At 70.3% G+C, this 57,671-nt stretch carries 12 protein-coding genes (2 of these 12 only partly in view); 11 read left to right on the plus strand and 1 reads right to left on the minus strand.

The window, feature by feature from the left end; translation table 11 throughout:
• Window positions 1-371 carry the 5' portion of a Rieske (2Fe-2S) protein gene (locus M2157_RS46745; protein ID WP_280868513.1) on the minus strand. 121 nt of this gene lie to the left of the window's left edge, so only the first 371 of its 492 coding nucleotides appear in the window; its start codon is at window positions 369-371; its stop codon lies beyond the left edge, outside the window.
• A gap of 506 nt (window positions 372-877) precedes the next feature.
• Between M2157_RS46745 and M2157_RS46750 the strand changes: the two genes are divergently transcribed.
• From M2157_RS46750 to M2157_RS46800, 11 genes are all read left to right on the plus strand, one after another.
• The gene (locus tag M2157_RS46750) at window positions 878-1,885 is read left to right on the plus strand and encodes an ornithine cyclodeaminase (RefSeq protein ID WP_280868514.1); all 1,008 of its coding nucleotides are present in this window, start codon (window positions 878-880) and stop codon (window positions 1,883-1,885) included.
• A gap of 255 nt (window positions 1,886-2,140) precedes the next feature.
• Window positions 2,141-3,142, plus strand: coding sequence for a guanitoxin biosynthesis L-enduracididine beta-hydroxylase GntD (gntD, locus tag M2157_RS46755; protein WP_280868515.1), 1,002 nt, complete (start codon window positions 2,141-2,143; stop codon window positions 3,140-3,142).
• 27 nt (window positions 3,143-3,169) lie between these two features.
• Window positions 3,170-4,285 (plus strand): capreomycidine synthase, encoded by a 1,116-nt coding sequence (vioD, locus tag M2157_RS46760; protein ID WP_280859410.1) that lies wholly within the window; start codon window positions 3,170-3,172, stop codon window positions 4,283-4,285.
• Between the two features lie 121 nt (window positions 4,286-4,406).
• Window positions 4,407-5,711, plus strand: coding sequence for a sensor histidine kinase (locus tag M2157_RS46765; RefSeq protein WP_280868516.1), 1,305 nt, complete (start codon window positions 4,407-4,409; stop codon window positions 5,709-5,711).
• Window positions 5,708-6,409 carry a response regulator transcription factor gene (locus M2157_RS46770; protein ID WP_280859408.1) on the plus strand — a complete coding sequence of 234 codons (702 nt, stop codon included), beginning with the start codon at window positions 5,708-5,710 and terminating at the stop codon, window positions 6,407-6,409. The genes M2157_RS46765 and M2157_RS46770 overlap by 4 nt, the downstream gene beginning before the upstream one ends.
• A gap of 375 nt (window positions 6,410-6,784) precedes the next feature.
• Complete coding sequence (locus M2157_RS46775) at window positions 6,785-8,584, plus strand: ABC transporter ATP-binding protein (protein ID WP_280868517.1); 1,800 nt, start codon at window positions 6,785-6,787, stop codon at window positions 8,582-8,584.
• 129 nt (window positions 8,585-8,713) lie between these two features.
• The gene (locus M2157_RS46780) at window positions 8,714-8,938 is read left to right on the plus strand and encodes an MbtH family NRPS accessory protein (RefSeq protein WP_276207582.1); all 225 of its coding nucleotides are present in this window, start codon (window positions 8,714-8,716) and stop codon (window positions 8,936-8,938) included.
• Between the two features lie 8 nt (window positions 8,939-8,946).
• A complete protein-coding gene (locus M2157_RS46785) occupies window positions 8,947-9,744 on the plus strand; it encodes an alpha/beta fold hydrolase (RefSeq protein WP_280868518.1) in 798 nt (265 codons plus the stop codon).
• 37 nt (window positions 9,745-9,781) lie between these two features.
• Window positions 9,782-29,392, plus strand: coding sequence for a non-ribosomal peptide synthase/polyketide synthase (locus tag M2157_RS46790; RefSeq protein WP_280868562.1), 19,611 nt, complete (start codon window positions 9,782-9,784; stop codon window positions 29,390-29,392).
• A complete protein-coding gene (locus M2157_RS46795; RefSeq protein ID WP_280868519.1) occupies window positions 29,389-35,784 on the plus strand; it encodes a non-ribosomal peptide synthetase in 6,396 nt (2,131 codons plus the stop codon). The genes M2157_RS46790 and M2157_RS46795 overlap by 4 nt, the downstream gene beginning before the upstream one ends.
• Window positions 35,781-57,671, plus strand: partial view of a non-ribosomal peptide synthase/polyketide synthase gene (locus M2157_RS46800; RefSeq protein WP_280868520.1) — the 5' portion only. It continues 2,514 nt past the right edge of the window; only the first 21,891 of its 24,405 coding nucleotides appear in the window; its start codon is at window positions 35,781-35,783; its stop codon lies beyond the right edge, outside the window. The genes M2157_RS46795 and M2157_RS46800 overlap by 4 nt, the downstream gene beginning before the upstream one ends.

The following is a 57,671-nucleotide window of genomic DNA, read 5'->3' on the forward strand; positions in this document are numbered from 1 at the left end:
ACGATCGCGCCGTTCTCCACCGAGGTGACGGTGCAGCCCTGATGCGTGCAGACCGCCGAAAACGCCTTGAAGTCGCCCTCGGTCGGCTGGGTGACGACCACTTTCGCGTCCCGGTCGACAAGGCCGCCTCCCACGGGGACGTCGGACGCCTTGCCCAGCGCCGCGCCGCCACCGGAGGTACCGGAAGGGGCGGCGGACGGTTCACCGCTCTGGGACGGGGGCGATCCGTCCTGCCCGGGGCTCAGGTCCGGTCCCCTTTCCTTCTCCTTGGTGCCGCACGCGGACAGTGCGGCCGCGAGGCCGGCGGCTCCCGCCCCCGCCATGACGTTGCGGCGGGTGCGAGGTCCGGCGATGCCGGAGGGCTCGGCCATGAGTCACTTCCTGTCACTCGGATCGAATCGGGCGGGCGAGGCGGCGCCGCCCGGTATCGGGAGGTGAACGCTCAGTCCACCGTAGCGATCGACGGCAGCCCTGATCGCGGGATTCCGGTGGACGTCGCGTCGCACTTCGGCCATTTCCGGAACGGTCACGGAACTGCGGGCAGTCCACCTCCCGCGGCATGCTCACAATGCTGCGCAGGAGGTGTCAAGGGTGTCCCGCCCGGTCGCTCCGACGGGGTTTGGGGACCGTATGTTCAACTGGCACGAGGCCGCAGTTGAACGTACGCATGGGCGGTACCGAATATTGATCGCCTGCCTGACGTCGGGTCATAGTGCTGTGCGGTGAGGACGAGCCGTGGGCCCGGGGAGCCGAATTCCACCCGGCGCGCCGGTCTTTGAGGACTTCCGTTCTCCCGCCGTTCTGCTTTTCTGCCCGCGCTCCGGCAGGGGGTTTTCATGACCGTGCGAGAGACGACGTACGTCGAATGGTCCGCGCCATGCTGCAACTGACCGACGTGGACGTGGCGGCACTCCTGGAGAAGACCGATGTCGTCGGCACCGTGCGTGAGGTGTTCCTGGCGCACGCGGCGGGCCGCACCGTGCTTCCCGAGGAGAGCTGCCTGCGGTGGACCAACGACGAGGGCGAGTCCTGCCGCAGCCTCAACATGCCTGGTCTGGTGGAGATCGACGGCCGACGGTTCGCCGGCACGAAAATCATCAACGCGAGCCTGGGCAATCCCGCTCGGGGGCTGGCCCGTGCCGGTGGCCTGATCCTCCTCTTCGACCTCACCACCGCCCGGCCGGTGTGCGCCCTGGACGCGGCCCACATCTCCGCCGGGCGCACCGCGGCGGTCAGCGTGCTCGCCACCGAACTGCTGTGGGCGGCACCCGCGCGGGCCGTCGCCGTCGTCGGAGCCGGAGCACTGGCCGAAGCCCACCTGGACCTGGCGTTGCGCCGATGGCCCTCGGTCCGGCGGGTGCGGATCCACGACCGGGTCCGGGAACGCGCGGCGGCCCTCGCCGAACGCCTCGGGGACACGCACCGCACGGTCGCCTTCCACGTCACAGCCACCGCGGAGCAGGCGGTGCGCGAGGCGGATCTCGTCATCCCCGTGACCACCACGACCAGCGGCTACATTCCCGCCGACTGGATCGCCGAGGGGGCCGTCGTCGTCAACGTGTCGCTCGACGACCTCACCCCCGAGGCGCTGAGCGCAGCCGACCAGGTTGTCGTGGACGACTGGAGCCTGGTGGCGGCCGACACCACCCGGATCCTCGGCAGGATGCACCGTGCCGGGGACGTCCTGCCGCCACCGCGTCACCGCGACCCGCAGGGTGCCCGGCCCCGGCCCGCTGTCGAGGTCACCGCCGAACTGTGCGACCTCGTCGGCGGATCCGCGGCCGGCCGCACCTCCGCCACGGACCGCGTCATCGTCAACCCCTTCGGCATGTCCCTGCACGACGTGGCGGTGGCGGGAAGGATCTATCAGGAATTCTTGACATAGCCAGCTCCTGCTCTGACCGGCGACGTCACGGAACGAACCGTCATCGCCCGGTGGGGAGTGCGAAGCAGCGTTCGCTACGGCAGCGCAGAGCACACAGCAATCGGATTTTGTGCGGATGTCGATGTCGAAGGATCGCGACCGATGGTGCCCGGAAACGGGCCGACTCGTCGGCAGCACCTTCTCAACGGGCCGAAGAGAACTTCTCGACGGCGTATCCGGAAATTCGCCGCATCATGGCATGAGAGGAACACCAGAATGGACAGGCTGGAACTCGACCCGGCGGAGATCAGCGCGGTCGACGAACTCCTCGACGAGTGCGCGGACGCTTTCGCCACCCTCGACACCGAGGACGCCCTGCACCGGGCCACCGTGCTCGCCCACGAACTCCCCAACAGGATCCGCCTCCACCTCAACGCCTTCCGCCTGGAACAGCTCTCGGGCGTCCTGTGCGTCTCCGGCTACCGCGTCGACCAGACACGGCTGGGACCCACCCCGTCCCACTGGCGCAACCGGACCGGGCCGTCCCCCGCCCACCGGGAAGAACTGCTCCTCATGCTGTACAGCTCCCTGCTCGGCGACCCGTTCTGCTGGGCCACCCAGCAGGACGGCCGGATGATCCACGACATCGTGCCCATCCAGGGCCACGAACACGAACAACTCGGCTCCAGTAGCGAGGCGTTGCTCACCTGGCACACCGAGGACGCCTTCCATCCGCTCCGCGGGGACTTCCTCTCCTTCGCCTGCCTGCGGAACCCCTACCGCGCCGCGACGACCGTCGGATACGCCGACGCGCTTCGGCTGCCGGACGACCTGCGGGAGGTCCTCCTCCAGGAGCGGTTCGTCATCTGCCCGGACGAGTCCCACCTCGGCAAGAACAACTCGCGCCCCACCGCGGGGGCGTTCGACACCATCGAGCGGATGCAGAAGGACCCCGACCGGGTGGCGGTCCTCTTCGGCGACCCGGAACAGCCCTATCTGAGGGCCGACCCCTACTTCATGCGCGTCGACGACGAGGACGACGAGGCACGCCTCGCACTGGACGCCCTGGTGAAGGCGATGGACGAGGTGATGTTCGACGTCGTCCTCGAGAGCGGCGACTTCTGCTTCCTCGACAACTTCCGTGTCGTCCACGGCCGCAAGCCGTTCAAGGCCCGCCACGACGGGACCGACCGCTGGCTGAAGCGCATCAACGTCACCGGCGACCTCCGCAAGTCCCGGGCCGCCCGGGAGGCCAGGGCAGTCCGGGCCAGCCGCTGAATCCGACCCCGACATCGAGGCGACACCATGAGACTGCGATCAGCGCCCCTCGAAGACTGGCTGCGCGACTACTACTTCACCGCCGAGATCGACATCAGCTCCAGCGGTGTCCACTCCTACTCCATGGCGGAACTGCGGGCGCTCACCGGACTGCGCCACGCCGACGTCGACCGGCTCGTCTTCGACGACGGCTACTCCCTGGGCGCGCCCGAGGTGCGGGCCGCGGTGGCACGCCATGTCGGAGGCGTCGAGCCCGACCACGTCATGACGACGAGCGGCTCCGGGGAGGCCATCTCCCTCGTGCTGAGCGCGCTGCTCCAGGCCGGCGACGAGGTCGTCGTCGTGGAGCCCGGCTACCACCTGCTCAGCGAGTACGCGACCGCGCTCGGCTGCCGGATCAGTACCTGGTGGCTGGACCCGGAGCGGGACTGGCGGCCGGACCTCGACGAACTGGCCTCCCTGGTCACTCCGCGCACCCGGGCCATCATCGTCAACTTCCCGCAGAACCCGACCGGAGCCACCCTCACCGAGACGGAGCTGCACCGGCTGCTCGCCATCGCCGACCGGGTCGGCGCGTACGTGCTGTGGGACGGGGCCTTCACCGACCTCACCTACGACGCGCCGCCGCTGCCCAGCGCCCCGGCGCTGTACGACCGGGCGGTGGGCTTCGGCACCTTCTCCAAGGCGTTCGGGCTGCCCGGCCTGCGATTCGGCTGGTGCGTCGCGCCGCCTGCCCTGCTCACCGACTGTGTGCGCATCCGGGACTACACCACCCTGCACGTCTCACCGCTCGTCGAACTCCTGGCCCTCGGCGTTCTGGACAACGCGCAGGCGTTCATCCAACCGCGCTGGGAGCAGGCCGCGGCGGGCCGCGCCACCCTGCTGGAGTGGGCGGCGGCCCACTCCGACCTCGTCTCCCTCGCGGCCCCGGCCGGCGGGGTCACGGCCTTCCCGCGGCTGAAGGGGCTCGGCGACACGGACGAGTTCTGCGACGAGCTGTTCCAGAAGCGGGGCGTCCTGGTCATCCCGGGCTCCTGCTTCGGACAACCCCAGCACGTGCGCGTCGGCTTCGGCGGCAGGGCCGAACAGCTCACCGAGGGACTGGACCGGCTGGCGGACGCGCTGAGCGAGGCCCGCCGCTGAGCGTGCTTCGACCCCCGGTGGTCCCCCTGTGGGGGGATGGCGCCGCCCCTCCGGCGAGGGACGGCGCCATCGCTGTCGCAGGGGACGTTCCCGCCCGGCCGCGACTGCCATAATGACCCGCGTGAACCGTGCGACAGCCTGGCATGACGCCTGGACAGGGACGCGAGGCCGGGTCGCGGCAGACCCCCGCGCACGGATGCTCGTCACGGTGTCGCTCGGCCTGCTGGCCGTCGCCGAATCACTCGTGGAGTTCGTCGCCTCGCACGGGTCCATCCCCCGCCTCTTCGCGGACACCGCCTCCACGGCCGCCCGGGACGGCAGTTCCACCGGAGTACAGTTCACGATGATCGTGGGCCTGCTCTGCCTGTCCACCGCCCTGCCGCTCGCCCTCCTGCGGCCCCTGACAGCCGGCCTCACCGTCACCGCCGCGAGCATCGGCTCGCTCACGATCTTCCACACCCTGACCCTGGCGGGCATCGCCGCCCAGCTCGTCGCCCAGTACCGGCTCGCCCGCAGCGGACTGGTCCTCGCGGCGGGGCTGTGCGGGGTGCCCTTCCTCGCGCTGGCGCTGCCCGCCTCCGACGACACTGCCTACCGGGTCCGGATCGTCCTGCTCGCGGCCCTTGTACCCGCGGTCGCTCTCGCGGGACTGGCCCGACGCGCCGGGGCACACCACCGCGAACACACCGCTGTCCGTGAGGTGATGGCCGGCACCCAGTGGGAGAACGCGGCCCGCGGCGAACGCGCCCGTATCGTCCGCGAGCTCCACGACGTGGTCGGCCACCACATCTCCATGATCGCCGTGCAGGCCGAGACGGCCCGGGTCGCCACCGCCGGTATGCCCGCCCAGGGAGCCGAACGGCTGCTCGGTATCGGCGACACCGCCCGGGCCGCCCTCACCGAGATGCGCCGCCTGCTGGGCGTCCTCCGCGAGGACACCGAGTCCGTCACCGGTGGGGAGCGCCGACCGCAGCCGGACCTGCGCCGGCTCAACGAACTCCTCGACGAAGCCCGTACGGCGTCCGGGACGTCCGTCCGGCTGATCCTGAGCGGATCCCCGCGCGAGCTCGACCCCGGCATCGAGCTCGCCGCCTACCGCATCGTCCAGGAGTCCCTGACCAACGCCCGCAAACACGCGACAGGTGCCGCCGTCGACGTCGAACTGCACTACGCCGACGATGCGTTGCACCTGCGGGTCCGCGACAACGGACCCGGCCCGCCCCTCGCGGCCACGGACGGGGGACACGGGCTGCTCGGCATGCGGGAACGCGCCGCAGCCGTCGGCGGAGACGTCCGTACCGGTCCCGCCGCCGGCGGCGGGTTCCGCGTCGAGGCGCGCTTTCCCGCTGCCCCGGACGGCGGGGCCTCCCGGGTGCCGACCCCGGTGGCACCCCGCCCGGAAGCCACAACGGAAGAGAGTTCATGAGCACGCCCTCCGCGCCGATCCGGATCGTGATCGCCGACGACCACCTGGTGGTCCGCACCGGCTTCGCCGCGCTGCTGGACTCCCAGCCCGACTTCACCGTCGTCGAGACCGCGTCCAACGGAACCGAGGCGGTGCGCGTCTGCCGCGAGAAGTCCCCCGACGTCGTGCTGATGGACATCCGGATGCCGGAGATGGACGGCATCGAGGCCACCCGCCAACTCGTCGGCGCCGCGCCTGACGCCGGCGGCGCACCGCGCGTCCTCATTCTCACCACCTTCGACCTCGACGAGTACGTCTACGACGCCCTGCGCGCCGGTGCCAGTGGCTTCCTCCTCAAGGAGGCCACGGCGGAACGCCTCTTCGACGCCGTACGTGTCGTCGCCGCCGGTGACGCGCTCCTCGCACCCGGTATCACCCGTCGGCTCATCAGCGAGTTCGCCCTGATGCCCGCCAAGGCCGAGACCGGGCCTCCGCCCGGTCTGCAGGACCTCACGGCCCGTGAGACCGAGGTCATGCTGCTCATCGCCGAGGGCCTGTCCAACCCGGAGATCGCCGCCCGTCTCGTCGTCGGCGAGGAGACGGTCAAGACCCACGTCAGCCGCATCCTCACCAAGCTGGGGCTGCGCGACCGCACCCAGGCCGTCATCGCGGCGTACGAGTCCGGGCTCGTCGTCCCGCGCGTACGGAAAGCCGAATAGCCGGGCCTTCAGCGGCGTCCCGCACCGGCCCGCGCGCGCGAAGAGGCACCTTTGCGCGGGTGTTCAACTGCGGCACTGCGGCATTTGAATCCGTCTGAATCCGCCGGGAACTGAACGCGTTGCCACCTCCGGTCGCCCTCGGGGATGCTTGCAGCCGAGCGAAGCTGTGCCGTGAGGAAATACGCGAGGAAATCCCGTGAGGAGAGGTTCGCTGTGAAAGTGACGGTGCAGGCGCCGGCGGGAGATAATCCCGACGAACTGCCGGACATGGGCCCGGAATCCGACCGGCCGCAGACATCCCAGGGAATTCGCCCCGGAACAGTGGGAAGAATTGTTCCGTTCGCGAAACCCTATCGGTGGCAGCTGTTGTTCCTGGTGACCGCGTCCGCACTCGGCGCCGTCGTGACCGCGGCCGGCCCGCTGCTTTTCGGGGTCGTCATCGACAAGGGCATCGTCCCCGGCAAGACGGACGTCGTCATCGCGGTGGCCGCCGCCCTCCTCGGCCTCGCCCTCCTCGACGCGCTGACCCAGTACTTCCAGGCCAGACTCTCCGCGCAGATCGGCGAGGGCCTGGTGTACGACCTGCGCACCCTGGTGTTCCGGCATGTGCAGGCACAGCCGCTGGCGTTCTTCACCCGCTCCCAGACCGGCTCCCTGGTCAGCCGGCTCAACACCGACGTCATCGGAGCGCAGCAGGCGATCACCGTGCTGATGGCGGAAACGGTCAACACCGTGCTGACCCTGGTCCTGGTGCTGGCCGCCATGTTCTACCTGTCGTGGCAGCTCAGCCTCGTGGCCCTGCTCATGGTCCCCTTCTTCCTCATCCCCGGAAAGATCATCGGCCGCCGTATGCAGAGCCTCGCCCGCGGGACGATGCAACTCAACGCGGAGATGGGCTCCTTGATGAACGAGCGCTTCAACGTCGCCGGCGCGATGCTCAACAAGCTCTTCGGGCGCCCCGAGCGCGAGGTAGCCCACTTCTCCGAACGGGCCCGAGGCGTCCGCGACATCGGCGTGCAGACCAACGTGACCGCGCAGATGCTCGGCATCGTCATGGGCCTCACCGCCTCAGTGACCCTCGCCCTGCTCTTCGGCGTCGGCGGGCTCCTCGTCATCGACGACGCCTTCGCCCTCGGCACCCTGGTCTCCCTGGTCACGCTCGTCGGCCGCCTCTACACCCCGATCCAGCAGCTGTCGAGCGTGCAGGCCAACGCCATGACCGCCCTCGTCAGCTTCGACCGCGTCTTCGAGATCCTCGACCTCGACGCCCTGGTGAAGGAACGTCCCGGAGCCACCTCGCTGCGCTCCGGCCCCTCGGCACACGACACCACCGCGCCCGAGGTCGAGTTCGACAAGGTCTCCTTTCGCTACCCCAGTGCCGCCGACGTCTCCCTGGCCTCCTTGGAGTCGACCGCCCGGCCCGCCGGCGAACGCGAGGACGACGCGTGGGTCCTCGACGAGGTGAGCTTCCGGGCGCCCGCGGGGAAACTCACCGCCCTCGTCGGCCGCTCGGGAGCCGGCAAGACCACCATCACCCACCTGATGCCCCGCTTCTACGACCCCGTCGCCGGGGCGGTGCGGATCGACGGCCAGGACCTGCGTGACGTCACTCTCGGCTCGCTGCAGGACACCGTCGGAGTCGTCACCCAGGACGCCCACCTCTTCCACGACACCATCCGCCACAACCTGCTGTACGCCCGCCCGGACGCCACCGAACCGGAGCTCGTCGAGGCCTGCGAGGCGGCACAGATCTGGACCCACATCGCCGCCCTCCCCAACGGGCTCGACACTGTCGTAGGGGACCGCGGCTATCGTCTGTCGGGCGGGGAGAAACAGCGCTTGGCGCTGGCCCGGCTGCTGCTGAAGGCACCGCCCGTGGTTGTGCTCGACGAGGCCACCGCCCACCTGGACTCGGAGTCGGAGGCCGCGATCCAACGCGCCCTGAAGACCGCGCTGGCAGGCCGCACCTCGGTGGTCATCGCCCACCGGCTGTCCACCATCCGCGAGGCCGACCAGATCCTCGTCGTCGACGGCGGCAGGATCCGCGAGCGCGGCACCCACGAGTCGCTCCTGTCCGTCGGCGGCCTCTACGCGGATCTGTACCACACGCAGTTCGCCCGGCAGCCGACCGCCGGGGAGGCGGCCGCACCCGACCCCGCGGGCACCGCGAGCTGACCTGGCGCCGACCGCGACCCGCGGACCGGGCCGCACTGTCCCTCGGCCCTTTCCCCGTTTCCCCGTTCCACGTTCTGCACCACCCCTGCACGGAAATGGCCATGTCCTTCGTCGTAAGAGGAGACCGTCGTGCGCACTGTGAGCTTCGACTTCGAAACCCCCGGAAAGCGGTTCAAGGTACTGATCAACCACGAGGAGCAGTACTCGCTGTGGCCGGCCGACCTCGACGTGCCGGGCGGCTGGGAGGAGACCGGCGTGTGCGCCTCCAAGGAGGAGTGCGACCAGTACCTGGAGGAGACCTGGACCGACATGCGGCCCAAGAGCCTGCGCCTCGCGCTCGACGGTGAGCAGTAGGCGACCGGATGCCGCACGTATTCACCAACGGCATACGGCTCTCCTACGAACGGTCGGGCCGCGGTGAACGAGTGCTCATGATCATGGGTTCCTCGGCCGGGGGTCGGGTCTGGACCCTGCACCAGACCCCCGCGCTCACCAAGGCCGGCTACCAGACCATCACCTTCGACAGCCGGGGGATCGCCCCGTCCGACATCCCGCCCGGGAAGTACAGCCTCGCCGACATGGTCGCCGACACCAAGGGCCTCATCGAGGCGCTGGACGCCGGACCCTGTCGAATCGTCGGCACCTCCCTGGGAGCGCTGATCGCGCAGGAACTCGCGATCGGCTGGCCGCACCTCGTCCGGTGCGCGGTCCTGATCGGCACCAAGGCACGCTCGGACGCCGTCCGGGTGGCCCTCGGGCGGGCGGAACGGGCTCTGCTGGACGGCGGGGTGAAGCTGCCCGCCGAGTACGAAGCGGCCATGTCGGTGCTGCAGATGCTCTCGCCGGCCACGATCAACGACGACAAGGCCGTCTCCCTGTGGCTGGAGACGTTCCGGCTCTCCGGCGGCGAGGCGTCCCCGGGCCAGACCTGGATCGACACCGACGAGGACCGCCGCAAGGCACTGCGGGACGTGGCGGCACCCTGCCGCGTCATCGCCTTCGCCGACGACTTCGTGACCCCGCCCCATCTGTCCGCGGAAGTCGCCGACGCCATTCCGGAATGCGACTACGTCGAGATTCCCGAATGCGGCCACTTCGGTTATCTCGAACGCCCGGACGAGGTCAACAAGGCAATCATCGAATTTCTGGACACGCACTAGAAGCACAGGCACACACGCGCGGGAAGAGCGCGAGTGGATTTCACGCGAGTGGCTTAGTGGGGGCGTCATGCACGGTGAACCGAACTCCTGGCGTGACCAGTCGGCGGACCTGCCGGCCCTGGAGCTGCCCACGGACCGCCCCCGCGCCACGGGCGGCCCCACTCGGACGGCGGTGGTCCGGTTCGACGTGCCGCCCACGACCGCACAGCGGCTCAGGGAACTGTCCCGCACCGGCGGAACGAACGTGCGCACCCTCGTGCTCGCGGCCCTGAGCGTCCTGATGGGCCGCTACGCGGGCACGGACGACGTGGTGGTGGCCGAGGACGGGGCGGTGGCCCGCACCGACCTCAGCGGCGAGCCGTCCTTCGCCGAACTGCCCGGCCGCATACACGCGACCACGGGCGGCTCCACCCGCCACCCGGTCCGCTTCTCCTGCACGGGCCCCGGCGACCGCGGTGAGCCGGAGGCGGCGAGCGACCTGCTGCTCCACGTGTCCGACGCACAACACGGCTTCCTGTCGGGGGAGTTCAGGTACGACACCGCCCTGTTCGACACAGCGACGGTGGAACGGACCGCCCGTCACCTCCTGGCCCTGATCGAGACCGCAGCCGAGCACCCGCACCGCTGCGTGCACGAACTGGCGGTACTGATGCCCGACGAACGCGACGCCCTGATCCGCGCGGGCGACGGACCCGCGCTCGCGCTTCCGCCGGCCGCCGGGGTGCACGAGCTGATCGCGCACTGGGCCGCACGCAGCCCGGACGCGGTCGCGGTGGTGTCCGGTGACCGCGTGCTGACCTACGGCGCACTGCTGGCGCGGGCGAACCGGCTGGCACACCGCCTGCGGGGGATGGGCGTCGGCCCCGAGTCGGTCGTGGGGCTGTGCCTGGAACGCGGTGCCGACATGGTGGTCGCCGTACTCGCGGTCTGGCAGGCCGGTGGCGCGTACCTGCCCCTCGACCCCGCGTACCCGGCCCAGCGGCTGGAGTACATGCTCGCCGACAGTGGCGCCACGGTGCTGGTCGGCGGCTCCGGGCAGGTGGAGGCGCTGCCCGCCGACCGCGTGGTGCGCCTGGAGGACCGGTACCTGTGGGAGGCGCTGCCGTCGTCCGCCCCGGACACCGAAGCACGCCCCGCCCAACTGGCCTACGTCATCTACACCTCAGGCTCGACGGGACAGCCCAAGGGCGTACAGGTCGCCCACGCGGGACTGCTGAACCTGGCGGTCGCCTTTCGCCCGGTGCTCGGTGCGGCTCCCGGAACGCGGGCCCTGCAGTTCGCCTCGCTCAGTTTCGACGCGGCCGTCCTCGACGTGGCGATGACGCTCGCAGCCGGCGGGACGCTCGTGGTGGCTTCGTCGACGGACCGCGCACAGCCGGGCTCGCTCGAAACCCTCGTACGGGCCCAGGCGGTCACCATGGCCAGCGTGTCGCCCTCGCTGCTGGGCGTCCTGGAACCGGGGGCCCTGGCGGACGTGGGCGCGATGCTGGTCGGCTCGGAGCGGGTCGGCACCCAGGTGGCCCGGGACTGGGCCCCCGGGCGGCGGCTGGTGAACGGGTACGGGCCGACGGAGACGTCGGTCATCGCCTGCGTGGGCCCCGTGGACGCCGACGCGCCCGGAGCGCCGCCGATCGGCGGGCCGCTGCCCAATACGCGCGTCTACGTCCTTGACCCCACCCTTGAGCCGGTGCCGGTGGGCGCCGTGGGAGAGCTGTTCATCGCGGGCCCCCAGCTGGCCCGCGGCTACGGCGGGCGTGCCGCACTGACCGGCGAGCGGTTCGTGGCAGACCCCTTCGCCGCGGACGGCTCCCGCATGTACCGCTCGGGCGACCGCGTCCGGTGGTTGGCCGACGGACGCCTGGAGTTCGTCACACGGGCGGACGGCCAGCTGAAGGTCCGCGGCTTCCGCGTCGAGCCGGGCGAGGTGGAGGAAGCGCTGGCCGCCCACGAGGGTGTGCGCGCGGTGGCCGTGACCGCGTTCGGCGAGGGTGAGGCACGCCGACTCGCGGCGTACGTGGTGCCGTCGGACCCGGCACTCGGCATGCCGCCGGTGGACACCCTGCGCGACCTCGCGGGACGGCGGCTGCCGGACTTCATGGTGCCGTCGGCTTTCGTGGAACTGACCGCGCTGCCACTGACCACCAACGGCAAACTCGACCGGTCCGCCCTCCCCGCACCCGAGCACGCGCAACTGACCCAGGGACCGTACGTCGCTCCGGTCACCCGTACCGAGGAAGTCCTCGCCGGGATCTGGGCGCGGCTCCTCGGCGTCGACCGGGTGGGCGCCCGGGACAGCTTCTTCGAACTGGGCGGACACTCGCTGCTGGCCGCCCAGGTCATGTCCCGCATCCGCCAGACCTTCGGCGTGGAACTGCCCCTCGCGGTGCTCTTCGAGCAGCCGACCGTACGGCAGCTGGCGGCGGCTGTCGCGGACGCGGCCGGCGCTACGGGTGCACCCGCAGGCACGGGCGCTCCGGTGTTCGAGGCGGTCGGCCGGGGCGACGAGGCCCTGCCGCTGTCGTTCGGGCAGCAGCGGCTGTGGTTCCTCGACCAACTCGACCCGGGCTCCGCCGAGTACAACCTGCCTCTGCGCCTGCACATCGACCACACGCTGGACGTCCCTGCCCTCCAAGCCGCCCTGGACACGGTCCTGGCCCGGCACGAAGCGCTCCGCACCCGCCTTGCACCCGGCCAGGACGGCACCGTGTACCAGGCGATCGACGAGCCCGCGCCCTTCCCGCTGCCCGTGGTCGACGTGTCCGCCGCCCCGGCCCCCCGACGCGAGTGCCAACGGCTGGCACACCAGGAGGCGATGGCCCCCTTCGACCTCGCGAACGGTCCGCTGATCCGCGCCGTCCTCATCAGATCGGCCCCCGACGACCACCTCCTGGCGCTGTCCGCACACCACGCCGTCTTCGACGAGTGGTCCGACCTCGTCCTCCAGCGCGAACTGTGGGCCCTGTACGCCGCGTTCCGCGCGGGTCGGCCGAATCCGCTGCCACCGCTCCCGGTCCAGTATGCCGACTTCGCCGTCTGGCAGCGACGGTCGCTGACCGGCGACGTACTTGATGATCAACTCGCCTACTGGCGAACGCAGTTGGCCGACATGTCGATGCCGCAACTGCCCACCGACCGGCCGCGGCCCCTCGTTCGGCCCACCGAGGGAGCCGTCACACGGTTCACTGTCCCGGCACACACCGCTGAGGCGCTGCGAACGGTGGCACGGGAACACGGCGCCACCATGTTCATGACCCTCCTGGCCGCCTTCGACGTCCTCCTCGGCAAGTACACCGGCACTCAGGACGTGGTGGTCGGTACGCCGGTGGCGAACCGGAACCGTGCCGAGACGGAGGATCTGATCGGGTTCTTCGTGAACACGCTGGTGATGCGGACGGACCTGTCCGGCGACCCGACGTTCCGCGAACTGCTGGGGCGGGTACGGGAGACGGCTCTGGGCGCGTACGCCCACCAGGATCTGCCGTTCGAGCAACTCGTGGACACGCTCGTGACCGAGCGGGACCGATCGCGCAGCCCGCTCTTCCAGACCATGTTCAGCTACGGCACCACGGGCGGCGCCTACGTCAATCCGGGCACGCTGCCCGTGAAATGCGACCTCGCCCTGCGCCTGGTGGAGAGCGGCGATGGGCTGCTGGGGGAGATCGAGTACAGCACGGCGTTGTTCGACGCGGGGACCGTGGAGCGGTTGTCGGGTCATCTGGTGCGGCTGTTGGAGGCGGTGGCGGAGGATGCGGGGCGGCGGGTTGGTGAGCTTCCTGTGCTGTCCGTTGATGAGCGTGAGCGGGTGGTGCGGGGCTGGAACGGCGCCCAGGCCGCTCTGCCGTCGGTGGGTGGGGTGCATGAGCTGATCGCTGCGCGTGCGAACAAGGCGCCGGATGCGGTGGCGGTGGTGTCCGGTGGTCGCACGTTGACGTATGGCGGGTTGGTGGCGCGGGCGAGTCGGCTGGCGCATGTGCTGCGGGGCCGGGGTGTTGGTGCGGAGTCGGTGGTGGGCCTGTGTCTGCCTCGCGGTGTCGACATGGTGGTGGCGGTGCTGGGGGTGTGGCTGGCGGGCGGCACGTATCTGCCACTGGATCCCGAGTATCCGGTGGAGCGGCTGGAGTTCATGGTCGCCGACAGCGGGGCGCAGGTGGTTCTCCGTGAAGGTGATCTGGTGCTTTCGGAGGATCTGCCGTCGGCGGCTCCCGACAATGCCGTAGCGCCGGGCCAGTTGGCGTATGTGATCTATACGTCGGGTTCGACGGGCCGTCCCAAGGGTGTGCAGGTGTCTCACGGCAGTGTGGTCGGCATGGTGACCGCGCTGGGCTCGGAGCTTGGGGCCGAGGCGGGCGTGCGGGTGTTGCAGTTCGCGTCTTTCAGCTTCGATGCGGCGGTGCTGGATGTTGCTGTGACCCTGGCTCACGGCGGCACGTTGGTGGTGGCGAGCGCGGGGGAGCGGGCTGAGCCCGACGCACTGACGTCCATGATCTGCGCGGAGGGCGTGGGTGCGGCCAGTGTCGTGCCGTCGCTGCTGGGTGTGCTGGACCCCGAGCGCGTGCGTGGCATCGAGAGGCTGTTGTTGGGGGCGGAGCGGCTGACGGAGCAGGTGGCGCGGGCGTGGGCTCCGGGTCGTCGTCTGGTGAACACCTACGGTCCGACCGAGGCGACGGTAATGGTCACCGCAGGTGCGGTCGACGGGTCGGAGGGTGTGCCGCCGATCGGCTTGCCGGTCGCCAACGCGCGCCTGTACGTCCTGGACACCTCCTTGCATCCGGTCCCCGTGGGTGTGGTGGGCGAGGTGTTCATCGCAGGCCCCCAGGTGGCCCGCGGCTATGCCGGTCGCCCCGGCCTGACTGGTGAGCGTTTCCTTCCTGACCTGTTCGCTGCCGACGGCTCTCGTATGTACCGTTCGGGCGACCGGGCCCGCTGGCTTCCCGATGGACGGCTGGACTTTGTGGGCCGGGCGGACCAGCAGGTCAAGGTCCGCGGGTTCCGGATCGAACCGGGCGAGATCGAAGCCGTCCTGACCACGCATCCCCGGATCCGTACCGCCGTCGTGGTCCCGTTCGGCGACGAGGACGACCGCCGGCTGGTGGCCTACCTCGTTCCCGAGGACGCAGCCGAAGGCATCCCGACCGTCACCGACCTTCGCACCCACGCCGGCGCTCACCTGCCCGCCTTCATGATCCCGTCCGTCTTCACGCCCATCGACACGTTGCCCCTCACCCCCAACGGCAAGCTCGACCGCTCGGCACTCCCGGAGCCGGAGCGGCGAGGGCTGTCCGGGTACGTGCAGCCGGCCTCTCCCACCGAGGAGTTGCTCGCCGGTGTCTGGAGTCGTCTGCTCGGTGTCGCCCGCCTCGGGGTCACGGACAACTTCTTCGAGCTGGGCGGTCATTCGCTGCTTGCGACGCGGGTCGGCTCCCGGATCCGCGACCTGCTGTCGGTGGACGTGCCGCTCTCCGCGGTGTTCGACCGCCCCACCGTGCGGGAGCTGGCCGCGCTGGTGGACCGTTCGGCGCGGGGGACGGCCGTACCCCCTGTGACGGCGGTGGACCGGGACCGGCCGCTGCCGTTGTCGTTCGCGCAGCAGCGGTTGTGGTTCCTGGACCAGCTGGAGCCTGGGTCCGCGGAATACACCATCGCTCTGCCGGTGTGGTTGCGCGGGGAGAAGCCGGACGTGGAGGCGCTCGGTGCCGCGCTGGGCGCGATCGTGGCACGCCATGAGGTGCTGCGGACGCGGCTCGTCGTCGGTGCCGACGGTGTGCCGTACCAGTGTGTGGACGCGCCGTCCGGGTTCCCGTTGCCGCTTGTCGACGTGTCGGGGGAGCCGGACCCGGTCGGCGCGGCGCGGGAATTGGTGGCGGGTGATGCGGCCGTGCCGTTCGATCTGGCGCAGGGGCCGTTGGTGCGGGCCACGCTGGTGCGGCTGGCCCCGGACCAGCACGTGCTGGCGGTGACCGTGCACCACGTCGTGTTCGACGAGTGGTCGGACCGCGTCTTCCGGCGTGAACTGTCGGCCTTCTACGAGGCGTTCCAGAACGTGCAGCCCGTCCCGCTCGCACCGCTGCCCCTGCAGTACGCGGACTTCGCGGCCTGGCAGCGGCAGTGGCTGACCGGTGCCGCGCTCGCCTCGCAGCTCGCCTACTGGGTCGATCAGCTGGCAGACCTCCCGGAGCTGGAGCTGCCGGTTGACCGAAAGCGCCCGCCCGTGCGGTCGGCCGAGGGCGCGGTGCTGCGGTTCACCGTCCCCGCGCACACCACCGAGGCCCTGCGGAGGCTGTCCCGTACGCATGACTCGACGATGTTCATGACGCTGCTGGCCGCGCTCGGCGTGCTGCTCGGCCGCTACGGCGGCGCCGAGGACGTGGCGGTCGGCACCCCGGTGGCGAACCGGAACCGTGCCGAGACCGAGGATTTGATCGGCTTCTTCGTCAACACACTGGTCATGCGGACCGACCTGTCCGGTGATCCCACGTTCGCCGAACTCCTCGCCCGGGTACGGGAGATGGCCCTCGGCGCGTTCACCCACCAGGACCTGCCGTTCGAGCAGCTGGTGGACGAGCTGGTCGTCGAGCGGGACCGCTCCCGTACCCCCTTGTTCCAGGTCATGTTCAACTACGCCACGTGGGAGGCCGGGGACGTCCTGACCGACGTGCTGCCCGCCAAGTACGACCTCCTCGTCACGGTCGGCGACACCGGCGGCGACCACGGTCTCAGCTGCGAGATGCAGTACAGCACCGCCTTGTTCGACGCGACCACGATCGACCGGATGACCGGGCACTTCGTGAGCCTGCTGGAGAGGGTGGCCGAGGCCCCGGAGCGGCCGTTGTCGCAGGTGCCGACGCTGCCGGCGCACGAGCTGGATCTGCTGGCCGCCGAGTGGCACGGCGGCGCCGTCCCCGACCTCGTCGCCCGCGGGGTGCACGAGCTGGTCGCCGACCGGGCCGCGGCCCGTCCCGACTCCGTGGCCCTGGTCTGCGGTGAGCGAAGGCTGACGTACGGCGGGCTGGTGGAACGCGCCAACCGGCTCGCCCACCGGCTGCGTGACGCGGGCGTGGGCACCGAGTCGGTGGTCGGGCTGTGCCTGGACCGAGGTGTCGACACCGTCGTGGCGATGCTGGCCGTATGGCAGGCCGGAGGGGCCTGGCTGTCCGTCGATCCCCAGTACCCGGCCGAACGGCTGGAGTTCATGCTCGCCGACAGCCGTGCCGCGCTCGTGGTGACACAGGACCACCACGCCGGCCTACTGCCCGACGGCGTGGCGCCCCTCCTGGTGCTCGACGATCCGGCGACGGCCGCCGCGATCAGCACGGGCCCGCACACCGCCCCCAGGGGGGCGCCCCACCCGGAACAGCTCGCTTACGTGATCTACACCTCCGGTTCCACCGGCCGGCCCAAGGCCGTCCAGGTCGCGCATGCGAGCGTGATCCGTCTGTTCGAGGCCGCTGAAGCCTGCGGCGCACTCACGCTCCCACCGGAAAGCGTGTGGAGTGTCAGCCACTCCTTCGCCTTCGACTTCTCGGTCTGGGAGGTCTGGGGTCCTCTGACTCGGGGCGCCCGCAGTGTCGTCGTGCCCATGGACCGTGTGCGCGAGCCTTGGCGGCTGCGCGAGGTGCTGGCTGCCGAGGGTGTCACCCACCTGAGTGCCACACCGGAGTTGTTCCGCCAGCTGTCCGAAGCGGTCGAGCCCGGGCGCGACCTGCCCGCGCTCGGGTTCGTGGTGTTCGGCGGTGACGTGCTTCAGCGCCCGCACGTGGCCCGCTGGAGCGCGGCACACGGCCTGGACACCCCCGCCCTGGTCAACATGTACGGGATCACCGAGACGACGGTGCACGTCACCCACCACCGCATCGGTTCCGCGGACCTCGCGGGCGATCCGGGGCTGCCGGTGGGGCGAGGGCTTCCCGGCTGGCGGGTGTACGTGCTCGACGAACGGCTCCACCCCGTACCGGTGGGCGTGCCGGGCGAGCTGTACATCGGCGGCGCCGGTGTCGCCCGCGGATACGGCGGCCGGGCGGCGCTGACCGCGGAGCGGTTCCTCGCGGATCCCTTCGCCGGGGACGGTACGCGGATGTACCGCTCCGGAGACCGGGCGCGCCGACTGCCGGGCGGGGTGCTGGAGTTCGTGGGCCGTGGGGACAAGCAGGTCAAGGTGCGCGGGTTCCGGATCGAGCCGGGCGAGATCGAGGCCCGGCTGACCGCTCATCCGGGCGTACGCTCCGCGGTGGTCACGGCCCACGGCGACGGCGCGCACCGCCTGCTCGCGGCCTACCTGGTCCCCGCGGACCACTCCTTGGGCGTCCCGGCGGCGGCCGAGCTGCGGGAACACCTGCGGCACGGGCTGCCGGACTTCATGGTCCCGTCCGCCTTCGTCGAGCTGGCCGCGTTGCCGCTGACCGCGAACGGCAAGCTCGACCGGGCCGCGCTGCCCGTGCCGCAACCGCACCACGGGGAACGGCCCCTGGCGGAAAGGGCGTCGGACGGTGACGGTTTCGTGGCGCCGAGAGGCCCGTCGGAGGAACTGCTGGCCGGCATCTGGGCCCATGTGCTCGACGTGGAGCGGGTCGGCGCCCACGACAACTTCTTCGAGCTGGGTGGACACTCACTGCTGGCGACCCAGGTCGTGTTCCGCATCCGTGAGGCGTTCTCGGTCGAGCTGCCTCTCGCCGACCTGTTCGACCGGCCGACGGTACGCGACCTGGCGCCGCTCCTGGACCGCTCGGATGCCGGCATCATCGTGCCGCGCATGGCACGGGTCGACCGGGACCGTCCGCTGCCACTGTCGTTCGCCCAGCAACGCCTGTGGTTCCTCGACCAGTTGGAGCCCGGTTCCGTCGAGTACGCGCTGCTGTCCCCGGTGCACTGGAACGGACACCTGGACGTCGCCGCGCTCCGGGCGGCCCTGGGCGGGATGGTCACACGGCACGAGGTGCTGCGGACCCGGCTCGTCGCGGACGCCGACGGGGTTCCCCGGCAGGTGATCGATCCGCCGCACCCGTTCGTGCTGCCCGTGGTGGACGTCTCCACCGGTACGGACCCCGCAGCGGTCGCACGGCGCCTGGTCGCGGCGGACGCCGGAGTGCCGTTCGACCTTGCGGCCGGTCCGCTGGTGCGGGCCACACTGATCAGTCTGGCCCGCGAGGAACATGTGCTGGCACTCGCCATCCACCACGTGGTGTTCGACGAGTGGTCCGACCGGATCTTCCACCGTGAGTTGATGGCGCTGTACGAGGCGTTCCGTGCGGGGGAGTCCGATCCGCTGCCGGCGCTGGAGGTGCAGTACGCGGACTTCGCGGTGTGGCAGCGGCAGTGGCTGGACGGTGACGTGCTGGAGCGGCAGCTGTCGTACTGGCGTGAGCGTCTGTCCGCGGCTCCGGACACCGAACTCCCCATCGACCGGCCCCGTCCGCCCGTGCGCTCGTCCGCGGGGGCCCGGTGGCGGTTCGCCCTTCCCCAGGAGGTCGTCGAGGGCCTGCGGGGGTTGTCGCGTGAGTGTGGTGTGTCGATGTTCATGACGCTGCTGGCGGCGTATGCGGTGTTGTTGGGTCGGTATGCGGGGTCGGAGGACGTGGTGGTGGGCACGCCGGTGGCGAACCGGAACCGTGCCGAGACGGAGGATCTGATCGGGTTCTTCGTGAACACGTTGGTGATGCGGGCGGATCTGTCGGGGGATCCGTCGTTCCGTGAGGTGTTGGGGAGGGTGCGGGAGACGGCGCTGGGTGCGTATGCGCATCAGGATGTGCCGTTCGAGCAGGTGGTGGACGCGTTGGTGGCCGAGCGGGACCGGTCGCGCACGCCGCTGTTCCAGGCCCTGCTCAACTACGACTTCGTCGAGAGCGACGCGCCCCGCTCGGCCACCGGGCAGACGGTCGACCGCAGCGGCAGCGCCGCCGACGTCGTCGCGAAGTACGACCTGCGACTGGTGCTCAGTGACGACGGACACGGCCTGGATGCCGAGTTCGAGTACAGCCGCGCGCTCTTCGACGCGACGACCGTGGAGCAGATGGCGGACCACCTCGTCACCCTGCTGAGCGCCGTGGCCACGGACGCGGACCGCACCCTGTCACGGCTGCCCGTGCTGCCGGCCCACGAACTGGACCGGCTGCTCAGGGAGTGGAACGACGCCGAGGTCCCCGTCCCCCCGGCGGGCGGCGTACCCGAACTGATCGCCGAGCGCGCAGCGACGGCCGCGGACACGGTGGCGGTGGTCTCCGGTGACCACACGCTGACCTACGGCGCCCTCGTCGCCCGCGCCCACCGGCTGGCCCACTACCTGCGGGCCGTCGGCGTCGGCGCGGAATCGGTCGTGGCGCTGTGTCTGCCCCGCGGAGCCGACATGATCGTGACCGTCCTGGCCGTGTGGCAGGCCGGAGGAGCGTATCTGCCGCTGGACCCCGAGTACCCGGCCGAACGCCTCGGCTTCATGCTCACCGACAGCGGCGCAGAAGTGGTGATCGGCACCGAGGACCTGGTCGACGAACTCCCGGTCGGCCGGCTGCGCACGGTCGTCCTCGACGACCCCTCGGTGCGCGCCGTTCTGGACGCGCAGCCCACCGAGGCCCCCGACGTCGCTGTCCTCCCGGGCCAACTCGCCTACGTCATCTACACGTCGGGCTCCACCGGCCGGCCCAAGGGCGTGCAGGTCACGCACGGCGGGGCGCTGAACTACGTCGTCTCCGTGGTGGACCGGGCCGGCTGGGGCGCCGGCGAGCGGTTCGGACTGCTGCAGCCCGCCGTCACCGACCTCGGCAACACCGTCGTGTTCGGCTGCCTCGCGTCCGGTGGCGTCCTGCACATCCTCGACGGGGACGTCGCGCTCGACGGCCGTGCCGTCGCGGGCTACCTGGCCGGCTGGGCGGTGGACTGGGTCAAGGTGGTGCCGTCCCACCTGGCGGCCCTGGCCGCCGACGCCGGCGTGGAGGGGCTGATCCCCGGTCGGGGCCTCATGCTGGGCGGGGAGGGAGCCTCGCCGGTCTGGCTGGGCGGCCTGCTGGAGGCCGCCGGAGAACGGGCCGTCGTCAACCACTACGGCCCGACCGAGGCAACGGTCGGCGTGGTCGCCGGCCGACTCGATGCAGGAGTGCTGGCCGACGGTGTGGTGCCGCTGGGGACCCCCTTGGCCAACACCCGCGTCTACGTGCTCGACGCCGCCCTGCGCCCGGTGCCGATCGGCATGGTGGGTGAGCTGTACGTCGCGGGCCCCCAGGTGGCGCGCGGCTACCGGGGCCGGCCCGCGCTGACGGCGGAGCGGTTCGTGCCCGACGCCTTCGCCGGCGACGGCACCCGCATGTACCGTACCGGCGACCGCGCACGGTGGCGTGCGGACGGCCGCCTGGAGTTCCTGGGCCGCATCGACGCCCAGCTCAAGGTGCGTGGGTACCGTGTCGAGCCCGGCGAGGTGGAGGCGGCACTCGTCTCCCACGCCCTGGTGCGCTCGGCCGTCGTGACCGCCCGGGGCGAGGGACGGGGACGCCGCCTGGTGGCCTACCTGGTGCCGGCCGACCATGACGAGGGACTGCCGCCGGTGGCGGAACTGCGCGCGTACGCGGGCTCACGCCTGCCCGAGCACATGGTGCCCTCGGTCTTCGTCGAGCTCGGGGAGTTCCCCCTCACCGCCAACGGCAAGCTCGATCGAGCCGCCCTGCCCGAACCGGACGCCGAGGAGTCCGAGACCGGTACATACACTCCGTCGGTCACCGCCACCGAGGAACTCCTGACCGGCATATGGTCCGACGTCCTGGGGATCGGCCGGGTGGGAACCCTCGACGACTTCTTCGACCTGGGCGGGCATTCCCTGCTCGCCACCCAGGTGATCTCCCGGATCCGTGAGGTGTTCGGCACCGAGGTGCCGTTGTCGGCCCTGTTCGACGCGCCGACGGTGCGCGGGTTCGCCGCGGTGGTCGACAACTCGGCCGCGGGTCTCGCCGTACCCCCTGTGACCGCGGTGGACCGGGACCGTACGCTGCCGTTGTCGTTCGGCCAGCAACGCCTGTGGTTCCTCGAGCAGTTGGGCGGCGGGTCGCCCGAGTACAACCTCACGGCGGGCATCCGCCTCGACGGCGACCTGGATGCGTCGGCGCTGCAGGCGGCGCTGAGCCGGATCACGGCCCGGCACGAGGTGCTGCGCACCCGTCTGGTGGCGGGCGCGGACGGGCTGGCGACCCAGGTGATCGACCCGCCGCGCCCCTTCCCCCTGCCGGTCGTCGACGTGTCCGACACGTCGCAGCCGGAAGCGGCCGCACGTGCCCTGGCCGCGGCGGACGCCGCCCTGCCCTTCGACCTGTCGGCCGGCCCGCTGATCCGCGGAGTCCTGGTCACGGTCGCCGCCGACCGGCACCTGCTGGCCCTGGCGATGCACCACGCCGTGTCCGACGAGTGGTCCGGCCGACTTCTGCGCGGCGAACTGACCGCCCTGTACGAGGCGTTCCGGGCGGGCCGGCCCGATCCGCTGCCGCCGTTGGCGGTGCAGTACGCCGACTTCGCCCTCTGGCAGCGCCAGTGGCTGGACGGCGACGTCCTGCGGAGCCAACTCGACTACTGGCGCGCCCAGTTGGCCGGTGCACCCGTACTGGAACTGCCCACCGACCGGCCCCGCCCGGCGGTGCGTTCCAGCGAGGGCGGGGTCGTCGACTTCCGCGTCCCCGTGGACACGGCCCGCCGACTGCGCGAGCTGACCCGCGGCAACGGCGCCACGATGTCCATGACGCTGCTGGCCGCGTTCAGCGTGCTGCTGGGCCGCTACGCGGGCTCGCGGGACGTGGTGGTCGGCACGCCGGTGGCGAACCGGAACCGTGCCGAGACCGAGGATCTGATCGGGTTCTTCGTGAACACCCTGGTCCTGCGGACCGATCTGTCCGGTGATCCCACGTTCGCCGAACTCCTCGCCCGGGTTCGGGAGACGGCGCTCGGCGCGTACGCACACCAGGACCTGCCGTTCGAGCAGCTTGTGGAAGAACTCGTCGTCGAGCGGGACCGCTCCCGCAGCCCCCTGTTCCAGGTCCTGTTCAACTACGACACCGCCGACACGGACAAGCCCGACATGGCACCGGGCAGTCCGCTCACCGTGAGCTTCGACCTGGCGCTCCGGCTCGGCGACGGCGACGACGGCCTGACCGGTGAGTTCCAGTACAGCACCGCCCTGTTCGACGCGAAGACCGTCGAACGGATGGCCGGTCATCTGGTCGAACTGCTGTGCGCCGCAGCAGAGAACCCCGACCGCAGGGTCGGCGAACTGCCCCTGCTCACGACGTCGGAGCGAGACGCGCTGGTGAGGGAGTGCCACGGAGCCACCGCCGTACTGCCGCCGGTGGCCGGCGTGCACGAGCTGATCGCACGGCGTGCCGAGCAGTCCCCGGACGCCGTCTCCGTGGTCTGCGGCGCCCGCGTGCTCACGTACGGCAGGCTGCTGGCGCGGGCCGGTCGGCTGGCGCATCACCTGCGCGGCCGGGGCGTGGGCCCGGAGTCGGTCGTCGGCCTGTGCCTGCCGCGCGGGGTGGACATGGCCGTGGCCGTGCTGGGCGTGTGGCTGGCGGGAGCGGCCTACCTGCCGCTGGACCCGGAGTACCCGGACGAGCGACGGGACTTCATGGTGGCCGACAGCGGCGCCCGAGTGGTGCTGCGGGAGGACGACCTGGTGCTCGGCGACGCGTTGCCGTCGACGGCGCCGGAGGTGACGGTACGACCTGACCAGTTGGCGTACGTCATCTACACCTCCGGTTCGACGGGCCGCCCGAAGGGCGTGCAGGTCGCGCACGGTGGCCTGGTCAACCTGGCGGAGACTTTCCGCCGGGAACTGGGCGTGGCCCCGGGGACGCGGATGCTGCAGTTCGCCTCCTTCGGTTTCGACGCCGCGGTGCTGGACCTGGCGACGACCCTGGCCTCGGGCGCGACGCTCGTGGTCGCCTCGTCCGCCGAGCGAACCGAGCCCGCGGCGCTGTCCGCCGTCGTACGGGCGCAGAGCGTGGGCGTGGCGAGCGTGTCCCCCTCGCTGCTGGGGACCCTGGACCCCGCCGAGCTGGCCGGGGTCGAGGCGATGCTGGTGGGCTCGGAACGGGTCGGCGAGCAGGTGGCACGGGTCTGGGCGCCGGGGCGGCGCATGCTGAACGGCTACGGCCCCACCGAGACCACGGTGATCGCGTCCGCCGGACTGGTGGACGCCGGAGGGGTGGGGGCTCCGCCGATCGGCGTACCGCTGCCCAACACACGGGCGTACGTGCTCGACGACCGGCTTGCACCGGTGCCGGTGGGCGTGACGGGTGAGCTGTACCTCGCCGGACCGCAACTGGCCCGCGGCTACGGTGGGCAGGCCGGCCTGACGGCGGAGCGGTTCGTGCCCGACGCGTTCGCCGGGGACGGGTCTCGGATGTACCGGTCGGGCGACCGTGTGCGCCGACTGGCGGACGGACGGCTGAGCTTCGTCGACCGGGCCGACGGCCAGTTGAAGGTGCGAGGGTTCCGGATCGAACCGGGCGAGGTGGAAGCCGCCCTGGTCGCCCACCCGGGCGTGCGCGCGGCGGTGGTGACGGCCTTCGGCGACGGCGGTGAACGCCGCCTGGTCGCGTACGTCGTGCCGGCCGATCCCGGTGCGGGCATCCCGTCGGCGACGGAACTGCGGGAGTCCACGGGCCGACGGCTGCCGGCGTTCATGGTGCCGTCGGTGTTCGTGGAGCTCGCGGGCCTGCCGCTGACCGCGAACGGCAAGCTGGACCGCGCCGCCCTGCCGGAACCGGACGGGACGGCCCACGGCGAGCACGCGTACGTGGCTCCCGCCGGAGCCACCGAGGAACTCCTCGCCGGTATCTGGGCGCAGCTGCTCGGCGTGCACCGGGTGGGCGCCGAGGACAACTTCTTCGAGCGGGGCGGGCACTCACTGCTGGCCACCCAGGTGATGTCCCGCATCCGTGAGGTGTTCGGCGCCGACGTCTCCGTGGCGACACTGTTCGACCACCCGACCGTACGGGCGCTCGCCGCGGCGGTCGACGGAGCAGCCCGGGGCGCGCTCCTGGCACCGGTCGCCGAGGCCGGACGGGACCGCCTGCTGCCGCTGTCCTTCGGGCAGCAGCGGCTGTGGTTCCTGGACCAACTCGAGCCCGGATCCACCGACTACAACCTGCCGCTTCCCCTGCGCCTGGACGGAGTCCCGGACATCGCGGCACTGGGAGCGGCCCTGGACGCGCTCACGGCGCGCCACGAGGTGCTGCGCACCCGCCTGGTGACGGGGCCGGACGGGGTGGCCCACCAGGTCATCGACCCGGCGTCGACACCGCACCCCCTGCCCCTGGTCGACGTGTCCGGTCTCGCCGACCCGGCCGCGGCGGCCCGACTGCTGATCGCGGGGGAGGTGAGGACACCATTCGACCTCGCGACCGGCCCGCTGATGCGTGCCGTCCTGATCCGCCTGGCCCCGGACGAGCACGTCCTGGTCCTGTCGATGCACCACGTCGTCTTCGACGAGTGGTCCGGCCGCATCCTGTGGCGTGAGCTGTCGGCGCTGTACGAGGCGTTCCGGGCGGGCCGCCCCGATCCGCTGCCGCCGCTCGCCGTCCAGTACGCGGACTACGCCGTGTGGCAACACCAGTCACTGGCCGGGCCGGTGCTCGAAGGACAACTCGGCTACTGGAAGGACAAGCTGGCCGACCTGCCCGTGCTGGAGCTGCCCACCGACCGCCCCCGACCCGCCATGCGTTCCTCCGAAGGCGCCACCACCCGCTTCAGTGTGCCGGCGCACACCGCGGAGACCCTGCGAGCCCTGTCACGGCAGAGCGGCGCCACCATGTTCATGACGCTGCTGACCGCCTTCGACGTCCTGCTGGGACGCTACGCGGGAGCGGAGGACATCCCCGTGGGGACCCCGGTGGCCAACCGCAACCGCGCCGAGACGGAAGACCTGATCGGCTTCTTCGTCAACACCCTGGTCATGAGGACCGACCTGTCCGGGAACCCCACCTTCACCGAACTCCTCGCCCGGGTCCGGCACGCCGCGCTGGACGCCTACGCGCACCAGGACCTGCCCTTCGAACAGTTGGTGGACGCGCTGGTGGCGGAGCGGGACCGGTCCCGCACGCCGTTGTTCCAAGTGTTCTTCACCTACGTCATGGCGGATGCCCAGGACGGCGCCCCTCTGCTCGAACAGCCCGAAGGACTGCCGCGCACCACCCTGTTCGACCTCACCCTGCGACTCGCCGACTCCCACGACGGCGGGCTGGCCGGTGAGTTCGAGTACAGCACGGCCTTGTTCGACGCGGGGACCGTGAAGCGGTTGTCGGGTCATCTGGTGCGGCTGCTGGAGGCGGTGGCGGAGGACGCGGGGCGGCGGGTGGGGGAGCTGCCCCTGCTGTCCGCTGGTGAGGTTGAGCAGGTGGTCCGGGGGTGGAACGGTGCTGCGGTTGCGTTGCCGTCGGTGGGTGGGGTGCATGAGCTGGTCGTTGCTCATGCGTCTGCTGCTCCGGATGCGGTGGCGGTGGTCTCGGGTGCTCGTGTGTTGACGTATGGCGGGTTGGTGGCTCGGGCGAGTCGGCTGGCGCGTGAGTTGCGTGCTCGGGGTGTGGGGGCCGAGTCGGTGGTGGGTCTGTGTCTGCCGCGTGGTGTCGACGTGGTGGTGGCGATGCTGGGGGTGTGGCTGGCAGGGGGCGCCTATCTGTCACTCGATCCCGAATACCCGCTGGAGCGGCTGGAGTTCATGCTCGCCGACAGCGGTGTGCGGGTGCTGGTGGGCGAGTCGGGGCTGGTCGGGAACCTCTCCGTGGACCGGACGCTCTGCCTGGACGACCCGGCAGTGGTGAGCGCGCTGCAGAACCGGCCGTCGACGCCACCCGAGGTGTCCGTCACGGGAGACGGGCTGGCGGCGGTGATTTATACGTCGGGGTCGACGGGGCGTGCGAAGGGGGCGTTGGTGTCGCATGGGTCGTTGGTGGCGGTGTGTGTGGGGTGGGGGTCGGTGTATGGGGGGGTGGGTGTGGGGGGTGGTCGTCGGTGGTTGTCGGTGGCTAGTGCGAGTTTTGATGTGTTTTCGGGTGATGTGGTGCGGTCGTTGGGTGGGGGTGGGGTGTTGGTGTTGGGGCGGGTGGGTTTGCAGGTGGAGGTGGAGGAGTGGGCGGGGGTGTTGGCGGGTGCGGGGGTGGAGGCGTTGGAGTGTGCGCCTCGGTATGTGGAGGAGTTGGTGGGGTGGGTTGAGCGGGGTGGGAGGGGTTTGTCGGGGTTGAGGTTGGTGGCGGTGACGACGGATGTGTGGCGTACGGGGGCGGTGGTGCGGGCGCGGGAGGTTTTGGGTGCGGGTGTGGTGTTGGTGGGGGCGTATGGGGTGACGGAGGCGACGGTTGATTCGACGTTGAGTGTGTGGGGTGGGGTGGGGGGTGTGGATCGGCCTGCTCCGGTGGGTGGGGCGTTGCCGAATACGCGTTTGTATGTGTTGGACGGGGCGTTGTCTGCGGTGCCGGTGGGTGTGGCGGGTGAGTTGTTTGTTGCGGGTCCGCAGGTGGTGCGGGGGTATGGCGGGCGTGCGGGGTTGACGGCGGAGCGGTTTGTGGCTGATCCGTTTGCGGGGGATGGGTCGCGGATGTATCGGACGGGGGATCGGGTGCGGTGGTTGGCGTGTGGGGAGGTGGAGTTTCTGGGGCGGGCGGATGAGCAGGTGAAGGTGCGGGGTTTCCGTATCGAGCCGGGTGAGGTGGAAGCGGCTTTGGCGACCCACCCCCGCATCCGCACCGCCGTGGTCGGCGTGGTGGGGGAGGGCACCGACCGGCGCCTGGCCGCCTACGCGGTCCCCGCCGACCCGGCCGAGGGCATACCGACCGTGGGCGAGCTGCGGGACCATCTGCGGCGTGGACTGCCGGACTTCATGGTTCCGTCGTACTTCACCGAACTGTCCGCCCTTCCGCTGACTCCGAACGGCAAGGTGGACCGCAAGGCCCTGCCGGCGCCGGACGGTCTGCGGCCCCGGCTGGACGGCTTCGCCGCCCCCACGACCGCGACCGAGGAACTCCTCGCCGGCATCTGGGCCCAGGTCCTCGGCCTGGACCGCGTCGGCGTCCAGGACAACTTCTTCGAACTCGGCGGCGACTCGATCATCAGCATCCAGGTCGTGGCCCGCGCCAGGAAGGCCGGCCTGCACTTCACCGTGGCCCAGCTGTTCGACCACCAGACCGTCGCGGGACTGGCCACCGTGGCCACCGCTGAGAGCACCGCGGACGCGGAACAGGGCCCGGTTGTCGGCGACTTCCCGCTCACGCCGATCCAGCGCTGGTTCTTCGCGCAGGACATGCGAGAGCCCGGCCACTTCAACCAGTCGATGCTGCTGGAGGCCGCCGAACCCGTCGAGGCCGAGGCGCTCCGGGTCGCCGTGGCGGCCGTGCTGGAGCAGCACGACGCCCTGAGGTCGCGGTTTGTCCGGGAGGGCGGGCAATGGGCCGGCCGGGTGATGGCCGCCGAGCCGGCCGACGTCGTCCATGTCGTCGAGACAACCGGCCGGGACGACCAGGACGAGTGGGCGTTCCTGGACGCCCGCGGTGACGAGGCACAGGCCGGCCTCGACCTGGCGGACGGACCGCTCGTACAGGTCGTGCTGTTCGACCGGGGCGCACAGGGACACCTGCTGTTCGTCGTCGCGCACCACCTGGTCGTGGACGCGGTGTCGTGGCCGGTGTTGCTGGAGGACCTGTCGGTCGCCTACGGACAGGCCGCACGCGGCATCCCGGTGAAGCTGCCTGCCAAGACCAGCTCCTTCATGCGATGGGCCCAGCGTCTCAACGAACTCGCCCGCTCCCCGGAACTGATCGCCGAAGCCGCGTACTGGCGCACGGCCGAGACCACCGCGGTCCCGCTGCCACGTGACCACGACGGGCCCAACAGCCTCACCTCCCTGCGGGAACTGTCGGTCACCCTCGGCACGGAGCAGACCGAGCGCCTGCTGCGCGACGTCCCGGGCGCGTTCCACACGCAGATCAACGACGTGCTGCTGAGCGTCCTCGGGACCGTGCTCACCGAATGGTGCGCCGCCCCGCACGTGACGGTCGACCTGGAAGGACATGGTCGCGAGGACGTGGGCGCCGACATCGACGTGTCACGGACGGTGGGCTGGTTCACCAGCGTGTATCCGGTCGTCCTCGGCGGCACGAGCAGCGGCGACGACCCCGGCGCGGCGCTGCGCCGGACGAAGGAACGGCTGAGGGAAGTCCCCCGCAAGGGCCACGGCTACGGCCTGCTGCGTCACCTCGGTGACTGGGAACCGGTCCCGGGCCCCGACGTGGCCTTCAACTACCTGGGGCAGACCACCCAGGCGGTCGACGCGGCCGGTGCCCCGGGCGGACGGTTCAGGCCGACGGGCAGGGCACTCGGCAGGCCGCAGTCGACGGTCGGGAACCGCACGCATCTGCTCGAGATCAACAGCCAGATCGCCCTCGGCCGCCTGGAACTGGTGTGGATGTACAGCGACCAGGTTCACGACGAGTCGACCGTGCGCCGACTGGCACAGCGCTACATCGAGGTCCTCGACGACCTGATCGCGTACTGCTGCCGCCCCGACATCGGCGGCTACACACCGTCCGACTTCCCGCTGGCCGGCCTCGACCAGGACGTCCTCGACCTCATCCAGCAGCGCTTCGACTCACCTGCCGTCCCCGGTGAAGCCGCCGAATCCGGAGGAGCATCATGACCGCGTTCGACACGACGTCCGGTCGGCGGGCCCGCACGATCGAGAACATCTACCCGCTCACCGCGCTCCAGCAGGGCATGCTCTTCCATACGGAACTGGCCGACGAACCCGGTATGTACTGGGTGCAGAACGGCCTGCTGCTGGAGGGGGAGCTCGACCTCACCGCCTTGCGACGGGCCTGGGAACTCATGTTCGACCGGCACGAGGTGCTGCGCACCACGGTCGTCTCTGAAGGCGTGCCCGAGCCGCTGGCGGTGGTGTCCCGCTCGGTCCCGCTGCCGCTGCGGGTACTGGACCTGTCAGGGCTGGACGAGACCGCACGGCAGCAGGCCGTCGACGACTACCTGGCCTCCGACTGGGAGCTGGGCGCCGACTTCACCGCTCCGACCCTGGTACGCCTTGCCGTGATCCGACTGGCTCCCGGACGGCACCAGCTCGTCTGGAGCTACCACCACATGCTGCTGGACGGCTGGAGCGACCCCATCGTGGTGGGTGAACTGCTGGAGTCCTACCACGCGTTCCGCGAGGGCGGCGAACCCCGACTCGCCGCCCGCAGACCCTTCCGGGACTTCGTGGCGTGGGTGACGGGGCAGGACATGGACACGGCCCGGGCGTACTGGCGCGAACGTCTGGCCGGTGTCCGCGAGACGACGACGCTCGGCATCGAGCGCCCCACCGGGGACCGGGGACCGGGCGAGTGCCGGGTGCCGCTGTCCCCGGAGGCCGCCGCGACCGGCGTGGCGGACTTCGCCCGGCGCCACCGGCTGACCCTCAACACGGTCGTCCAGGCGGCGTGGGCGGTGGTCATGGCCCACTACTCCGGCAGCGACGACGTGGTCTTCGGCGTGACGTCGTCGGGGCGTGACGGCCGCCTCGACGGTATGGACGCGATGGTCGGCATGCTCCTCAACACCACGCCGGTCAGGATCACCCTCGACCGTGACCAGCCGGTGACGGACTGGCTGACCCGGCTGCAGGACGAACAGGTCCGGGCCCGGCGGTTCGAGCACACCCCCTTGGTGGAGATTGCCGCCTGCAGCGAACTCCCGCCCGGCAAGCAACTGTTCCAGAGCCTCTTCGTCTTCGAGAACTTCCCGGTCCAGGAGGTGCAGCAGGAACAGCGCAACTCCGCGGCGAGCGGCCTGCGCGCCGGCGCCAACTACGGCCGCGAGCAGGCCAACTATCCACTGAGCGTGACCGCCAGCTCCGGCCGCGAGCTCACGATCAAGATGTCCTACGACCGTGCCCGGATCGACGCCGACGCGGTGGACCGGATGGCCGGCCACCTGGCACACGCCCTGGAGGACCTCATCACCGCTGACGCCGAACGGCGGGTGGGAGAGGTGTCGTTGATGTCACTGCGTGAGCGCGAGGAGTTGCTGCGGGGGTGGAACGGTGCTGCGGTTGCGTTGCCGTCGGTGGGTGGGGTGCATGAGCTGGTCGTTGCTCATGCGTCTGCTGCTCCGGATGCGGTGGCGGTGGTCTCGGGTGCTCGTGTGTTGACGTATGGCGGGTTGGTGGCTCGGGCGAGTCGGCTGGCGCGTGAGTTGCGTGCTCGGGGTGTGGGGGCCGAGTCGGTGGTGGGTCTGTGTCTGCCGCGTGGTGTCGACGTGGTGGTGGCGATGCTGGGGGTGTGGCTGGCAGGGGGCGCCTATCTGTCACTCGATCCCGAATACCCGCTGGAGCGGCTGGAGTTCATGCTCGCCGACAGCGGTGTGCGGGTGCTGGTGGGGGAGCGGTCGGCGGTCGGCGGGCGTCTGAGTGCGGAGTCGGTGGTGTGGCTCGACGACCCGTCCCTTTTCCGGTCCGAGGCCTCTGAGCCCGTCGAGCTTCCGGCCGTGGTCCCGGATCAGTTGGCGGCGGTGATTTATACGTCGGGGTCGACGGGGCGTGCGAAGGGGGCGTTGGTGTCGCATGGGTCGTTGGTGGCGGTGTGTGTGGGGTGGGGGTCGGTGTATGGGGGGGTGGGTGTGGGGGGTGGTCGTCGGTGGTTGTCGGTGGCTAGTGCGAGTTTTGATGTGTTTTCGGGTGATGTGGTGCGGTCGTTGGGTGGGGGTGGGGTGTTGGTGTTGGGGCGGGTGGGTTTGCAGGTGGAGGTGGAGGAGTGGGCGGGGGTGTTGGCGGGTGCGGGGGTGGAGGCGTTGGAGTGTGCGCCTCGGTATGTGGAGGAGTTGGTGGGGTGGGTTGAGCGGGGTGGGAGGGGTTTGTCGGGGTTGAGGTTGGTGGCGGTGACGACGGATGTGTGGCGTACGGGGGCGGTGGTGCGGGCGCGGGAGGTTTTGGGTGCGGGTGTGGTGTTGGTGGGGGCGTATGGGGTGACGGAGGCGACGGTTGATTCGACGTTGAGTGTGTGGGGTGGGGTGGGGGGTGTGGATCGGCCTGCTCCGGTGGGTGGGGCGTTGCCGAATACGCGTCTGTATGTGTTGGACGGGGCGTTGTCTGCGGTGCCGGTGGGTGTGGCGGGTGAGTTGTTTGTTGCGGGTCCGCAGGTGGTGCGGGGGTATGGCGGGCGTGCGGGGTTGACGGCGGAGCGGTTTGTGGCTGATCCGTTTGCGGGGGATGGGTCGCGGATGTATCGGACGGGGGATCGGGTGCGGTGGTTGGCGTGTGGGGAGGTGGAGTTTCTGGGGCGGGCGGATGAGCAGGTGAAGGTGCGGGGTTTCCGTATCGAGCCGGGTGAGGTGGAAGCGGCTTTGGCGACCCACCCCCGCATCCGCACCGCCGTGGTGACGGCAGCGGGCGAAGAGACCGACAGGCGCCTCGTCGCCCACCTCGTCCTCACCGACCCGGCCGAGGGCATACCGGCGGTCGGCGACCTGCGTGCCTACCTCAGCGACCGGCTACCCGCCTTCATGGTCCCGTCGGTGTTCGTCGAGCTCGACGCCCTTCCGCTGACTCCGAACGGCAAGGTGGACCGCAAGGCCCTGCCGGCGCCGGACGGTCTGCGGCCCCGGCTCGACGGCTTCGCCGCCCCCACGACCGCCACCGAGGAACTCCTCGCCGGCATCTGGGCCCAGGTCCTCGGCCTGGACCGCGTCGGCGTCCAGGACAACTTCTTCGAACTCGGCGGTCACTCACTCCTCGCCACCCGCGTCGCCTCCCGCGTACGCACGGTGTTCGGAGTCGAGTTGGCCTTGGCGACGGTGTTCGAGCAGCCCACAGTGCGGGGCCTGGCGGCCGTGGTCGACGGATCGGCCCGCGCGTCCACCGTGCCGCCGGTCACCGTCGTGGATCGCGACCAGGCCCTGCCCCTGTCGTTCGCGCAGCAGCGTCTGTGGTTCCTCGACCAGTTGGAACCGGGCTCCCTCGAGTACAACGTGCCGCTCCTCATGCGCTGGACGGACGGCGACCTGGATGTCCTGGCCCTGGCCGCGGCCCTGAGCGCGGTGGTGGCGCGGCACGAGGTGCTGCGCACCAGGCTGGTGGCCGGCCCGGACGGGGTGGCGCGCCAGGTGATCGACGAACCAGCGCCCTTCCCGCTGCCGGTGGCCGACGTCTCCGGCGACCGGGATCCCGTGGCGGCCGCGCGCAAGCTGGTGACGGCGGAGGTAATGTCCTCGTTCGACCTGGCCGCCGGTCCACTGATCCGTGCCACTCTGATCCGACTGGCCCCCCACGAGCACGTGCTTGCCGTCGCCGTTCACCACGTGGCCTTCGACGAGTGGTCCGTGCGTGTCTTCCGCCACGAACTCTCCACGCTGTACGACGCCCTGCGCGCCGGCGAACCGGACCCGCTGCCGCCGCTGCCGGTGCAGTACGCCGACTTCGCGGCCTGGCAGCGGCAATGGCTCGACGGGGACGTCATGAACGGCCATTTGGCCTATTGGCAGGAGCAGTTGGCGAACCTGTCGGCACTGGAACTGCCGACCGACCGCCCCCGCCCACCCGTGCGGTCCTCAAAGGGTGCGGCGGTCGGCTTCTCCGCACCCCAGCAGACCGCGGCCGCCTTGCGGGCGCTGTCACGCAAGAACGGAGTGACGTTGCAGATGACCCTGCTGGCCGGGCTCAGCATGCTGCTGGGGCGGTACACCGGGTCGGAGGACGTGGTGGTGGGCACGCCGGTGGCGAACCGGAACCGTGCCGAGACGGAGGATCTGATCGGGTTCTTCGTGAACACGCTGGTGATGCGGACGGACCTGTCCGGCGACCCGACCTTCCGCGAACTGCTGGGGCGGGTGCGGAAGACGGCTCTGGCCGCGTATGCCCATCAGGACCTGCCCTTCGAACAGTTGGTGGACGCGCTGGTAGTGGAGCGGGACCGGTCGCGCACGCCGTTGTTCCAGGTGTTCTTCAACTACACCCCGCAAGACCCCGAGGACAGTACGGACATTGACGAGCCCGACTCCCGGCTGGACGTGCTCGCTGCGCCCTCAATGAACTTCGACCTGGCGGTGGCGGTGGGAGACAGCCATGGCGGGCTGGAGGGGGAGATCGAGTACAGCACGGCGTTGTTCGACGCTGGGACCGTGGAGCGGTTGTCGGGTCATCTGGTGCGGCTGTTGGAGGCGGTGGCGGAGGATGCGGGGCGGCGGGTTGGTGAGCTTCCTGTGCTGTCCGTTGATGAGCGTGAGCGGGTGGTGCGGGGCTGGAACGGCGCCCAGGCCGCTCTGCCGTCGGTGGGTGGGGTGCATGAGCTGATCGCTGCGCGTGCGACGGAGGCTCCGGATGCGGTGGCGGTGGTGTCCGGTGGGCGGGTGCTGACGTACGGCGGGTTGGTGGCGCGGGCGAGTCGGCTGGCGCATGTGCTGCGGGGCCGGGGTGTTGGTGCGGAGTCGGTGGTGGGGCTGTGTCTGCCTCGCGGTGTCGACATGGTGGTGGCGGTGCTGGGGGTGTGGCTGGCGGGTGGTGCGTATCTGCCGTTGGATCCTGAGTATCCGGTGGAGCGGCTGGAGTTCATGGTCGCCGACAGCGGGGCGCAGGTGGTTCTCCGTGAAGGTGATCTGGCGTTTTCGGAGGATCTGCCGTCGGCGGCTCCCGACAATGCCGTAACGCCGGGCCAGTTGGCGTATGTGATCTATACGTCGGGTTCGACGGGCCGCCCCAAGGGTGTGCAGGTGTCTCACGGCAGTGTGGTGGGCATGGTGACGGCCCTGGGTCCCGAGCTCGGTGTGGACCCCGGGGTTCGGGTGTTGCAGTTCGCGTCTTTCAGTTTTGATGCGGCGGTGCTGGATGTTGCTGTGACCCTGGCTCATGGCGGCACGTTGGTGGTGGCGACCGCGGAGGAGCGGGCGGAGCCCGAGGTTTTGACGTCCATGATCTGCGCGGAGGGTGTGGGTGCGGCAAGTGTCGTGCCGTCGCTGCTGGGTGTGCTGGACCCCGAGCAGGTGTCCGGTATCGAGACGCTGTTGCTGGGGGCGGAGCGGCTGACGGAGCAGGTGGCGCGGGCGTGGGCTCCGGGTCGTCGTCTGGTGAACACCTACGGTCCGACCGAAGCGACCGTGATGGTCACCGCGGGCGCGGTTGACGGAGTGGGGCTGCCCCCCATCGGTGCCCCGGTCGCCAATGCGCGCCTGTACGTGCTTGACGACCGGCTGGAGCCGGTTCCGGTGGGTGTGGTGGGCGAGGTGTTCATCGCAGGCCCCCAGGTCGCCCGCGGCTATGCCGGCCGCCCCGCCCTGACCGCGGAACGCTTCATCCCCGACCCCTTCGGCGCCGACGGCTCTCGTATGTACCGTTCGGGCGACCGGGCCCGCTGGCTCCCCGATGGCCGGCTGGACTTTGTGGGCCGGGCCGACCAGCAGGTCAAGGTCCGCGGGTTCCGGATCGAACCGGGCGAGATCGAAGCCGTACTGGCGGACCATCCGCGCGTGCGATCGGCCGTCGTGGTCCCCTTCGGCGACGAGGACGACCGCAGGCTGGGCGCCTACCTCGTTCCCGAGGACGCGGCGGAGGGCATTCCGCCGGTTGTGGAAATTCGCACGTACGCCGGCGCTCACCTGCCCGCCTTCATGATCCCGTCCGTCTTCACCGAGCTGGCAGCCCTGCCCCTGACCCCCAACGGCAAGCTCGACCACTCGGCGCTCCCCGCCCCTGACGGCGGGCGGGCGGGACTGGACGAGTTCGTGGCGCCGTCCGGCGACGCCGAGGAGGCGCTGGCGAGGCTCTGGGCGCAGTTGCTCGGCAGCGAGCGGGTCGGGGCCACGGACAACTTCTTCGAACTGGGTGGGCACTCACTGCTCGCCACCCAGGTGATCTCCCGCATCCGGGAGATCTTCGAACTCGACATCCCCCTGGCCGCACTGTTCGACCAACCGACCGTGCGCGGTCTGGCCGAGGTGGTCGAGGAGCGGATCTGGTACGAGATCGAGCACATGTCAGAGGCCGAAGTGCTCCAGAACCTGGACCCTCGCGCGCGGGGTGCAGAGTCTGACGAGAACGGGGTTTCCTCATGAGCAACTCCCCTGCGGAGCTTCTGGCGGAGCTGGAGAGCAAAGGTGTGCGCTTCGGCCTCACCGACGGCCGACTGCGGGTCTTCGCACCCAAGGGCGTCCTCACGGAGGAATTCCGGAGCCGGCTCCGGGAGTGCCGTGACGAGATCCGGAACCTGGTGGCCGAGCGCCGCTCCGCCCGTGACGCCGGTCAGCCCCCGGCCATCACGGCGGCAGACCGCCCCCAGCGCCTGCCGCTGTCGTTCGCGCAGCAGCGCCTGTGGTTCCTGGACCAGCTCGATCCTGGCTCGGTCGAGTACAACGTGCCGATGCCGGTACGGCTCGGCGGACCGCTCGACGTGGCCGCGCTGGGCGCTGCGCTCGACGCGGTCGTGGCACGCCACGAGGTGCTGCGGACCCGCCTGGTGGCCGATCCGGACGGCGTGCCCCACCAGGTGGTCGACCTCCCCGCGCCGGGTGCGCTGCCACTGGCCGACGTGTCCGCCGCGTCCGACCGCGGGGCGGCCGCCTGGGCCCTGATGTCCGCGGACGCGGCCTTGCCGTTCAGCCTGGCGGACGGCCCGTTGATCCGTGCCCTGCTGATCCGGCTGGCTCCCGACGAGCACGTACTGGCCCTGTCGATGCACCACGTGGTGTTCGACGAGTGGTCCAAGCAGGTCTTTCGGCGTGAGCTGTCAGAGCTGTACGAGGCGTTCCGGGCCGGTCGGCCGGACCCGTTGCCGCCACTGGAGGTGCAGTACGCCGACTTCGCCCTCTGGCAGCGCCAGTGGCTGGAAGGGGAGGTACTGGAGGGGCAACTGTCCTACTGGCGCGACAAGTTGGCCGATGCGCCCGTGCTGGAGCTGCCCATCGACCGGACTCGGCCGGCCGTGTGGTCGCCGGCCGGTGCGGCGATTCGCTTCACGGTGCCCGAACGGACCGCGGACGCCTTGCGCGCCTTGTCCCGCCGTCGCGGCACGACCATGTTCATGACCCTGCTGGCCGCGTTCGACGTCCTGCTCGGCCGGTATGCGGGCACGGACGACGTGGTCGTGGGCACACCGGTCGCGAACCGGAACCGTGCCGAGACGGAGCAGTTGATCGGTTTCTTCATCAACACCCTGGTGATGCGGACGGACCTGTCCGGCGACCCGTCCTTCGACGAACTCCTCGGCCGCGTACGCGACACGGCGCTGGACGCCTACGCCCATCAGGATCTGCCGTTCGAGCAGTTGGTGGACGCGCTCGTCACCGACCGGGACCGCTCCCGCAGCCCCCTGTTCCAGGTGCTCTTCAACTACTTCACGGAGACCGGAACCGACGCGGGTCGCCGGGGCCGCCCGGACGGCTCCGAAGCAGCCAACGGGCTGTCCGTCAGCACGGTGGAAGAGGACGTGGTCGCGAAGTTCGACCTGCGGCTGATGCTCACTGACCACGGCCGGGAGCTCACCGGGATCATCGAATACGGCACGGCGTTGTTCGAGGCGTCGACTGTACAGCGGATGGCACGCCATCTGGTGGCCGTCCTGGACGCCGTGGCGACCGACCCCGAGCAGCACGTCGGCGACTTGCGGCTGCTGAGTGCCGACGAGGAAGACCTGCTGCTGCACGCTTGGAACGACTCCGTCCGGCCGTTGCCCGAGGTGGGTGGGGTGCACGAGTTGATCGCTGCCCGGGCGGCCGAGTCTCCGCAGGCGACGGCCGTCGTGTGCGGTGAGGACTCGCTGACCTATGGGCAGTTGATGGCACGGGCCAATCAACTGGCCCACTATCTCCACGGCACAGGGGTCGGCCCCGAAACCCTCGTCGGTCTGTGCCTGCCGCGTGGTGTCGACATGGTGGTCGCGGTGCTGGCGGTGTGGCAGGCCGGTGGCGCGTATCTGCCTCTCGACCCCGAGTACCCGGCGGAGCGGCTGGCCTACATGCTGGCCGACAGCCGTGCCACGGTCCTCGTCGGCACCGAGGACATCATCGACGACCTGCCGGTGGGCCGACTGCGCACGGTGGCCCTGGACGACCCGGCCGTCCGCGCCGGCCTGGCCGCCATGCCCGTCGAGTCCCCTGGTGTGACCGTGTGTGGGGATCAGTTGGCGTATGTGATTTATACGTCGGGTTCGACGGGGCGGCCGAAGGGTGTGTTGGTTGGGCATGGTGGTGTGGTGAATCTGGCGGTGGGGCAGGGCCGGGTTTTTGGTGTGGGTGTGGGGGATGGGGTGTTGCAGTTTGCGCCGTTTGGTTTTGATGCGGCGGTGTCGGAGCTGGCGGTGACGTTGGCTGCGGGTGGGGTGTTGGTGGTGGCGTCTGCCCGGGAGCGGGTGGAGCCGGGGTTGTTGGCGGGGGTGGTGCGGGAGCGGGGGGTGCAGGTGGCGACGGTGCCGCCGTCGTTGTTGTCGGTGTTGGAGCCAGCGGCTTTGGTGGGGTTGCGGACGTTGGTGGTGGCGGGGGAGCGGTTGGGTGGTGGGTTGGCTGGGGTGTGGGGTGAGCGGTTTCGGTTGGTGAATGCGTATGGGCCGACGGAGGCGACGGTGTGCGCGAGCATGGCCGTGGTGGGGGGTGGTGTGGGGGGTGTGCCGCCGATCGGGTGGCCGTTGGACAATGTGCGGTTGTATGTGCTGGATGAGCGGTTGTGTCCTGTGCCGGTGGGTGTGGTGGGGGAGTTGTTCATCGGTGGTGTGGGGGTGGCGCGGGGGTATGGGCGTCGTGGGGCGTTGACGGGTGAGCGGTTTGTGGCTGATCCGTTTGCTGGAGCTGGTGGGCGGATGTATCGGTCGGGGGACCGGGTGCGTCGGCTGGCGGATGGTGGGCTGGAGTTCGTGGGGCGTGCCGATCAGCAGGTGAAGGTGCGTGGTTTCCGTATCGAGCTGGGTGAGATCGAGTCGGTGCTGGGGGCCTGTCCGGGGGTGCGGGCGGTGGTGGTGTCGGTGTTCGGTGAGGATGCCGAGCGTCGGCTGGTGGCGTATGTGGTGGCGGAGGACCCGGCCGAGGGCATCCCGCCGGTCGCGGACCTGCGCGCCTACGCCACCGAGCACCTACCCGACCACATGATCCCCTCGGTCTTCGCGGAGCTCGCGGAACTGCCCCTCACCACCAACGGCAAGATCGACCGGGCCGCCCTTCCGGCCCCCGACACCGCCCGCCGGCACAGCACAGGCCACGTCCCGCTGTCGAACCTGGCGGAAGAACTGCTGGCCGGCATCTGGACGCAGGTACTCGGCGTGGACCGCGTCGGCGCCACCGACGACTTCTTCGAACTCGGCGGTCATTCACTTCTCGCCACCCAGGTGGTCTCCCGGGTCCGTGAGGTCTTCGGAACCGAGATACCCCTGGCCGCGCTGTTCGACCACCCGACGGTGCGAGCCCTCGCTGCGCTGGTCGAAACGGCTGCCGCACACACCCCCGCCCCACCGATCGGGGTCGTCGGCCGGGACGAGCAGCTGCCATTGTCGTTCGCTCAGCAGCGCCTGTGGTTCCTCGACCAGATGGAGCCGGGCTCCGCGGAGTACAACGTCCCCGCACCGGTGCCGTGGTCCGGATCACTCGACGTCGAGGCGCTGGGCTCGGCGCTCAGCGCACTCGTCGCCCGGCACGAGGTCCTGCGCACCAGGCTGGTCACGGGCTCCGACGGCGTCCCGCACCAGTTGATCGACCCATCGTTGCCGTTCCCGCTCTCGGTGGTCGACGTCTCCGGGAACGCCGAGCCTCAGCGCGCCGCGCAGCAACTGATGATCGCCGACGCCATCACCCCGTTCGACCTGGCGGGCGACCCTCTCATCCGTGCCACCCTCATCCGGCTCGGGACGGACGAGCACGTGCTGGCGCTGGCCATGCACCACATCGTCTCCGACGAATGGTCGGGACAGATCCTGCGGCGCGAGCTGACGGCGCTGTACGAGGCCTTCCGCGTCGGCGGCCCCGACCCGCTGCCTCCCCTGCCCGTGCAGTACGCCGACTTCGCGGTCTGGCAGCGACAATGGCTCGACGGGGATGTCCTCGACCGGCAACTGTCCTACTGGCGCGAGAAGTTGGCCGATGCACCGGTACTGGATCTGCCCACGGACCATGCTCGCCCGGCCGTCCGGTCCTCGGCGGGCGCCGTCCGACGGTTCACTGTCCCGGCACGGACGGCGCAAGCGCTGCGCGGATTGTCACGGGACAACGGCTCGTCGATGTTCATGACGCTGCTCGCCGCGTTCGACATCCTGCTGGGTCGGTACACCGGGTCCGAGGACATCGTCGTCGGCACCCCGGTGGCCAACCGGAACCGTGCCGAGACCGAGAACCTCATCGGGTTCTTCGTCAACACCCTGGTGATGCGGACGGACCTGTCCGGCGACCCCACCTTCACCGAACTGCTGACCCGGGTACGCGAGACGGCCCTGGGCGCGTACGCCCACCAGGACCTCCCCTTCGAGCACCTGGTCGACGAACTCGTCACCGAACGGGACCGGTCGCGGACCCCGCTGTTCCAAGTGCTGTTCAGCTATGCGGCCGAGAACACAGACAGTGCGGCCGCCACCTCACCGGCCGGCGACATCACCACCACGACGGCTCTGCCTGTGAAGTTCGACCTGGCCGTGACGCTGGGAGATGCCGGCGAAGCGCTGACGGGAACGATCGAGTTCAGCACGGCGCTGTTCGACGCGGGGACTGTGGAACGGTTGTCGGGCCATCTGGTGAGGCTGCTGGAGGCGGTGGCGGAGGATGCGGGGCGGCGGGTGGGGGACCTGTCCGTGCTGTCCGGTGACGAGCGTGAGCAGCTGGTGCGGAAGTGGAACGGCGCTCCTGCCGCTCTGCCGTCGGCGGGTGGAATTCATGAGCTGATTGCCGCCCGTGCGACGGAGGCTCCGGATGCGGTGGCGGTGGTGTCCGGTGGGCGCACGTTGACGTATGGCGGGTTGGTGGCGCGGGCGAGTCGGCTGGCGCATGTGCTGCGGGGCCGGGGTGTTGGTGCGGAGTCGGTGGTGGGCCTGTGCCTGCCTCGCGGTGTCGACATGGTCGTCGCGGTACTGGGGGTGTGGCTGGCGGGCGGCACGTATCTGCCGTTGGATCCTGAGTATCCGGTGGAGCGGCTGGAGTTCATGATTGCCGACAGCGGGGCGCAGGTGGTTCTCCGTGAAGGTGATCTGGTGCTTTCGGAGGATCTGCCGTCGGCGGCTCCCGACAATGCCGTAACGCCGGGCCAGTTGGCGTATGTGATCTATACGTCGGGGTCGACGGGCCGCCCCAAGGGTGTGCAGGTGTCTCACGGCAGCGTGGTCGGCATGGTGACCGCGCTGGGCCCCGAGCTCGGTGTGGACCCCGGGGTCCGCGTGCTGCAGTTCGCCTCCTTCAGCTTCGACGCGGCGGTGCTGGACATCGCGGTGACGCTCGCTCACGGCGGCACGCTGGTGGTGGCGAGCGCGGGGGAGCGGGCGGAGCCCGAGGTGCTGACGTCCATGATCTGCGCGGAGGGTGTGGGTGCGGCCAGTGTCGTGCCGTCGCTGTTGGGTGTGCTGGACCCGCGGCAGGTGTCCGGTGTCGAGACGCTGTTGTTGGGCGCCGAGCGGCTGACGGAGCAGGTGGCGCGGGCGTGGGCTCCGGGTCGTCGTCTGGTGAACACCTACGGCCCCACGGAAGCGACCGTGATGGTCACCGCGGGCGCGGTCGACGGGTCGGAGGGTGTGCCGCCGATCGGCTCTCCGGTCGCCAACGCGCGTCTGTATGTGCTCGACGACCGGCTGGAGCCGGTTCCGGTGGGTGTGGTGGGCGAGGTGTTCATTGCCGGGCCGCAGGTGGCCCGCGGCTATGCCGGTCGCCCCGGCCTGACTGGTGAGCGTTTCCTTCCTGACCTGTTCGCTGCCGACGGCTCTCGTATGTACCGTTCGGGCGACCGGGCCCGCTGGCTTCCCGATGGCCGGCTGGACTTTGTGGGCCGGGCGGACCAGCAGGTCAAGGTCCGCGGGTTCCGGATCGAACCGGGCGAGATCGAAGCCGTACTGGTAGATCATCCGCGCGTGCGATCGGCCGTCGTGGTCCCCTTCGGCGACGAGGACGACCGTCGGCTGGTGGCCTACCTCGTTCCCGAGGTCGTGGCGGAGGGCATTCCGTCGGTTGCGGAAATTCGCATGTACGCCGGCGGTCACCTGCCCGCCTTCATGATCCCGTCCGTCTTCACCGAGCTGGCCGCCCTGCCCCTGACCCCCAACGGCAAGCTCGACCGAACCGCCCTCCCCGCCCCTGACGGTGAGCGTGCGGCATCGGCGGGCGCGTATGTGGCTCCGCGTACGGACACGGAGCGGGTCCTGGCCGAGGTGTGGGCTCAGGTGCTGGGGCTGGAGCGAGTGGGAGTCGAGGACAACTTCTTCGACGTCGGCGGCGATTCCATCATCAGCATCCGTGTCGTGGCCCGTGCCCGCGAACTCGGGGTGCACGTCACCGTGGCCCAGCTCTTCGACCACCAGACAGTGGCCGGACTGGCGTCGGTTGCGACGAGCGAGAGCGCCGTCGATGCCGAACAGGGCGTCGTGGCGGGCGAGTTCCCGTTGACACCCGTACAGCACGCTTTCTTCGCACGCGAGTTGTCCGAGCCCTGGCACTTCAACCAGTCCATGGTCCTCGACGTCTCCGAGGAGATCGATGCGTCGCTGTTGCGGATGGCCTTGCATTCCCTTGGCGAGCAGCACGATGCTCTGCGCTCCCGTTTCGTGCGCGAGGAGGGCCGTTGGGTCGGGCGCGTGGTGGCGGCCGAGCCCGCTGACCTGCTGACGGTGATCGACGCGGTCGGAGCGGGCACGGAGGTTCTGGAGGCGAGGGCCACCGAGGTACAGGCGAGTCTCGATCTGGGTGACGGGCCCTTGTGGCGTGCGGCGCTCTTCGAGCGTGGTGAGCAGGGCGATCTGCTGCTTCTCGTGGTTCATCACCTGGTCGTGGACGCGGTTTCCTGGCCGGTGCTGCTGGAGGACCTGACATCGGCGTACGAGCAGGCGGCCGGTGGGAACACGCTCGTCTTGGCGGCGAAGACGACGTCCTTCATGCGCTGGGCGGAGCGGCTGGCAGAACTCGCCGCCACCCCGGAGCTGGCCGAGGAGGCCGCGTACTGGCGCGAGACGGAAGCAGCCGCGGTGGCGGTGCCGCGTGACTTGGGCGGGCCGAACGCGGTCGGCATGGCGCGGCGGGTGAACGTGGCCCTCGGCGAGGAGTGGACGGAGCGGTTGCTGCGTGAGGTGCCGCAGGCGTTTCGCACGCAGATCAACGATGTGCTGCTCAGCGCCCTGGGGGCGGTGCTCACCGAGTGGTCCGGGGAACCCTCGGTGGTTGTGGATGTCGAGGGTCACGGTCGCGAGGACGTGGGCGCCGATGTCGACGTGTCGCGGACGGTGGGTTGGTTCACGAGCGTGCATCCGGTGGTCCTGTCGGGGCTGTCCGATGGGGGCCTGGGCGACCTGCTGCGGGGGACGAAGGAGTATCTGCGGGCGGTGCCGCGCAAGGGCTTGGGCTACGGCCTGCTGCGGTACCTGACCGACGGGACTCCCGCGCCGGACCCTGGTGCCGAGGTCAGCTTCAACTACCTCGGCCAGTCCGGCGGCCGGACCACTGCCGACCCCGATGGAATTCCGAACGGCGCCGAACAAAGCCGTCCGTTCCGGCAGCTGCCTGGCGTACTGGGCGACCTGGAGTCACCGCACAACGAGCGCCCGTACCTGCTCGACGTCAACTGCCTGATCACAGACGGCCGCCTGGACATGGTGTGGACGTACGGCGGTGAGGTGCACGAGGAGGAGACGGTACGGCGGCTTGCGCAGCGCTACGTCGAGATCCTGACCGATCTGATCGGGTACTGCTGCCGTCCTGAGGTGGGCGGCCACACGCCGTCGGACTTCCCGCTGGCCCACCTCCACCAGGCCGCCCTCGACCACATCGAGGCACAGCTGCCAACCTCCGTGGAGGACATCTATCCGCTGACCGCCTTGCAGCAGGGCATGCTCTTCCACACTCGGCTGTCCGACGAGGCCGGCATGTACTGGGTGCAGAACGGGCTCCTCTTCGAGGGAGAACTGGACCTCGACGCGCTCAGGCGGGCGTGGGAGGTGGTGTTCTCTCGGCACGAGGTGCTGCGCAGCACGGTGGTGTGGGAGGGGATCCCTGACCCGTTGGCGGTGGTCTCCCGGTCCGTGCCCCTGCCCCTGCGGGTTCTGGACTTCTCGTCCCTGGGCGAGGAGGAGCGGCGCCGGGCACACGACGAGTTCTTGGCAGAAGACTGGGCGCGAGGGGCCGACTTCACCCAACCGACGTTGGTCCGGCTGACCCTGGTGCGGCTCGCCGACGACCGGCACCAGCTGGTGTGGAGCTTCCATCACCTTTTGCTGGACGGGTGGAGTGTGCCCATCATTCTGAGCGAGATGCTGGAGGCGTACCACGCCTTCCGGGAGGGAACCGAACCGCGACCGGCGGCACGCGCGCCGTTCCGGGACTTCGCCGCGTGGGTGGCAGACCAGGACCTGGACGAGGCTCGCGCCTACTGGCGCGGGCGTCTGGCCGGTTTCACCGAGGTCACTTCTCTGGAAGTGCGGAACGTCGGAGGCGAGCCGGGGCAGGAGGAAATCCATCTGGAGCTCCCGCCCTCGGTGGCGGTGGCGGGTCTGGCGGAGTTCGCCCGTCGTCACCGGCTCACGGTCAACACCGTGGTACAGGGTGCCTGGGCGCTGGTGCTGTCCTTGTACGCCGGCTCCGACGACGTGGTTTTCGGAGTGACCTCGTCCGGCAGGGGTGGCCAGATCGACGGCATGGACGACATGGTCGGACTGCTGATCAACACCACCCCGGTCCGCATCCATGTCGACCGGGAACGATCGGTGACCGACTGGTTGACCGGTCTGCAGGACGAGCAGGTCCGAGCTCGTCAGTACGAGCACACACCACTGCTGACGATCAGCGAGAGCAGCGAACTGCCCCCAGGGCAGGCCCTGTTCGACACGCTCTTCGTCTTCGAGAACTACCCCGTCCAGGCGCTCGAGGAAGGCCAGGAGGACTCCGCCCGGAGCGGCTTGCGCACCGGCTTCAACCACGTGCGCGAACAAGGCAGTTACGCCCTCAGCGTGGCCGCCAGCTACGCCCGCGAACTCGCGCTGCGGCTGACGTACGACCGGGCGCGGTTCGATGCCGACACGGTGCAGCGGTTGGCTGGGCATCTCGTCACCGTGTTGGAGGCGGTGGCGGAGGATGCGGGGCGGCGGGTTGGTGAGCTTCCTGTGCTGTCCGTTGACGAGCGTGAGCGGGTGATGCGGGGATCGAGCGGCGCCCAGGCCGCTCTGCCGTCGGTGGGTGGGGTGCATGAGCTGATCGCTGCGCGTGCGACGGAGGCTCCGGATGCGGTGGCGGTGGTGTCCGGTGGGCGGGTGCTGACGTACGGCGGGCTGGTGGCGCGGGCGAGTCGGCTGGCGCATGTGCTGCGGGGCCGGGGTGTCGGTGCGGAGTCGGTGGTGGGCCTGTGTCTGCCTCGCGGTGTCGACATGGTCGTCGCGGTGCTGGGGGTGTGGCTGGCGGGCGGCACGTATCTGCCGTTGGATCCTGAGTATCCGGTGGAGCGGCTGGAGTTCATGGTCGCCGACAGCGGGGCGCAGGTGGTTCTCCGTGAAGGTGATCTGGCATTTTCGGAGGATCTGCCGTCGACGGCTCCCGACAATGCCGTAACGCCGGGCCAGTTGGCGTATGTGATCTATACGTCGGGGTCGACGGGCCGCCCCAAGGGCGTGCAGGTGTCTCACGGCAGTGTGGTCGGCATGGTGACGGCCCTGGGTCCCGAGCTCGGTGTGGACCCCGGGGTTCGGGTGCTGCAGTTCGCGTCTTTCAGCTTCGATGCGGCGGTGCTGGACATCGCGGTGACGCTCGCTCACGGCGGCACGTTGGTGGTGGCGAGCGCGGGGGAGCGGGCGGAGCCCGAGGTGCTGACGTCCATGATCTGCGCGGAGGGTGTGGGTGCGGCCAGTGTCGTGCCGTCGCTGCTGGGCGTGCTGGACCCGCGGCAGGTGCCCGGGATCGAGACGCTGTTGCTGGGGGCGGAGCGGCTGACGGAGCAGGTCGCGCGGGCGTGGGCTCCGGGTCGTCGTCTGGTGAACACCTACGGTCCGACCGAGGCGACGGTGATGGTCACCGCGGGTGCGGTCGACGGGTCGGAGGGTGTGCCGCCGATCGGCTTGCCGGTCGCCAACGCGCGCCTGTACGTCCTGGACACCTCCTTGCATCCGGTCCCCGTGGGTGTGGTGGGCGAGGTGTTCATCGCAGGCCCCCAGGTGGCCCGCGGCTATGCCGGTCGCCCCGGCCTGACTGGTGAGCGTTTCCTTCCTGACCTGTTCGCTGCCGACGGCTCTCGTATGTACCGTTCGGGCGACCGGGCCCGCTGGCTCCCCGATGGCCGGCTGGACTTTGTGGGCCGGGCGGACCAGCAGGTCAAGGTCCGCGGGTTCCGGATCGAACCGGGCGAGATCGAATCCGTCCTGACCACGCATCCCCGGATCCGTACCGCCGTCGTGGTCCCCTTCGGCGACGAGGACGACCGCCGGCTGGCGGCCTACCTCGTTCCCGAGGACGCGGCCGAAGGCATCCCGACCGTCACCGACCTTCGCACCTACGCAGGCGCTCACCTGCCCGCCTTCATGATCCCGTCCGTCTTCACCGAGCTGGCCGCCCTGCCCCTCACCCCCAACGGCAAGCTCGACCGAACCGCCCTCCCCGCCCCTGACAGCGCAGGCATCGGTGCGGAGGAATTCGTCCCACCGGTGGGTCCCACGGAGGAACTGCTCGCAGACCTCTGGACCCGCATCCTGGGAGTGGACCGAGTCGGCGCGACCGATGGCTTCTTCGAATTGGGTGGGCATTCGCTGCTGGCCACGCGAGTGATGTCCGGTATTCGAGAGGTGTTCGGCGTCGAGCTGCCGTTGGCCGCGCTGTTCGACAAGCCGACCGTGCGTGCCCTGGCGGCCGAGGTCGAGGGCTCTGCGCATGGGGCTGTGCCCCCTGTGACGGTGGTGGACCGGGACAGGCCGCTGCCGTTGTCGTTCGCGCAGCAGCGGCTGTGGTTCCTGCACCAGCTGGATCCCGGTTCGACCGAGTACAACGTCGTACTGCCGGTTCGGCTCGACGGTGTTCCGGACGTGGCGGCTCTGGGCGCGGCCCTGGACGCCGTAGTGGCTCGGCACGAGGTGCTGCGCACCAGGCTCCTGGCTGACGCCGATGGTGTGGCTTGGCAGGTGGTGGAGGAGCCCGTGCACCACCCGCTGCCGGTGGTGGACGTATCCGGCAGCGACGATCCGCTCGGCCAGGCGGAGCGCCTGGTCACCCAGGACATGACGGAGCCGTTCGACCTCGCCGCCGGACCCCTGCTGCGGGCGACACTGATCCGGCTGGGGATCGGGGAGAACATGCTGGTGCTGGCCATGCACCACGTCGTGTCCGACGAGTGGTCGGCGCGGATCCTCCACCAGGAGATCGAGGCGCTGTACGAGGCGTTCCGCGCCGGGGAGCCGGACCCGCTGCCGCCGCTGCCCGTGCAGTACGCGGACTTCGCGGTGTGGCAACGGCAGTGGTTGAGCGGTGACGTCCTGGACCGGCAACTGTCGTACTGGCGAAGCCAGTTGACCGGTGTGCCCGAGCTGGAGCTGCCGATCGACCGGCCCCGGCCGCCGATCCGCTCCTCGGTGGGGGCGACGACGCGGTTCACCGTCCCGGCGGAGACAGCGGAGGCGCTGCGGGCGCTGTCACGGGAGAGCGGCGCGACGATGTTCATGACGCTGCTCGCCGCCTTCGACGTGTTGCTCGCCCGCTACTGCGACGCCGACGACATCGCGGTGGGCACGGCGGTGGCGAACCGGAACCGGTCCGAGACGGAGGGCCTGATCGGGTTCTTCGTGAATACGCTCGTCCTGCGGACGGACCTGTCAGGTGACCCGACCTTCGCCGAACTCCTCGACCGGATACGGCAGACCGCGCTGGACGCCTACGAGCACCAGGACCTGCCGTTCGAGCAGCTCGTCGACGAACTCGTCACCGACCGGGACCGCTCCCGTACGGCCCTGTTCCAGGTGTACTTCAACTACCTCCGGGACGGCGCCGGATCAACGGACCAGGCGCCCGAAGCCGACGGGCCCGAGGAGGCGAGCGGCCCCGGCGCCTCGATGTCCCGGGACCTCGCCCTGTCCGACCTCGCGTTGTCTTTCAGGGACACCGGAGAAGGTGCGCTGACCGGCGAGTTCGAGTACAGCACCGCGCTGTTCGACGCGGCGACGGTGGAGCGGCTGGCCGATCGTCTCGTCGCCATTCTGCACGGCGTCCTGGACCCGGCACGCGCGATCGACGAGCTGGACCTCCTCACGGAGGCCGAGCACGCGACGCTGCGGTCCCTCGCCACCGGTCCGGAGCCGGACGCGGAGGGTGGCCCGGTCCACCGGCTCTTCGAGGAGTGGGCGCGGCGCACGCCTGACGCGGTCGCGGTCGTCGCGGACGGCCGGCACCTCACGTACGGGCACCTCAACGCCAGGGCCAACCAGCTGGCCCGTCGGCTCACGGCTCTCGGCGTCGGGCCCGAGAACATCGTCGGGGTGTGCATCGAGCGCAGCACCGAGACGGTCGTGGCCCTGCTCGGAGTCCTCAAGGCAGGAGCGGCATACCTTCCTCTGGACGCCGACCACCCCACCCGGCGGATCGCGCACATGGTCGCGTCGTCCAGCGCCTCGCTGCTGATCACCCGGTCTGCGACGGCCGAGCGCCTGACGCAGGTGTCCGTCCCGCGCCTCGCTCTCGACACCGACGGTCCCACGATCGCCACCTGCTCCACCGACAACCCGGACATCGAGGTGTCGCCGCACCAACTGGCGTACGTCATCTTCACCTCGGGCTCCACCGGCCAGCCCAAGGGCGTGCTGGTCCCGCACCACGCGTGGAGCCGGGAGCTCCGCGAGATGGGCCGCCAGTACGGCGTGTCCCCGGCCGATGTGACACTGCAGATCGCGTCCTTCATGTTCGACGCCGCCCAGGAACAGCTCTTCGCCACCCTGGCGCACGGCGGACGGCTGGTGCTGCGTGGCGAGCAGCAGTGGCCTGCGGAGCGGATCCTGCGCGAGCTGCGCGCCCAGGCCGCCACCTCGGTCGACATCACTCCCGCGCTGTGGGAGATGCTCATTCCCCACCTCGCCGCCCCGGGCGCCCTCGGACCGGACCTGCGCCTGCTGATCATGGGCGGTGAGGCACTCTCGCCGCAGACCCTCGCCCAGTGGTTCACGTACACACAGATACCCGTCCACAACGCATACGGCCCCACCGAGGCCACCATCACCTGTGTCGCCGGGCTGTTGTCCCACGCGGTGGCGAACGTACCGATCGGACGACCGATCGCCGGTGTCCGGGCCCATGTGCTCGACGCGTGGCTGCGCCCCGTGCCGATCGGTGTCGCGGGTGAGCTCTTCATCGGCGGCACCGGCGTGGCGCGCGGCTATCTCGGCCACGCTGCGCTGACGGCCGAACGGTTCCTCGCCGACCCCTTCGCCGCCGACGGCACACGGATGTACCGGACGGGCGACCGGGTACGCCGGCTGCCGAGCGGAGAGCTGGAATTCCTCCGCCGGGCGGACAGCCAGGTCAAGATCCGCGGCGTGCGGATCGAGCCGGGGGAGATCGAGGCCGCCCTGACCGCCCACGCGGGAGTCCGCTCCGCCGTCGTGACCACCCACGGCGAGGGCACCGGTCGCAGGCTCGTGGCCCACGTCGTACCCGCCGACCCCGCCGAGGGGATCCCGTCGACACCCGAACTGCGGGACCACCTGCGCCACACACTGCCCGAGTTCATGATCCCGGCCCTCTTCACCGAGCTGGCGGAACTGCCCCTGACCCGCAACGGCAAGACCGACCGCTCCGCCCTCCCACAGCCCGGCCCCGACGCCTGGGAAACCCACGAACACGTCGCCCTCTCCGGCGCGACCGAGGAACTGCTGGCGGGCATCTGGACCCAGGTCCTCGGAACGGACCGCATCGGCGCCGACGACGACTTCTTCGCCATCGGCGGCCACTCGCTGCTCGCCACCCAGGTCATCTCCCGCGTCCGCGAGGTGTTCGGCGCCGAGGTACCGCTGTCGGCGCTCTTCGACCACCCGACCGTACGCGGACTGGCCGTGGCCATCGAGGCATCGGCAACCGCGCCCACGGCCCCACCGGTGACGCCGGCGGACCGCGCCGAACCCCTGCCCCTGTCCTACGCCCAGCAACGGCTGTGGTTCCTCGACCAACTCGACCCAGGCTCGATCGCTCACGTCCTGCCGTCCCCACTGCCCTTGCCGGGAGACCTGGACGTGCAAGCCTTAGGGGCGGCGCTCGGCGGACTGACGGCCCGGCACGAGGTGCTGCGGACCCGTCTGGTGCCGGACGGGGACGGGGTGGCGCACCAGATCGTCGACCCGCCCGCCGCGTTCCCACTGCCCGTGGTGGACGTGTCCGAGGCCACGGACCCCGCGGCAGTCGCCCACGCCCTGATCACGGCCGACTCCCACACTCCCTTCGACCTCACGGGCGGCCCCCTCGTACGCGCCGCACTCATCCGCCTGGCCCCTGACGAACACGTCCTGGCACTCACGCTGCACCACGTCGTCACCGACGAATGGTCGGAACGCATCCTGCGACGCGAACTGACGGCCCTCTACGAAGCGTTCCGCGCCGGCTGCCCGGATCCGCTGCCACCGCTGGAAGTGCAGTACGCCGACTTCGCGGTCTGGCAGCGGCACTGGCTGAACGGAGAGGTGCTGGAAGGGCAACTGTCCTACTGGCGTGACCAACTGGCCGAGCTCACGCCACCGGACCTGCCGAGCGACCGGCCCCGACCGGCCGTACGCACCACGCAGGGAGCGGTGCTGCCGTTCACCGTTCCCGTGGAGGTGGCCCGCACACTGCGCTCGCTCTCCCACGAGAGCGGCACCACCATGTTCATGACCCTGCTGGCCGCCGTGAGCGTGCTGCTCGGCCGCTACACGGGGTCCGCGGACGTGGCCATGGGCACGCCGGTGGCGAACCGGAACCGTGCCGAGACGGAGGACCTGATCGGTTTCTTCGTGAACACCCTGGTCATGCGGGCCGACCTGTCCGGCGACCCCACGTTCACCGAACTCCTCGGCCGGGTACGGGAGACGGCCCTGGGCGCGTATGCCCACCAGGACCTGCCGTTCGAGCACCTCGTCGACGACCTCGTGGTGGACCGCGACCGCTCCCGCACGCCGCTCTTCCAGGTCCTCTTCAGCTACGACAACGACAGCGCCGTCCCCGACGCCGACGACACGCCACGCGACAGCTCCCGAGCGGTCCAGTTCGACCTGTCACTGCGGCTCGGCGACAGCGTACGCGGGGGACTGACGGGACAGATCGAGTACAGCACGGCGTTGTTCGACGCGGGGTCCATGGAGCGGTTGGCCAGGCATCTGATCACGGTGCTGGAGGCGGTGGCGGAGGACGCAGGGCGGCGGGTGGGGGGTCTGCCCGTGCTGTCCGTGGATGAGTGTGAGCAGCTGGTGCGGGGGTGGAACGGCACGCCGGTTCCGCTGCCGTCGGTGGGTGGGGTGCATGAGCTGATTGCCGCTCGTGCGGCCGAGGTCCCGGATGCGGTGGCGGTGGTCTCGGGCACACGTGTGTTGACGTATGGCGGGTTGGTGGCGCGGGCGAGTCGGCTGGCGCATGACCTGCGGGGCCGAGGTGTCGGTGCGGAGTCGGTGGTGGGCCTGTGCCTGCCTCGCGGTGTCGACATGGTCGTCGCGGTGTTGGGGGTGTGGCTGGCGGGCGGCACGTATCTGCCACTGGATCCTGAGTATCCGGTGGAGCGGCTGGAGTTCATGGTCGCCGACAGCGGGGCGCAGGTGGTTCTCCGTGAAGGTGATCTGGTGCTTTCGGAGGATCTGCCGTCGGCGGCTCCCGAAGTCGGCATCAGCAGCGAGCAGTTGGCGTATGTGATCTATACGTCGGGGTCGACGGGCCGCCCCAAGGGTGTTCAGGTGTCTCACGGCAGTGTGGTCGGCATGGTGACCGCGCTGGGTCCCGAGCTCGGTGTGGACCCAGGGGTCCGCGTGCTGCAGTTCGCCTCCTTCAGCTTCGACGCGGCGGTGCTGGACATCGCGGTGACGCTCGCTCACGGCGGCACGTTGGTGGTGGCGAGCGCGGAGGAGCGAGCGGAGCCCGACGCACTGACGTCCATGATCTGCGCGGAGGGCGTGGGTGCGGCGAGCGTGGTGCCCTCGCTGTTGGGTGTGCTGGATCCGCAGCAGGTGCCGGGTATCGAGACCCTGTTGCTGGGTGCGGAGCGGCTGACGGAGCATGTCGCGCGGGCGTGGGCTCCGGGCCGTCGTCTGGTGAACACCTACGGCCCCACGGAAGCGACGGTGATGGTCACTGCGGGTGCTGTAGATGGGGTGGGGTTGCCGCCCATTGGTGCTCCGGTCGCCAATGCCCGCCTGTACGTCCTGGACGCCTCCTTGCACCCCGTCCCGGTGGGTGTGGCGGGCGAGGTGTTCATCGCCGGCCCGCAGGTCGCCCGCGGCTATGCCGGCCGTCCTGACCTGACGGCGGAACGCTTCCTGGCCGAGCCCTTCGCCGCCGACGGCTCCCGTATGTACCGCTCGGGCGACCGGGCCCGCTGGCTCCCCGACGGCCGGCTGGACTTTGTGGGCCGGGCGGACCAGCAGGTCAAGGTCCGCGGGTTCCGGATCGAACCGGGCGAGATCGAAGCCGTCCTGACCACGCATCCCCGGATCCGTACCGCCGTCGTGGTCCCCTTCGGCGACGAGGACGACCGCCGACTGGCCGCCTACCTCGTCCCCGAGGACGTGGCAGAAGGCGTCCCACCGGTGTCCGACCTTCGTACGTACGCCGGCGCTCACCTGCCCGCCTTCATGATCCCGTCCGTCTTCACCGAGCTGGCTGCCCTGCCCCTGACCCCCAACGGCAAGCTCGACCGCTCGGCGCTCCCGGAGCCGGACGAGTTCCGGCAACTGGACACGTATGTGGCCCCGTCGGGAGCGACCGAAGAGTTGGTCTCGGACATCTGGGCGCAGCTCCTCGGACTGGATCAGGTCGGTGCCACGGACAACTTCTTCGAACTGGGTGGACACTCCCTCCTGGCCACCCAGGTGATGTCCCGTGTGCGCGAGGTGTTCGGGGTGAACCTCCCGCTTGCCACGATGTTCGACAGCCCGACGGTCGCCGGACTCGCCACTGCCCTGGACGCAGCGGTGCCGGGCGCACGGGAGCCGCAGTGGAGCGTCGTAAACAGGGACCAGCCGCTGCCGTTGTCGTTCGCTCAGCAGCGGCTCTGGTTCCTGGACCAGCTGGAGCCCGGCTCCACCGAGTACAACCTGCCTCTGTACCTGCCGTGGGACGGGGACTTGGACGTCGATGCGCTCACCGCCGCACTCAGTGCGGTGGTCGCGCGGCACGAAGTGCTGCGGACTCGTCTGGTCGCCGGCGTTGATGGAGTCGCGTATCAGTTGGTCGATCCGCCGTCGGCCTTTCCCTTGCCCCTGGTCGACGTGTCCGAGAGCGTCGATCCGGTGAGGGAGGCGGAGAAGTTGGCGCTTCAGGACGCGTGGGCGCCGTTTGACCTGGCGGAGGGCCCACTGATCAGGGGAGTACTGATCCGGTTGGACGAGCGGCAGCACTTGCTGGCGCTCCTGACGCACCACGTGGTCTCCGACGAGTGGTCGTCGCGGATTCTGCGGCGCGAATTGTCGGCGCTGTACGAGGCGTTCCGTACGGGAGAACCGAACCCGCTGCCGGCGCTCCCGTTGCAGTACGCCGACTTCGCCGCCTGGCAGCGACAGTGGCTGGAAGGCGAGGTCTTCGACGACCAATTGTCCTACTGGCGCACCCAGCTCGCAGACGTCCCGACACTGGAGCTGCCCACCGACCGGCCCCGCCCGCCCGTGCCGTCCTCCGAGGGCTCGATGGCCCCGTTCACCGTCTCGGCCGACACGGCAGAAGTGCTGCGAGCACTGTCGCGGGCGAACGGGACGACGATGTTCATGACGTTGCTGGCCGCGCTGAACGTGCTGCTGGGCCGCTGCGCGGGGTCGCAGGACGTCGTCGTCGGCACGCCGGTGGCGAACCGGAACCGGGCCGAGACGGAGGGCCTGATCGGGTTCTTCGTGAACACGCTGGTGATGCGGACGGACCTGTCCGGCGATCCGACGTTCACCGAACTCCTTGCTCGGGTACGGCAGATGGCCCTGGGTGCCTATGCCCATCAGGATCTGCCGTTCGAGCAGTTGGTGGACGAGCTGGTCGTCGAGCGTGACCGCTCGCGCACCCCGCTCTTCCAGGTCTTCTTCAGCTACGGCTCCGACGCGGGCGCGAGTGCCCGGGGGGCGACCGAGGCCGCCGACGACCTGGACTCCCCGGCCCCGCAGATCGCTGTGGCCTTCGACCTGTGGGTCATGCTCGAGGAATCGGACGACGGCTCCCTGAAGGCCGGGATCCAGTACAGCACTGCGTTGTTCGATGCGGTGACGGTGGAGCGGTTGGCCGGGCATCTGGTGACGGTGTTGGAGGCGGTGGCGGAGGATGCGGGTCGGCGTGTGGGTGAGCTGCCGGTGCTGTCGTCGGTTGAGCGGGATCAGCTTGTGCGTGTCTGGAATGACACGTCCGTGCCGCTGCCGTCGGTGGGCGGGGTGCATGAGCTGATCGCTGCCCGGGCGGTTGTGACTGCGGATGCGGTGGCGGTGGTTTCGGGTGATGTGGTGGTGTCGTATGGCGGGTTGATGGCGCGGGCGAATCGGCTGGCTCATTATCTGCGTGGTGTGGGTGTGGGTCCGGAGTCGGTGGTCGGGCTGTGTGTGGAGCGCGGTCTGGACATGGTGGTGGCGGTGCTGGCGGTGTGGCAGGCCGGTGGCGCGTATCTGCCGTTGGATCCGGAGTTTCCGGCGGAGCGGCTGGAGTTCATGCTGGCTGACAGTGGCTGCTCGGTCCTGGTGGGGCACCGGTCCGTCGCCGGTCAGCTCTCGGCGCAGACGGCGGTGTGGCTGGAGGATGCGGCCGTTGAGGCGGCTGTGGCGGTTCAGCCCTCCACCGCGCCGCGGGTGGCTGTTGCCGCCGACGGGTTGGCGTATGTGTTGTATACGTCGGGGTCGACGGGTCGGCCGAAGGGTGTGCTGGTCGGGCAGCGGAGCCTGGTCGGTTTCTTGTCGGCGATGGGTGAGCGGCCGGGTCTGGACGCGGGTGATGTGCTGCTTGCGGTGACGACGCTGGGCTTTGACATTGCGGGTCTGGAGTTGTGGCTGCCGCTGGTGTCCGGTGCCCGGGTGGTCGTGGCCCCGCGTGAGACGGTGGCGGATCCGGGGTTGCTGGCGGGTGAGCTGGTCCGGGTGGGTGCGTCGGTGGTGCAGGCGACTCCTTCGTTGTGGCAGATACTGCTGGCCGATGGCTGGCCGGGTGTTGCGGGCCTGCGGGTGCTGGCCGGTGGTGAGGCGCTGCCGACGGCCCTGGCCGGGGCGCTGCTGGGCAGTGGGGCCGAGGTGTGGAACATGTACGGCCCGACGGAGACGACGATCTGGTCGACCTGCGAGCGAGTCTCCGAGACCCCGCTGTCGATCGGTGCGCCGATCGCCAACACCCGGGTCTATGTCCTGGACGGGCGGTTGCAGCCGGTCCCGGTGGGTGTGGCGGGTGAACTGTTCATCGGCGGCGTCGGTGTGACGCGCGGTTATCTGGGTCGGCCGGCGCTGACCGGTGAGAGGTTCATCGCGGACCCGTTCGCGGATGACGGTTCTCGCCTGTATCGCACGGGTGACCGGGTGCGGTGGCTGGCGGAGGGGCGCCTGGAGTTTTTGGGCCGGGCGGACGACCAGCTCAAGGTGCGCGGTTTCCGCATCGAGCCGGGCGAGATCGAAGCCGTCCTGACCAGCCACTCGGCGATCCACACCGCTGTGGTCACGGCCCGCGGCACGGGCAGTGACCGGCGTCTGGTCGCCTACATGGTCCCGGCCGACCCGTCAGCCGGCGTCCCGCCCGTGTCCGAGCTGCGCGAGCATGCGCGCCGGGTGCTGCCGGAGTACATGGTCCCGTCTCTGTTCGTGGAGCTGGCGGCCATGCCGCTGACCCCCAACGGCAAGATCGACCGCTCCGCACTTCCAGAGCCGCACACGCCCCGGGCCGACGCTTCCTCCACACCCCCGGCGACCGCGACCGAGGAACTGCTCGCCGGTATCTGGGCGCAGGTACTGGACATCGACCGCATCGGCGTCCGGGACAGCTTCTTCGAGCTCGGCGGTCACTCCCTGCTGGCCACCCAGGTCATCTCCCGCGTCCGTGAGGTGTTCGCGACGGAGATCCCGCTCGCCGCCCTGTTCGATCACCCCACGATCCAGAGCCTGGCCGCGCTGATCGACACCGTCGCACGCACCACGAGCGGGCCGATCACTCCGGCGGACCGCACGCAGCCGCTGCCGCTGTCCTTCGCGCAGCAACGGCTGTGGTTCCTGGACCAGTTGGAGCCCGGCTCGGTCGAGTACAACATGTCGACCCGTCTGCACCTGCCCGGCGAGCTGGACCTACGGGCCCTCGGCGCGGCCCTGGACGCGATCATCGCCCGCCACGAGGTGCTGCGTACCCGGCTGGTCGCCGACGCCGACGGCGTACCGCATCAGATCATCGACCCGCCCGCCCCCCTCCCCCTGCCCGTCCTGGACGTGTCGGGATGCGAGGACCCGCGGAGCGCTGTGGGTGAAGCCGTCGCCGAGGACGCGCTGACGCCGTTCGACCTGGCGCGCGGGCCTCTGGTCAGGGCGACCCTGGTCCGGTTGGCGGATGACGAGCACGTGCTTGCCCTGGTGTTCCACCACGTCGTCTTCGACGAGTGGTCCGACCGTGCCTTCCAGCACGAACTGTCCGTCGTGTACGAGGCGTTCCGAGCCGACCGGCCGAATCCGTTGCCGCCGCTGGCGATCCAGTACGCGGATGTCGCCGCTTGGCAGCGGCAGTGGCTCTCCGGTGCTGCGCTGGAATCGCAACTGGCCTACTGGCGGCAGACATTGGCGGGTGCGCGGGATCTGGAGCTGCCCACGGACCGGCCGCGTGAGGCCGATCGGTCCACCGAGGCCGCGGTGGCCCGGTTCAGGGTGCCGGCGCGGACGGCGGAGGCGCTGCGGGCTCTGTCGCGTGAGCGCGGCACGACGATGTTCATGACGCTGCTGGCTGCCTTCGACGTCCTCATGGGCCGGTATGCCGAGTCGGACGACGTCGTGGTGAGCACGCCGGTGGCGAACCGGAACCGGGCCGAGACCGAGCAGCTCATCGGCTTCTTCGTGAACACGCTGGTGATGCGGACCGACCTGTCGGGCGCCCCGTCCTTCGTGGAACTGCTGACCCGGGTGCGGGAGACGGCCCTCGGTGCCTACGCGCACCAGGACCTGCCGTTCGAGCAGGTGGTGGACGCCGTGGCGGACGTACGGGACCGTACTCGTAGTCCTCTTGGGCGGGTGTCGTTCAACTACTCACCGGACGTCCGTGGTTCGGGTGACGTGGATGCCTCGGCCGGTGCGGGGGTGGAGACCGGCACGGGACTGCTGCCCGCGCAGTTCGACATGGTCGTGGCGCTGGCGGAGGACGACGGAGCGCTGGCCGGCGAGATCCAGTACAGCACCGCGTTGTTCGACGCGGTGACGGTCGAGCGGATGGCGGGTCACATGGTCACATTGCTGGGAGCCGCGGCTTCGGATGCCGAGCGGCCGTTGGGGGAGCTGTCGGTGCTGACCGAGGCCGAGGTCGGACAGCTGGTGCATGAATGGAACGACACGGCGGTGCCGTTGCCGTCGGTGGGCGGCGTCCAGGAGCTGATCGGCGCGCGGGCCGTCGCCGCTCCGGATTCGGTGGCGGTTGTGTTCGGCGACGAGGTGGTGACGTACGGCGCCCTGATGGCG

It is taken from the genome of Streptomyces sp. SAI-127, from assembly GCF_029894425.1.
Taxonomy (GTDB): Bacteria; Actinomycetota; Actinomycetes; order Streptomycetales; family Streptomycetaceae; genus Streptomyces.

What these genes read in the sequence shown, in the direction of transcription:
- M2157_RS46795 (WP_280868519.1), top strand. Translation starts at nt 29,389, where the DNA reads ATGACCGCGTTCGACACGACGTCCGGTCGGCGGGCCCGCACGATCGAG.
- M2157_RS46750 (WP_280868514.1), top strand. Translation starts at nt 878, where the DNA reads ATGCTGCAACTGACCGACGTGGACGTGGCGGCACTCCTGGAGAAGACC.
- M2157_RS46770 (WP_280859408.1), top strand. Translation starts at nt 5,708, where the DNA reads ATGAGCACGCCCTCCGCGCCGATCCGGATCGTGATCGCCGACGACCAC.
- vioD (WP_280859410.1), top strand. Translation starts at nt 3,170, where the DNA reads ATGAGACTGCGATCAGCGCCCCTCGAAGACTGGCTGCGCGACTACTAC.
- gntD (WP_280868515.1), top strand. Translation starts at nt 2,141, where the DNA reads ATGGACAGGCTGGAACTCGACCCGGCGGAGATCAGCGCGGTCGACGAA.
- M2157_RS46785 (WP_280868518.1), top strand. Translation starts at nt 8,947, where the DNA reads ATGCCGCACGTATTCACCAACGGCATACGGCTCTCCTACGAACGGTCG.